This is a genomic window from Pseudoalteromonas sp. MMG005 (assembly GCF_018101015.1).
GTDB classification, from domain to species: domain Bacteria; phylum Pseudomonadota; class Gammaproteobacteria; order Enterobacterales; family Alteromonadaceae; genus Pseudoalteromonas; species Pseudoalteromonas aurantia.
Genome location: NZ_JAGJEK010000022.1, coordinates 57,672 through 115,342, shown reverse-complemented (window position 1 = coordinate 115,342; position 57,671 = coordinate 57,672). Strand labels below are relative to the sequence as shown.

The following is a 57,671-nucleotide window of genomic DNA, read 5'->3' as shown; positions in this document are numbered from 1 at the left end:
TTGCTCAATTCAATAGAAGGTTTAAAAACTTAAGTACAAAGTAACGGAGGATTTATGAAAGTACTTAGCTCGCTAAAAAGTGCAAAGAACCGCCCTGGGTGCCAAGTGGTAAAAAGACGCGGTCGTGTGTTTGTAATTTGCAAAACTAACCCTCGCTTTAAAGCAGTTCAAGGTAAAGGCGGCTCTAAGAAATAATGAGGCCATCTTAACAAAGCAAAACCTCTACCAACGCGGTAGAGGTTTTTCTAGTTATAACTGCTAACCTGCAACGGCGCATTTTTAATGGTAAGTTAGCATAGAATATTAATTCACTTCCCTTACCAATAAATCTAACACGTTAAACAACAACCAATCATTGAGGTCATGCTACCAAGTGCGCTTTTATTCTTTTATGAGTAACGCAATTTCACCAATTTGCACCAACCTTCCTTCATCCCCTCCAATCTGATCTCCTGTTCGTTCATTATAAAAATCAAATCGAACTTGTGTGTAACTGTCTGGCGTTTGTACATCAAAGGTATAGGTTGTGCTCAACTGTGGTAACTCTGAAAAATTTTGTGTGTCTATTAATGTCCATGTTAGTCCATCATGAGAGCCGTACACATCCCACCGACTCGGAAATCGAATTTCATTATCTTTCGCTGTTGCAATTGAGTACTTTTCAACTATTTTTGCTTCTGGCAAGATAAAATCGGCGTAAACGCTACTTACATCAGCGATTGGCAATAAAGACGCAGCATACTCTGCAACCCACCAAGGTGCTTCTATTAGCGCATTAAACTTATTATTAATGTTATTATCTATCAACTTATCAGGGCCCTCATCCCAAATACCAATGTGCGTAGCGTTAGTCGTTACTAAGACGCCCTCTTCAATTGATATATTTTGGTAACCCTCTACTGGCGTGGTAAATGGTGCCATGATCCCTTTCTCATCACTTAAGTACTGAATATATTCACTAAACACAGTGTCAATGCCTCGCGCTTCACCAAATATGTGTTTAAATGCCAAATCAAAACTCCACTCCTCGAGTATTTTTGCACTGGCATTAAACTGTTTGATAAAGTCAATATTGCGATGGCTTTTAACCACCCATTCTAAAAAGAATGATGTTTGATTATAGGCGTCTTCATTGTAGTCTTTTACCCATGTAATGTTGGCTCGAGCATGCTCATAAAAACCGGCTTCAATGCGAATAAAATTGGCCAAAGATTCTAAGTATGTATGGTAATCAGTACCGGTTATATACTGCCCAGTCTTCGGGCTGTTATTGTAACCATGCGTCAGCTCATGCCACAGTACCCCTAATATTTCTTCCCGCAACGCGTCATCACCTTGACTTTCTAAGTTTGCTATATGGTTCAAGTCAAACATCAGTTCCATATGCTTATCTGACCCTCCTTTTGCTGCTGGGAAGTCATATTCATCAGTAATAAAAGTAACGGATTCGAATGTATTAATTTGTGTCACATTGTCAAAAAGCCGCTTGGCAATTTTAAGAGAAATATCTTGTATTACTGACTCTAAATCCGGCATTACTCGTTCAAGGGCCACTTGACCTGAGTGTGTAGGCTGTTTTCTCTCAAACGTGACACTTGGATTTTCAAACCCTTTCCAAGGCTCATTTTCATCCCATACACGTATGTAGTCTTCCTTTATAAGTGTTGACTCTCCTTTGTCATTTGCAGCAACCAAAGTAACCGATTTTGCACCAAGCGATGAAAACTTCACCAAGGGCGATTTTTCATTACTCGTTTCGGGCGTTCCTCCTTCAAATGTCCATTTCCAACTCGTTGGGTTGACTAATGATTCATCTTTGAATACCACTAATTCATCCATAGCTGGAGTCGTGTTAGTCGCTATAAATTCAACCAATGGTACATCTGATACCACCATTAATTGTATTTCAGCTAGCTGTAATATGTTGCTGCCATAGCTATCAGTACCACCATGCATCATTTCAAATTTAAAATGCTGATATTCAGCGGCTTCTTCGATGACAAAGGAGCGAGTTAAACCACGAAATTCAAATGCCTCATTTGAGCGAGAGTCTATTTCAACCCATTCAGATTTGTCATTAGACCCAAACACCACCCAATTCATCGGGTCACGTTTAGGTTCATCATTTGCAGAAATAAAATTGTACCCTTTTAATTCAAAGGGTTTAACAGACGAAAATACAATGGTGGCTTTGCCATCAAACGCCAAATATTTGGTCGCGCTATTGCCATCAATTAAATTCGTTACTTGCTCTCCTGCTGGAGACGCGTTTACACCCTCTTGCAAGAATGCTTCAATTGTTGACCCTGCGTCTTGAGCCATATTACGCTGAGCTGCGTCAACCACTGCACTTGACAATTCAGACGTGTCATTCTTTAACGTAGGAGTAAACCCTGATCCATCGTTACACCCGGTTAATACTGTGCATATTGCAAACATAACCGCTGGATATTTAAAATTAAACATAACTTGCACCTTATTAGAATTGGTAGGTTAAACGAAGGCTGAATTCACGCCCGATGCTGTCGTAACGACCGCCATGATAAAATGGATAACTACTGAACGTTTCATCTTGTGGCGGCATTGCATTTAATAAGTTTTTAACCGTAAATATCAGTCGAGTTTCATCATTAATATGTTGACCAAGGGTTAAGTTGTGCTTTATCCAAGCGGGTAACTTTTGACGTTCTCCATATTCAGCGTTATTCCACATTTTCCCTTTGTACAGCATCAACCAACTCACAGAAGTGTCTCCTTGTTCCCACGTGGTCGCAAAAGAGCCAAGTTCTTTAAAATCACGATTATCTTGATCATTTAAAATATCAACAAGCGGGTCTTCCGCCTTTATACGCTCTTTTTTCTTTATCACTCTGTTGTAATCTGCCTTGTAGCGGAACGTTCCAAATTCAGTATCAAAAAAACCTCTAATCCCTAAATCAATTCCCGCATCTTGTCGCTCAGCGGCATTAATGTAACCCTCTTGAATCGTATGGGGCGTATATGCTAACCCAGCGATGCCATTACCTAACCTATCTACCCCTTTGCCATTTTCATCGTAGCGTTTAACTCGGTTGCGCATGTTATTACACAAACTCGAATCTGCTTTTTCACCGCCATTTTCGCACAACCACAATTTGTCTAAGATATACGTTGCATCAAGTTTTTTGATCTTATCTTCAATTTTAATCGAATAAAAATCGATGTTAAACGACAGTTCGTCTGAATATTCATACACCACACCCGCGGTAAATGAACTTCCCGTTTCCTCCTCTAAGGTTAAATCTCCTGCCGACAATGTTTCAAAATCAGCTTTTAGACGACTAATATTATTACTCGTTAAGTCTAAATCACCGCTAGCACACGTATGCGCAAGTGCTTGTGCATTATAGCCACCAGCTTGCTGTGTATTTATGAGCGTACGACAAGCATCAGCCGTGATCCGATCGTTTGATGAACCAAAATTACCGCTAAACCCTTGATACAATGACGACATATCTGGGCCTCTAAACGTTGTACCAAAGGCACTTCTAATCACAATTTGTTCTGTTGGTTTGTAGGTTAAACCTAATTGCGATGTCATTGCCCCACCAACTTGACTCGCATCATCGTAATAGTCATAACGCACCGCCGCTTCAGCACTCAGCTCTTGCGTGATAGGCACTAAAAACTCAAATGCCGCGGCATATCTGTCACGCTCTCCGTCTGTCACAACGCCAGTTAAACCAACAAATTGTTTATTCAGGATACGACTGTCGGGTGTTGCTCTAGTGCCCTCTCTCATTAACTCTATGTAAGCAGAAAACTGTAGTGGTCCCGCAGGTAACTCAAATAAATCCCCCGATAGATCCGCAGTGATGGTGTCATTAAACGAATTACCATCATATGTTGACCAATCCATTAACTCGCTAACACTGTCAGCCGTTACACCACCAAACCACAATTTATAGTTCGGACGATAAACCGCCATACCATCCACTTCACCGAGTTTAGGACCCTTGAGTCGTTTATTTCCTTCAACAGTGTGAGACAAATATCGGTCTGCAAAATCATAGTTTGCGTGGCTGTAACCAACAGAGTAATAAAACCCCGCAACTTCCCCTCTTAGACCGAAGTTAAATGACAAAGACTCGTCATTAAAAATACGTCCTAGGCCATCATCGGTGTATTCATCATCAGAGAGGACTCGCCACATGTACTTAACTGGCGCGCCATAGCCGCCATCTTTATTTTCGATGTCGGGATCCCAAAAGTTACCACCATGAATTGAATCTAAATGCCCCCATAGAAAAGGGTTTCGACGGCCCTTTTTGTCTTGTTGGATATAAAACCCATTAGCAAATAAACTCATAGACTCTGACAGAGCATATTCCGAATTCAGGTAAATACTGTAAGTTTCACTTTCATTTCTCAGTAACTTATCGCCAGTTTCATCCCAGCCACAACTTGGACCATAGCCATTACGGCTGACAAAATGTTGAATCGCTGACGGGTGCGGATTATCATCAGTATTACAAAACTGCTTCGAATATTGGTTTCTATATTGCGTGTTTTCTGCCCAGACTGTAATTGAGCGGTTCACTTCTTTATTCGCATCAGGATCGGGGTTATCCCATACACTGTCGTGAAAAGGTCGGTCTCCTGACAGCAATGCATCTTCTTTTTTGTATTCGAGTGCATAGTCAAATGTTAACTTGTCGCTTTTTGTTCCGCCGACAAACGTCAGCGATTTTTTATCCCCTTTTCCATAGGTGTCTTGACCAAATTTGGCATCAATAAAATGCCCATCTATGCCTTTTTTGGTGATAATATTTACCACACCCGCCATCGCGTCAGAGCCATAAATAGCGGATGCACCACCGGTTTGAATGTCAATCCTCTCCACCATCGCGGTCGGGATCATATCTAAATTAACAAAGTTAGTTTGACCACCAAAAGGCATGGGGTAATAGGCCAATCGCTTACCATTAACGAGTATAAGCGTATACTCTGGGCCTAAACCTCTTAGATTTAGCTCTTTCGCACCAGGCGTATAAGAACCTGTTTCAACTTCCCCTAGTACTGCCCCCCCAGCTGCAACTGAACCCATAAGTGCATCGTATACTGAGTCAAAACCGTTTCTCACCATATCAGATGAGCTAATACTATGGACATTGATTGCCCCCTCAACATCGACTCGCTTTATTCGAGACGACGTGACTTCTACTCGCTCAATTGTGTTAACACCATTGACTTCAGATGCCATACTTGAAGCAGCCATAGTCATCGCTATTGCAATTGGCGATAATCGACCTAAATTATTATTCATATTCAACCCATTGATTATTATTTTAAGTTAGAACGTTCCAATTAGATGTTAAATAAAGTAAGAATCGAATTAAATTCTCTAAATAAAGCAAAAAGGAACGTTCCAATTATTAGCACTGTTTAATTTCCTGTCAATGTATTTTATTCAATAATCGTCAATTGACTTCTGAGATGAGATTGATATTTAGCCCACAATTGTTCAATATTTTCTTGCGTTACAACATAAATTGCCTTCTCAAAACTCCACTCATTCAGTTCTATCGCCGTTTGATTAAACCGGTACGTAAAGTCTGGATATTGAGGTGCAAGCCAATGTAAAAAGAATCCTGTATTGGTATAACCCCCCAGGTAACTTTCTGATAATTTTGGTTTTCGGGTTTTGTGATAACCAGCTTGAATACGAATTAAATCAGCCATTCCCTCAATAAAAGCATGAGCTTGGGGATCATCGTAACCTATTGATTTAGGAAAATGTTGATACCCATGCGTCAATTCATGCCACAATACACCAAGTAATTCATACTTAACGACCTCATCAGATTTATTGGCTAGACGCTCAGTGATATATTTAGAGCTAAATGCAATCTCCATATTGCTATCATCTCCCGCACGATAAGCAATAGTATCCATCCATTTCAAAGTGAAAGTAACTTGCTCGAAGTTGGGTAATTCTACAAAATTCTTGTAGAGCAATGGTGCAAGCTCTCTTGTCACCCGATCAATTGTGCGCTTAATATCAGGAAATAATCGAAGTAACCGTTGCGCACCTTCTGACTCACCGTCTTCAATAACAACTTTTACTTCAGGCGTTTCGTAACCTAGCCATGGGTGTGATTTATCGAGTACCTTAATGGCATTTCGTTGAACTACCCGACTCTCACCATAAATGTTTTTACTAATCAGCGTAACCGAATAGCGACCAGGTTTGGGAAAGTACGCTTTTGCTTTATTGCCATGGGAGAATATTTTAGCACCAGGAACCAACCAATTTAGTGTTGCTGGCGTATTTTGAACCTGACCAACAATGTCGACAGGCTGATTAATTAAAGTTGTTGGTGCTTCTATTTCAAATTGTGCAACAGGTAAATTTGTTGGCGCGAACAGACTGAAGTCAGCCAACTGTAAATAGCTGTCCCCCCACGCTGTCGTGCCCTGCTGCGCCATATCTAACTTGAAAAATGTAAATTTACCGGGGTTTGTTACGACAAACCGCTTTACCTGCGTACGTTTTGCAAAATTAATATTGTCGCGAGAGTCTAACGTTTGCCAAACCTTAGCGTCATTTGACCCATACAAGGTCCATTGCTTTGGGTCCCTCTCAGGTGCATCTGCTGCTGAAGTTAAGCTATACTCCAAAACCTGTTGCTTGTTATCGAACGCCAAAGATACCCAGCTACGCGCGTGCTTTGAAATAAACTTACTACGTAGCGATACATCAAACAGTTGCTCAACCCCTTCGTTTTCTATGAATGTTTCATACTGTGTGGCGGTCGTAAACGGACTTTGCTCCGTTATGTCATATAATACTGTGTCTTTTGCAACCGTATGATTTGCTATACTCCCCGCTAACGCGGTCACTACAATAAACTTGCACTGCATTCTTTAACACCTATAAAGTAAAAACAACATTATTGGATCGTTCCTAATGCAAAGCAAGCTTTAATTAATAAGAGGCTCTAGTCAAAAAAGTGATTGAAAAATACACTCGTTCTAATTTCTTATCCAAAAGTTCTATACATAGTTCAATGTGGATAATTCACCGTTAATATATGACTGAAATTAACCAAATAACAGTTGCCAAATACTGGGAGGCTCATGCAGCTTATGATATTCTTTTCTATAGCTATCAACTCTTTCTAAGGCCTTTTTGGCACTTTTAATATCATCATTTTCAGCGTACTTTTTCGCGACGGAAATGACGCTAAGCACTTTTTCTAACCCCTCGATTGATTGCTTTTGCAGATCTGGTTTAAATTGCTCTTTTTGAATATTTGATATCAAGGTAGCCATCGCTTCCAATGACATTAATAAATCGACTTTATTCTCTGCGTGCATAACTTTTTTGTAGCTCAAGCCAATATTTTTCATATCAACTGATAGTTCACTTGATTGTTGTGCACTCACCGATAAAGAAATTACACCGATGAGTAATAGTATTTTATACATAACGCCCCCATAATAGACAGACTGTATTATACCTGCTATCACGCATTAAAAAAATGCATTTGCCGTGTAAAGGGCCTTTACGAAACAACGTCGAAAGTCTGAATATGTGTCATAATAGTAAGTAAGATTCATTATTAGAAGACACGATGAAATTGCCAATTATTAGCCTTGCATTTTTGTTTATATTTTCCTGCCACGCACTATCGAGTACAAAAGTTACTTTTATTAATCCAGGCTATGAGTTTGAAAACCCGACAGGAGACTTCTGGCTCAACGTTACCTTATTTATGCAAGCTGCGGCGGATGATTTAGATATACAGTTAACAGTACATTATGCTGAACGCAACCATATTGTTATGAAACAAATGGTTAGAAAAGCGCTACAAGATACCAGCAGCTATTTAATCTTAGTGGATGAAAAATCGGTAATTACAGACACGATCATAAACTCAACACAAACGCACCCCGCTATTGTTTTTCTATTGAACAAGCCACATGATCAACAGATGAAACGCATCAATAGTAAAGGCTTTGGTATTCTTGGCAGCATAATGCCTGATAACTTTCAAGCAGGAAAGCTTCTTGCGCAACACCTCAACACCATTGTAACACCACCCAAGTCATATACACGTAATCAGATGATTGCATTGTTGGGTGAGACCGCCACTTTAGCAGCCAGAAACAGAGAACAAGGTCTCTTAAGCTATTCTAATAGGGAACCTAGCTTACAGTTAAAACAACGAATATCTGCTAACTGGTCTCATGATGAAGCGTTTCAACTCACGTTAGGGCTCATGCAACGGCTACCAGACACCAAAATTATTTGGGCTGCAAACGATGCAATGGCAATGGGATCAGTTCAAGCACTTGAGAAGCTCGGTGTTCGTAAAAAAGTCAAAGTTGGGGGTATCAATTGGGACAAAAACCAACACCTCGCATTAGATGCTTCGGTTGGTGGACATGTCACTCTTGGGGGATTAGCCATGGTGAAAATTTATGACCATGCTCGCAATAAAAAGCCAATACAGAGTGAAGAACTGTACCCGATATTCGACGTGTTTAGTGAAAAATACATGCCATTGTATCGAGCAATACATGACAAAAATGTTACAGAAATTAACTTTACACAATTCTCTGAGACAGCGAGCTCCCCTTTGAATTATAACCTAGATGTCTTAAATAGTTTTTTTAAATAACTTAAAAATTTCCAAAACAAACAAATTAATAAATATTTAATGCAAACAACATATACATATCAAATTAAAAACCCCAAATTACCATCATTATTAAAATTTAATACCACCATTTTATTATTGGGTAAATTACACACAATTGACACTGAACTAATTACCTGTTTTATTTACAGCCGTTAACAACATGTAACTAAGGTAATAGAAAATGAAAAATATGGTTTCAACAAGCTTAAAAATGACAGCGCTATCAGCGTGTATATGTGCATCTCTAACTGCGCACGCTCAAGATACTCAACGCGTGATAGTAACTCTAAAGTCACAAGCAGTTAATGCTCACTTACCAGTTAAAATGTCTGGTCAAGAATTAACGTCTTTCAAACAGCAAACTTTGGCTGAGTTTGCTAGCTCAGTTAACTCTCCAGCACTTTCAACGCTGCCAAGTGTGAATGGCTTTGTAGCTGAAGTAACTCAAGAGCAAATGACTCAGCTGGCTGAAAGTGATGATGTTGCGTTGGTTGAAGTAGATCCAAAACGCTATTTAATGGCTGAATCAACCCCTTACGGTATTGGTATGGTCCAAGCGAACCAACTTGCAGATACGATGAGCGGTAATCGTAAAGTGTGTATCATGGATACCGGTTATACACTGAATCACCCAGATCTTCCTAGCACTGGAATCACAGGTAACGATGGCCATGGCAGCAATAATACTGGCAACTGGTATAACGATGGTAATGGTCACGGGACGCACGTGGCGGGTACAATCGCGGCAGTTGGCGGCAATGGCCAAGGCGTTGTAGGTGTGAATCCATCAGGTCAACTTGGACTCCATATCGTTAAAGTATTTAACGACCAAGGACGTTGGGCTTATGGTTCAGATTTAATTAAAGCCATTGAACAATGTGAAGCTGCTGGCGCAAATGTAACAAGTATGAGTTTAGGTGGTAGTGGTAGTTCTACAGCAGAGCGTAATGCGTTCCAAGCGAGTTACAACCGTGGTGTTTTACACATTGCAGCCGCTGGTAATGGCGGAAATAGCAGCCTAAGTTACCCAGCGTCATATGATGATGTTGTATCTGTTGCAGCCGTTGATAGTGGCGAAAACAAAGCCTCTTTCTCACAATATAATAGCCAAGTTGAAATTGCGGGGCCAGGTGTCGGCGTTAATTCTACTTGGAATAACAATGGCTATAAGAGTATCAGTGGCACATCAATGGCAACGCCACACGTTTCAGGTGTTGCCGCACTCGTATGGAGTCACTATCCTCAATGTACCAACAAGCAGATCCGTAACATCTTAAATGTTACAGCCAAAGATAAAGGTGCTGTGGGTAAAGATACCTCATACGGATATGGTATTGTGCAAGCTAAAGCAGCATATGACTATATTGCCCAAAATGGCTGTAATGGTGACCCAGTTGTTACACCAGTGGCTAACTTTTCACATAACGCATCTGGTTTAACTGTCAGCTTCAGTAATTCATCAACAAATGCACAAAGCTACAATTGGAGCTTCGGTGATGGGTCTAGCAGTTCAGCGACGTCCCCTAATCACACTTATGCGGCTGCTGGTAGCTACCAAGTAACTTTGACTGCGACAGGCGCAGACCAGAAAACCTCTTCAAAAACAGCGACAGTTACTGTAACCGACGGTTCAACGGGCGGCGGTTGTCAAGGAGTTGAAGCATGGAATAGTTCGAAGTACTACCGTGTAGGCGACAAGGTTGCATACAAGAACAATGAATATGCAGCAATTTGGTGGTCACGAGGCGCACAACCAGACGTGTTCTCTAACGTTTGGCGTCGTGGTGCTTCATGTAAATAAGCGCGTTATTTATTAATACCTTGGGCGCTGTGTTTGTCACAGCGCCATTTTTTGCCAATTACAATACCATCTGTGCCACAGCCATTTTTGACTGCATCTTCATATAGGGGTTGATCTTGGAATGATCTGGCTTCCAACCAAGCAAAAAGCGATAAAAGTCAGCCCATATAATAGGCCATGCTTCACGCCATGACTGTTCGATCTGTTGAATAACACGCGGCTCGAATCTATTGGACAAAGCAAGTTGTAATGCCTCAAAATAAAACTCGAGTAACATATCACAATGCTCAGTTAACTGTTCAGCATTGAATACACTGGTAAAAAATAACATCACATCTTGCAAACCAATACCTTTCCCTACGTACTGAAAATCATAGCCAATAACCATTTGTTGATTTAAAGCAAAGTTCGCGAGTTTCGCATCACCATGGATCAGTGTTTTAAATGGACTATTTGTTATTATTGTATCCATCTGAGCTGCATGAATTTTCTCTGGGCAATCCGCCATTTTACGATACTCGTCAGGTCTAGTTGCTAAGTGCCAATAGCCGCCCTGAGACCACAGCTTTTGTTCAATTAAGGGGCTGCTTACACCTAAGAATGTGCCATGAAATCGAGCCAGCCAAGTAATAATCTCTTTAATATCAGCTAGACTTGCAATTTCAGGGGTCACAAAATCAGAAAAAGAAAAATCTTTAAAAACCAATGTATTACTAAAATCTGATGATGCCGACCAAATTAATTCAGGTACGTCAATGTGAGCAGGTAACGCCGCAGTAATAAATTGATAAAAGTCCATTTCAACAGCATATGACTTGGCCTTCCGGTGCTTTGCTATATCGGTTTGTATGATATGCCGATGTTTCAGTGAGTCCGGAACGTATGTATGCTTAATAACAACATCTTGCCCATCAATATTGGCTTTAATAATTGAGCCACACCCACTCCACAATGCGTGTATATCATCGTAGAGTAAAACCTGATCAAACGCATTTTTTAACTGCTTTAAATGTACCGTCATATTTGTTCTAAACGTCACGCCATTTTTGCGTACCCTACCACGCACGCCATTTATTATCATCAAACGAAAATAATAAAAAACCTCGATGATACATCGAGGTTTTTGAGTAGTTAAGCGCTGATACAGCGAGCGCTTAGGCATTGTTGACTAGCTTGCTTGTTTTACCTGCTCAATAGGCTGAGCATTGTCATCTAACAAATTCATATCAAAGTCGAATTCGTCAACACGAATCGCTTTTTCACGCTTTTTATTATAATCAACTAATTGTGCATACTCTTGTGCATTAATTAAACTCGCTGCCAAGGCATTATCCAACGTTTCACCGAAACGAACTCCTGGTTTAATGTCTTTTTTACGCAGCGCTTTTTTAACTTTAGATAGCAAATCTAAACACGCTAACTTTGCTTTGTATGCTTGTTCATTTATGTCGTGTCCGTCTCCTGGGCTCGGTTTTACCAAATGCGTAAGTTGCGCTTTGAAAGCCGAGTCTTGCTGTGCTGCTTTGGCTAGTTCACGTATCATATCATCTGATATTGCAGGCATTTTATGTCTAAATTGCAAAGTAATTGTACGCATTACTTTACGTGCTGCTGAAGCTGGGAAGTTATCTAAAAACTTGTGGAGTGCATTCTCTGCGCTTTGCAATGACCAACGAGTTGCATAATGAAAATATGGTGCAGCTGATTGTCTATCGCTCACGGCAACTTTCTGTTCATAATACTTAATTGCTGCCATCGCACCATACAAATGGCTCATCACATCACCTAAACGGGCCGACAACATTTCAGCTTGCTTTAGCTTTCCACCTAATACCAGCAAAGAGAAATCCGCATAAACTGCCAGTTTCGCTGATAACTGATGCACCGCCTTTTCGTATTGCTGCACTTCAGGCAAAGTCGATGTGCTACTCGCAGTAAACGGCATCAAGCCTAAGCCGAATGCTCTCAAACCATTACCAACACTATAGCCTACCGTTTTTCTAAAAATTTTATTAAATGTTTTATCTGCTGATTTATCTTGACTATGTATAGATTCAACCATCGATTGTAAATATGGGTGACATCGCATGACACCTTGACCAAAGATCATTAAGTTTCTGGTAAGGATATTTGCTCCCTCAACGGTGATCGCTATAGGTTGTGCAACATAACCGCTTGCTAGCGTATTTTGAGGCCCATTTTGAATCGCTTTACCCGCTTGAATATCCATTGCAGAATCAAGCACATCTCGACCAATTTCGGTCATATGATATTTTGCAATTGCAGTAACAACAGATGGCTTAAGACCCATGCCTAAACCTTCGGTTGTTAATACTCGCATCGACTCTTGTAAATAGGTTTTACCAGCAATATCAGCAAGCTTCTCTTGAATACCTTCAAATTGTCCGATGGACAAACCAAATTGTTCACGCACAGCGGCATATTCTGATGCAGACTTGAAAGACACTTGACTCGTAGAAACCCCCAAGGCAGGTAAAGATATACCACGTCCTGCACCTAAACAACTGACCAGCATTTGCCAGCCTCGGCCAATATTCTCTTGGCCACCAATGATAAACTCCATCGGGATAAACACTTTATTGCCGCGTGTTGTTCCGTTGTAGAATCGTATCCCCATAGGATCATGACGATTACCTAGCTCTACTCCCGGATGAGATTTAGGAATTAACGCACACGTTATACCTAAGTGCTCTTTGCCTCCTAAAATCCCTTCAGGGTCTTCTACTTTAAATGCAAGCCCTAAAACGGTCGCGATTGGTGCGAGTGTGATATAGCGTTTATCCCATGTCACTTCCATACCAATAACTTCTTTTCCTTCATACATGCCTTTGGTAACAATCCCACAATCTGGGATCCCACCAGCATCTGAACCAGCCTCAGGACTTGTTAACGCAAAACAAGGAATTTCACGTCCATTTGCCAATCGAGGTAAATAATGGGCTTGTTGTTCTTTAGTGCCATAGTGGAGTAATAGTTCACCAGGCCCCAATGAATTTGGTACCATTACCGTCACTGCAACTGCTGAAGACTTGGTTGCAATTGTGCCTACAATGGTTGAATTTGCATAAGGGCTAAACTCTAAACCACCAAACGATTTGGGAATGATCAAAGAAAAAAATCGCTCTTTTTTCAAAAACTCTAAAATGTGATCAGGCAAGTGTTTACTGTTTTGAATAACCGAGTCGTCTACCATTGCCATAAGCTCTTTTACAGGGCCGTCTAGAAATGCTTGTTCCTCATTAGATAACTTCGCTTCAGGAACGGCACGTAATGCATCAAAGTCAGGTTTACCGCGGTAAATCGACCCTTCTAACCAAACGTCCCCTGCGTCTAATGCCTCTTGTTCAGTTACTGAAATACTCGGTAATACTTTTTTTAATTGTGTTCTTAAGCTCATAATCAACTCATCCGACCAGATAGATATAAGTACATTACTGCATAAAAATCAGTTTAGATCAAATACTCAATAATTATTTTTATACTCTCTCTCAATAACACAATTGCATTCATCAAACTAAAACATTAATAATCATAATGTTACAATTTAAAAATTAAATTTAATCAATTTTATTTAAATCTCGCATTTAGCATCAGTGAAGTAACTTTTCTGGTAAAAATACCGTTAGTCATTACGTCACTGAGTAAGAATAGAGAGTTCAGTTATTGATCCGTCAACCTTACAGGTCGCCATTTAAACAAACGAATTGCTAAATTGAACATGTCTTCGTGCATACGTGAAACCACATTGCCTAGGCAAATTAGGACAAGTCCAACACCAGCGCTAAACGTCCAAATATATCCTTCAAATATGCTCGACATCGTTAATGCAATAACTGGCGTGCAAACTAAAATATAAGCCGCATTACTGGCACCTATACGATTAACAAGCACTAGAAATGCGGTAAAGCCAAGGACCGAGGCAGGAATAGATAAGTACAGCAAACTACCGATATACAAAGTAGTAAGCTCAAAGTTGAAATTCAATTGTTTGAAGAATATGATTGAGAGCAAACATACACATCCGTAAATCATTGCGTAACTGGTTGCTGTGAATGGCCGAATGCCCTTATTTGTATTTTTAACGCTCAGCATGTTACCTATGGAAAAACACCATGTGCCAACCAATGAATAAAGTACGCCATACAACGTATTTAAAGATAGCTGCAAAGTAGACAGCTCGTTCGCAAATAAAAAACCTATACCCACTAACCCACATAACATACCTAAAACAAAATTAAAGGTAATAGGTGCACCAAAAAAGAGTCGCCCATGAATACTATTAAAAAGTGGCGCTGTTGCCATCAGTAAAGCAACTAACCCACTGGGTATATACGATGTTGCCACATAAAATGCGATAAAATTAAAACAAAATAAGCTCGCGCCTTGCAGAGCAAACCAAACGTGATCTTGACCAGATGTATGCTGCAACTTATTCATAAGCTTACCCATCACCAGCATAATGACGGCAGCAATGAAAAATCGGTAAAATATCGACACTTCTAAGGCGACATCCCCTTGCTGCCACTTAATTGCAATCCACGATAACCCCCAAACAAACACCAACAAAAAATATAAAATTAACGACATTATTTTTGTACTCCTAAGCAATAATGTCATTAAGTATGTCTCGTTGGAGCAAATGGATATGTCACGTTATTGCCGAAATTAACATGATCTTGCGGTTATTACTGATAGCTTCCAGCACAAGTAATTGCGACTAACAAACACTTAAGATAAGCTAAATTTTAAGAATAAATAGTATGTAGAGACACATGCCAAACAAAAATCCCCATGTCAGTTTTGCGCAATCGAAAAAACAGTGTGTTAGGCATACTCTGCTGCGTAATGAAGTCGAATGGTCACACTACACAAATCAGTACGAGCGGTTGTATTACCAAAACCAACAACAACATACCTTGAGTATGTACCTTAATGGCGGCTACGAAACACACCGTACCGATGTACCTTCCTCTAATGGTGCACCAGGACGATTTTGTCTTATGCCACAAAATAGTGAAAGTCGCTGGGAAATTGGTGTTCCTCAAGAGTTTGTTCATTTATATTTTAGTGATGCGCACCTCAAACATACCGCACTCAAAGTATTCGATATTGACCCACGACAAGTTTGCCTACCAGAACGAATATTTTTTGAAAACGCTAAGTTAGAAACCTTGTTCCGTCACCAAATTAACGACACTGATTGGTATGATAAGCACAACATATTGGCAATAGAACAATTCACCGATACTATCCTTGTCAGCGTATTACAAAGCTTAGAGTTAAAAAATACACGAAGAATCATCACCGGAGGGCTTTCACCGAAAAAAGCCAAGCAAGTGACCGATTTTATCCATGGTAACTTTAGTCGCCAAATATTGTTGTCTGAGCTAGCTGATTTAGCCGAACTCAGCGAATATCATTTCTGTCGTATGTTTAAGTTAAATTTTGCCCAAACTCCTCAGCAATATTTAATGTCGATAAGAATTGAGTATGCAAAAATGGCCTTAGAAACCTCAGAGCACTCACTCGCTCAGATTGCGTTACTATGTGGTTTTGCAAATCAAAGTCATTTTGGTCGAAATTTCAAGCAACACGTTGGTGTAACACCCAGCCTATATCGGCGCCAATTATAATGATTGATAGCTAAAAATGTGCAAATTCAGCACCACATACCCGTAATAAATCTGATGGAGGCACTTTTACTTCAACGCCTCTTCGCCCAGCACTGACATAAATATGGGCATGATACTCAGCGCTATAATGTAGCAATGTTTTTAGTCGCTTTTTTTGTGCTAAGGGGCTGATCCCACCGACCACATACCCAGTACTCGTTTGTGCTTGCTGTACATCGGCCAGCTCTGCTTTTTTGCCCTTGCACGCCTTTGCGTAAGCTTTCAAATCCACTCTATGCGTTGATGGTAATATCGCCACATGTAAAGCACCATCCACATTAATTAATAGGGTTTTAAATACTTCCTCAGGATTTAAACCGAGTTGTTCCACCGCTTCCTCTGCAAAGTTTACAGAAGTTTTCAGGTGCTTAAATTGCAATACCTCAAATGGTATTCGGTATTTTTCCAATAACCTTATTGCTGGTGTCATGAGATCCCCTTTGCAGCGCCTACACATCAATATGCCCTACTAGATTAATTCATACATTAGACTAAAGTCTAATAATACAGTGTGATAACAGGTTTAGGATATGCTTAATCGTAACTGGAGGGTTTTACTTTTAATGTTTGTGGCTTTCTTCGCGATCAAATTTATGATGACCGAGTATTCTTTATGGACCAGCAACTTGGCCTGTAGTACTAAATGCGAAATATTGGGGTGCAAATCTGGAAAGCTCATTTTCAGTGACCAGCGCAGAATGATTGGCTGCAAATGTGACAGTGAGCAGGACTATCTCGTATTATTAAATTAATCTAACCATACAAAAAAGCGGTGCCCTAGGCACCGCTTTAAAACGTGATTTCTACGACGAATTTACTTCGTTAAATCATCAAAAAACTTTTTTACACCATCGAAAAAGCCTTGTGCCTTCGGACGGTTTTTATTGCCATCTGAACCCATGCTGTCTTCTAACTGTTTTAAAAGGTCACGCTGGTGTTCATTTAGGTTAACCGGTGTTTCAATCACGACCTTACAGATCAAATCACCCACAGCACCACTGCGTACAGACTTGACGCCTTTCGCACGCATACGGAACATCTTACCTGTTTGACTCTCTGAAGGGATCTTCAAATTAGCACGACCATCTAGCGTTGGTACTTCAATTTCGCCACCCACTGCTGCAGTGGTAAAACTGATCGGTACTTCACAGTATAGGTTGTTACCGTCACGCACAAAGATAGGGTGCTCTCTTACCGAAACTTGCACATACAAGTCGCCTGCTGGCGCACCATGCATACCAGCTTCACCCTCGCCAGATAAACGAATACGATCACCCGTATCAACACCTGCTGGGATCTTAACTGAAAGCGTTTTGGTCTTCTCAACACGACCTTGACCATGACACTTATTACATGGGTCTGAGATTGTTTGACCTGTGCCACTACATGTTGGACAAGTTTGCTGTACAGCAAAGAAACCTTGTCGCATTTGTACTTGACCGGCACCATGACACGTAGAACATGTTTTCGGTTTAGAACCCGCTTTCGCACCACTGCCATCACATGGCTTACAACTTACCCATGTAGGTACTTTAATTTCAACTTCTTTACCACGAACCGCCTCTTCTAAAGAGAGGTCCATGTTGTAACGCAAATCGGCACCACGTTGTTGACGAGATTGACGGCGACCACCGCCCCCTCCAAAAATGTCACCAAACACATCACCGAAAATATCGCCGAAGTCACCTTGACCACCACCATGGCCTCCGGTGCCACCGTTTTGATCAAATGCGGCATGACCATATTGATCATACATCTGACGTTTTTGGCTGTCAGTCAGTACTTCGTAGGCTTCTTTAACTTCTTTGAATTTGGCCTCGAGTGCAGTATCACCTGCTGTACGGTCTGGGTGATATTTCATGGCTAAGCGCTTATACGCTTTTTTTATGTCACGATCACTGGCATCTTTGCTAACACCAAGTACTTCGTAATAATCACTTTTTGACATCGTTATCACACTACTCTAATTGGTTGGCAAATGAAGTATCTGCCATTATGGAATCCATACGTAAGCATGTATTACCCAAATTTACATACACTAAGGGCGCGACAAGCGAAATTCGCCAGCGCGCCCTTACAAGTCAACAATTACTTGTTGTCTTTAACTTCTTCAAACTCTGCATCAACAACATCGTCGTCTTGCTTAGCTGAACCAGCTCCTGGCTGTTGCTCACCAGCATCAGGGCCTGCTTGTTGTGCTTGCGCCTTAGCTTGTGCGATTTCCATTAGCTTTTGTGACTTTTCTGCAAGTACTTGTACTTTAGCATCGATGTCTTCTTTGCTATCGCCTTTAATCGCAGTTTCAAGTTCAGTTAAAGCTGCTTCAATTGCTTCTTTATCTTCACTTGGCAGTTCTTCACCCGCTTCTTCAACTTGCTTACGAGTACCGTGTAGCATTGCATCAGCTTGGTTGCGTGAAGCAACTAGCTCTTCAAACTTTTTATCTTCTTCTGCATTCGCTTCTGCATCACGTACCATTTTCTCAATTTCTTCGTCGTTTAGACCTGAAGAAGCTTGGATTGTGATTTTTTGCTCTTTACCTGTATCTTTGTCTTTTGCTGATACATGTAAGATACCATCAGCATCTACATCAAAAGTCACTTCGATTTGCGGCGCGCCACGTTGTGCAGGGCGAATACCTTCAAGGTTGAATTGGCCAAGAGATTTGTTATCACTTGAACGCTTACGCTCACCTTGCAATACATGAATCGTTACCGCAGATTGGTTATCTTCAGCTGTTGAGAATGTTTGCGATTTCTTAGTAGGAATCGTTGTGTTTTTCTCGATTAGCGCAGTCATTACTTGACCCATAGTCTCGATACCTAGAGACAATGGAGAAACGTCTAGTAATAGTACGTCTTTAACGTCACCAGCTAATACACCACCTTGAACAGCTGCACCAACGGCAACCGCTTCATCAGGGTTTACATCTTTACGAGGCTCTTTACCAAAGAACTCTGTAACCGTTGTTTGTACTAGTGGCATACGTGTTTGACCACCAACTAGAATGATGTCATTTACATCACTTACGGTTAGGTCAGCATCAGCTAGTGCGCGCTTAAGTGGCTCGATAGATTGAGTTACTAAGTCTTCAACTAAAGACTCAAGTTTTGCACGAGTAAGCTTCACATTCATGTGCTTAGGACCCGTTGCGTCTGCAGTTACATAAGGAAGGTTAACTTCTGTATGCTGTGCTGAAGATAGTTCAATCTTCGCTTTCTCTGCCGCTTCTTTAACACGTTGCATCGCTAGTGGGTCAACTTTAAGGTCAATCCCTTGATCTTTCTTAAACTCGTCTACTAAGTAGTTAATAACGCGGTTATCGAAATCTTCACCACCTAAGTGCGTGTCACCATTTGTCGCTAATACTTCGAATGTGTGCTCGCCATCTACTTCATCGATTTCAATGATTGAGATATCAAACGTACCACCACCTAAGTCGTATACAGCAATAACGTTGTCACCTTGCTTCTTGTCCATACCGTATGCAAGTGCAGCGGCTGTTGGCTCATTGATGATACGCTTAACTTCTAGACCCGCAATACGGCCTGCATCTTTCGTTGCTTGACGCTGTGAATCATTAAAGTAAGCTGGTACGGTGATTACCGCTTCAGTTACTTCTTCACCAAGAAAGTCTTCAGCAGTTTTCTTCATTTTCTTAAGAACTTCTGCTGAAATCTGTGGTGCTGCACGTTTTTCACCGCGTACTTCTACCCATGCATCGCCATTGTCTGCTTTTGCAATTTTAAACGGCATGATATCGATATCACGTTGTACTTCTTCATCTTCAAAGCGACGACCAATCAGACGCTTGATTGCAAATAATGTATTTTGTGGGTTTGTAACCGCTTGGCGCTTAGCAGGTTGACCTACAAGCGTTTCACCTTCTGCAGTAAATGCAATAATAGAAGGGGTTGTACGATCGCCCTCTGCGTTTTCGATAACGCGTGCTTTTTCACCATCAAGTACTGCTACACAAGAGTTAGTAGTACCTAAATCGATTCCAATAATTTTACCCATGAATCTTCTCCGACTTCAAAATTCGTTGTTCTGTTTAGATGACTTGTAAATAGGGGCGAGAAAATCGAATTCAACCGTAAAAACAAAAAAAAATGCACTTTTTTGAAATTTTTTTTCAATATCTGCTTTTTTAGTCAAAAAAACACCAGCATTAACGGTTTATTAAACAGGTATGACCAGATATGCTATCCATAATTATAAAAAAATGAATGATAAATAGGATGCATAATGACATTTGATGAACTATTAAGTAATCCCACCTTGCTAAAAACGCCTTGCGAATTGGTATTTCCTCAGAGTTGGTGCCAAGGGCGCACTGCTTTTGGCGGTTTATCTGCTGCGATGATGCTACAAAATATGAAGCATCAACTACCCGACAACCGCAGAGTGCTGTCTATGAGTGTTAATTTTGTTGGCCCTCTTTTTTCTGAACACCCTTTTATAATAGAAACACACATACTCCGCAGTGGTAAAAATGCGACACAAATGCTGTCTACTATCAAACAAGATGAGAAGGTATGCCTTGTTGCACAAGGGTGTTTTGCAAAAGAACGTGAATCCAAAGCGATAGTACCTATTACCCAAAACCACCAGTTATCGCCTGCCAATAGTGAACGTATTTTACCATATCAAAAAAATGTTATGCCTGAATTCTTTCAACATGTTGCTCTGAACCTTCAAGACGGTGATATGCCATTTAGTGGTTCAAACAACTCCACGTTAGGCGGTTGGATGAAATTCAAACAAGCGCCTACCGATACCTTACAAGACGTGCACCTACTCGCATTAGCTGATGCTTGGCCTCCCACATTATTACAAATGGCTGACACCCCTTCCCCTGCAAGCAGTATGTCATGGTACATAGAGTTTGTAGAAGATATAACCTTATCAAACAACGCATGGCTTGGGTTTGAAGCACATACACATCACAGCGCAAACGGGTATGGGTTAGAAGATGCAAAAATATATGCTGACGATGGCCGTTTACTGGCTTTGAGCCGTCAAACCGTTGCTATTTTTGATATGTGAATCTTATAAACGTGATAGGGATTGCACTCACTCGAACGATGTATCACACTGTGAACATGGGTAAAGTAGATTTGGTTTTCTCGTGATATTGGCGTGCAAACAATGCGATAGGTTAGTTAATGTAGCACAGTTAGGGGCGCAGCAACGTGCAAATTGCCCCAACTGCAATGCACATTTGATCACCTGTAGACAAAATTTATCACAGTGGAATATGGCGTTTGCCGTTACCTCATTACTCTTTTTATTCACCAGTTTATACCCAAGCTTTATTTCCTTTAGTCAACATGGTCTGGTTCAAGAAATCAGCCTTTGGCAAGCCTGTGTCCTATTAAGCGAAAAGTACAACGCCATACTTGCTGGTTTATTTCTATTTACTATTTTAATTATGCCGGTGTATGTATGTACATTAACTTTGATCTCGCATAGTAAGATTTGGTCAACACTTTCGTTAAGTCTTGCACGAAAGCTTACCAAAAGTTTTAGCTATATTACCCCGCTCAATTTGGCCGATATATTTCTCGTCGCCGTTCTGGTCAGTGCATTTAAACTGATGTCACTTGCAGAGTTATCACTTGGCTATGGGTTTTGGGCTTACGTTTTGTTTGTAATTTGCTTTATCGAATTATTAACATTGATTGATGAAAGTGAGCTTTGGGAGCGTCAACAGTGCCAATTTGAACCGGTCCCACATGTGTGTGGACAAACCGCAATGCTAAACAAACTTAGGCAATGCCATATATGTAACCAACTCTCGCGCAGCGAGACTTGTCCACGATGTGAAGCAAAAACCTATTTTAGAAAACCGAAATCTATCGAACGCGCGTCAGTATGGATGCTCACTGCACTCGTACTATTAATACCGGCTAATTTTCTGCCTATTATGGACACCATCAATTTAGGCCAGCATACTCCTGCAACCATATTTTCAGGTATCATTATAATGTGGGAATCTGGGTCATATCCCATTGCAACCATTATCTTTGTTGCCAGTATTTGCATTCCTATCGTAAAAGCTATTTTACTTTTTTACTTAATAGTACAAACAAACAAATGTCGTTCTCCACAACGAGCAAGCCAACTTTACCGATTGTTGGAAGTTATTGGGAAATGGTCCATGATTGACGTCTTCGTAGTAATTGTATTAGTGTCTTTAGTCCAGCTAGGAAATGTTTTAACGGTCGAACCCCAATTAGGCATCGTATTTTTTACCGCTATGGTTTTATGCCAAATGATAGCCGTACACAGTTTTGACCCTCGTATATTATGGGATAAATATCACGCTTATGAATGAACACGCACATATAGAAAGCAAACCTAAGTTTTCATTTATCTGGTTTATTCCAGTCATTGCACTATTAATTACAGGATGGATGCTCTATCAACATCAAATAAATCAGGGGTATACCATTTTTGTTAAAATGGCCAGTGCCGAGGGCATTGTCGCAGGAAAAACGCAAGTAAAAGTGCGTAATGTTAAAATTGGGACTGTTGAAACATTAAGGCTGCAATTGGAGCAAAATGCCGTTATAGCGCGCGTTCAAATAGACAGTCACTATGACCACCTCTTAACCGAAGATGCAAAACTATGGGTGGTGAAACCTAGAATTGATGAATCAGGTATATCAGGTATGAATACTTTATTATCTGGGGTTTATTTGGAGTTAGAGCCCGGTCAAAGTGAAGCACGCTCAACGCTTTTCACGTTGCAAGAAGAACCGGCATTAATAAGCCAAGATGTGTCAGGAAAACGATTTCAATTGAAAGCTAAACAAGCCGAAGTGCTCGATATTGGTTCCGGCATCTACTTTCGTAACTATAAAATAGGGCAAATTGAATCGGCTAAATTCAATGTCGATGACCTTATTATGGAATATGGGATATTTATTTTCTCTCCTTACGATAAACTGATCACGACCAACGCGATTTTCTGGGTAAGCTCAGGGATTGACGTCAACCTGTCGACAGAAGGGATCCAAGTCTCTACGGGGAGCTTATCAAAGTTGATTAAGGGAGGCATATCTGTCGATTATCCACCCAATAGCACCGCATCAGACATTGCCAGTGCACTCAGACAATATAAACTCCATGAAAATTTTGCTGCAGCTTTAGAAAAACGTTTTGATAACTTTGATTTTTTCCTAGTTGAATTTGAACAATCAATTAGAGGATTAACGGTCGGTGCACCTGTTGAGTACCGTGGCATGCGCATTGGCACAGTTGAACAAGCCCCCGCACAAATTGAAAGAGATGGTCAGCCTTTATACTTTCAACAAGACACAACATCTGTGCCTGTACTTATAAAAATTGAATATGGGAGAATTTACGAACAAAGTGACTTAGCTGAAAGTTACTGGCAAAATAATATAGAAAAATGGATTAGAAATGGACTAAGGGCATCGCTAAAAAGTGGTAATATCTTAACGGGTGCTGTATACATAGAATTAGATTTTTATAGCAAAGCACCTAAAGCTGTACTAGCAAACTCTTCGGTTTACCCGGTATTGCCCAGTGTTTCTAGTGGTTTCACTGCTATATCAGAACAAGTTACAGATTTACTTAACAAATTAAATAATCTTCCACTGTCACAAACAATGACAACATTTGACAGCACATTACAGGAATATAGGTTACTTGCAATGGAAATGAATAAACTAATTAGTGAATTTAATCAGCAAGATTTAGCTGGTGACACAAAAGGCAGTTTAGGCCAAATCAACACCACTTTGAGTCAATTAACCTCTAGCTTAAAACAGTTTGAGAAAACGTTGACGAATTATCAACAAGGCTCAGGAATGGTTGACCAACTCACTGATACTCTTGAGGAGTTAGAAAGCCTGTCCAATACTTTAAAACCTATATCAAAAGGCTTAACTGAGCAACCAAGTATGCTCATTTTCGACAAACAAAGCCCAGAAGATAAGCAACCAAGGAAGAAATAATGAAGGGTTTGTTAATAATAATATGGGTCATTTTGTTTATTAGTGGGTGCAGCGGTAATTCACAAAATGCGGTCAATTATTATCAATTTAATACGACCCCAGCTGTAACGAGTGCCGCAATACCGAGCGGCACTTTACTCCTAAAACCGGTCAAGCTTATTGGTGTATCTGATCAACAAGCAATCGTACAAGTTCACACAAATCATAGTGTTTCCATTGCAAATTTTAATTATTGGTCAGAGCACCCAAAGCACATGCTTTATAAGTCTGCTCAGCAAATGCTGTCTTCACAGTTACATGGATGGCAAATTATCAATGCCAGAGTCTCTACGACATTTTCAGACTATTTTGAGGTCGAAATACATGTTAATGATTTTGCCGGTCATGATGATCATGGCGGAATAATATCTGGAAATTGGTATATATTCTCTTCTAAAGAGGGCAAGAAAAACTTAGTAAAATCAAGTTACTTCTTCAAATCCAATGCGCTTAAAGCCGACGGCTACCAAGCACTCATCAGTGCACTTGAAGCGAATTGGGCCGCATTAAACTCAGATATTGCAACCGAACTTGAAGCGCTATACGGCGATAAATAAAATCATTATTTTTATCAGTAATCGTAACTTACATTTTGGTTTCAGCAGTCACTATTTGTTCATCATAGAGCTTAGCGCATGATAATTAAACGACATTAATGTGTTTCGATGTTCGTGATTAGACTGAAGTGTAAATTGTGTCGGCTAAAGTAAGGGTGAACACACCTGCGTTCACCCCACTGTATTGGACTATTTCATTTTTATTTGCTTATAAAGCTCCTCTAAAGAGTGCACAACCGTTTGGTTTGGCAATTGCGCAAATGGTTCATCCGCAAACTTCTTGCCTCTCATTTGAACGTTGATTCTAGGCGCTGTGTTATTCAGCATTGTTTGTTGATAATACGATTTGATGTCACTCAATGACAATTGCGCCACCGCATTAATTAACTTGTCCATTGAGTCATAGTCATAACGTTCTCTATACCAATCAGCGATTAAAGGTCGTAATTCATCCCCTAAATTCTTAGGTTCTTCTTTCAAAGACACTAACAATGCATTTTTCAGATCAGTAAACGTTGCATCATCCAAATCATTCAGCGTTTTGCTATATTGCGTTTTAAATAGGTCAAAACGTGCCTGCATTTTTTCTACATCATTCACCGGAGTTTGAATATACAACCCTATCGCGGAATAGTCATCAATGCTTTGTGCTGTTACGCCAACCGCATAGGCTAATTGCTCTTCTGTTCTTAGGGTTTCAAATGCATGCTGACTAAAATGTGATTTAAGTAATAAGCCAGCCGCTTTTTGTGTGTACCCTGGCGTTGGATGAACATACATATCGACGATAGCCACATCTGCAACATCTATATCCTGCTGCCATACTAACGTCTGCCCTACTTTTGGCACTAGGTGTTTAGATTTTGTGTATTGGGTGATCAATTTCGCTGCTGGCAGTACTTCATTTATTTTAGCTGCAATGACAGCCAATTCTGCTTGATCATAATTTCCATAACTAAACACTCGAATATTATTTTCGGTTAACGTTTGTTGCTGTAATGCATTAAACTCGGCGACAGTGATACTGTCTAGCACCTCTAATTGAGCGCCCAAGTCATAATTTCCGGACCGTATAAGCTTTGAATATTGGCCAAACGCTTGACGGAATGGGAATTGCTTTTTAGCGTTTAGTAACCCGCGGCGATATCTATCCACCGCCTGAGAAAATGTTACCTCATCTACACTTAGCTCAACACTTTTTAGTGCTTGACTTACAAGCGTTGGTTGCTTGTCAGTAAAGCCTGAAACCGATAAAATTAAACCATTGCTCGGTGCCAAATTAACCGACATACCAGCGACACTCGCTTCTGTGATCAAACGACTTTGTTGTAAGCCAAACAGATCTGCCCACAAATGCATTGCCACATCGTGTTTGATACTCGTATTAGGTGTTGCAGTATTGATAAAAATATCCATTGATCCTTTCGGTTGGTGAGAAAACCGCTCACTCGCTGAATGCCATATGGTGATCCGCTCATCATTGTATACCTCAGAAACACCTGCTTTTGCCTGTTTAGCTGTGGTTTTAATATCGAACTTCTGTGGTAGTAAGCGGTTGATAGATGGCAACTCTAAGTTAAGATCTGTCGCTTTATTCCAATTTGCAACTTCTTCATCACTGATCTTTGCGATTTGATACTTACCATCATAAAAGTGCAGTTGGCTATCCGCAGGCTCTTGTTGACTGATATACCATACTCGCAACCGCTCAGGCGTTAATTGCTCGAGCACATTATTAACCGCTTTTTTATCAAACTGTGCGTAATGATAACCTGAATTCAACACGTGATTTAGCGGATATTTTTGCATATTATCGGCTAAGTTACTGACGTAACTAAATTCATCTCCCTTTTCTAAAAACTGGAACTCATTACTAAGAGACGTGTTGATCTCATTGAAGTATTTACTATCTACACCTTGCTTTTTAATTAACGAAATATATTGCATAACAGCCGCGACAATATCTGAACGCTTTGCCATACCCGCATCCGTTAAATTGATGTCAACCGTTAACGAACCATAGTTGCCATACATGGCGGGACTTGCATAGGCTGTTAAACTAGAAATCCACCCTTTGTCTTTGAGCACTTGTGCTGGCCCACCGGTCATTTCATTACTCAATAAATACGTGACAAAATAGTTGGGTTTTACTGCGAAATCAGCGCTATTGTTCTCGATGGTAAAGTCAATTTTTAGCTGCTTTACATCTTCATTGGGTACATAGTGAATCCGTTTTTTGCCCACTGTTGAAAAGTCGATGGCTTTGACGACTTCTGGCTTCTCGATATTTTTATTTTTAATTGTGGAAAAGTATTTTTTCGCTTTTAACGCCATTTCCTGAGTCGGTAAATTGGAGATCATGGCGACTTTCATTATATTCGACGAATAATATTGATTGTAAAATGCCACCGTTTCTTGGTGCAAGTTGCTGTCTTTTTTATCACCCAATGTTTCTAAATTACCGATTAAAAATCGGTTGGCTGCATGATCACCCAGCATATTTCTAGAGAGTTTGAATTGACCAAAAAAATCCATTTCTCTGCGCATTGACCATTCTGCATTTACGGCATTTTTTTCTTTATCTGTGTATTCAGGGTAAAGCTTCGGCGCTTTAAAAAAATCAGAAAATCTATCAAGTCCTTCGTCATAGGCATCATTATTCACTTTAAACATATAATTGGTGATATCAAGCCAAGTATAAGCGTTATGAACGCCCCCATTTTGCGTCATAAAATTCGTATACCCTTTTGAATCAGGGTAACGCTCAGTCCCCAGAAAAAGCATATGCTCAAGGTAATGTGCCATACCTTGTTGACTCATAGGGTCATGAAGTAACCCGACCCCCACACTTAATGCAGCTGCCGACTTTTCTACTTTTGGATCTGAGATCAATAACACATCGATACCATTTTCAAGTGTCATTGTTTCATATTGTCGAGTATCATTTGGACTGACAATTAAAGAGTCTGAAATCAAGGGAGCTGAAACGCTATTATTGACCGTTGATGTCGTAGAGCAGCCCGTAATGACGAACAGCGACAGTGCACTTAATGCGAATAATCTTTTCATATACTTTCCATAATAAATTTACTATTTAATATAGTCATAATTTCCTTGCCAATTTGCAATCATAAACGTACTTTGTTTGTAACACTCTGTAAAAAGGCACCTTAATATGCAGCACACCCCGTTACTTTTAGTCATATTCGCTATGTTTGGCCAAACTCTACTCACACTATTGGTGATGTTTATTATGGGTAAACGCCGGTTCAAAGCGGCCAAGAATAAGTTAGTCGATAAAAATGCATTTAAAACGATGGATCTGACGACCGCGCCTGAAGATGTCATCGTTGCGGGAAGAAATTTCAGTAATCAATTTGAAATTCCTATGCTATTTTTCGTTGTATGTGTGTTGGCTATTGCCTTGAATAAAGTGTCATGGGTCTTTGCTCTGAGTACGGTGCTTTTCGTGATTTCTAGACTAGTCCATAGTTACATACACCTCAGTACCAATCATGTACTCATGCGATATCGCACATTTCTTATCGGCTGTGTCTTCCTTATTATTCAATGGGCAGCAATAATATTCACACTTTTATAACAAAAGGTTATAAAAAAGCATCACCTTGTAACGTATTGTTCTTTTCCTCTTGAAATATTTTGATAGGATAAGCCCCGAAAAATAAAAACAATCGGGGCTGTCTAGGATGAATAACGAAAAAGAAATCTGTGATTTTGGGTTGCATAGTGGTGAATCATACCGAGCTTTGCCTGTGACATTTTTAAATTGGATGGTTGAAACCGATCATTTAAAGTCTCACATTGCCAAGAATGAACTGCAACGAAGAAGCATCGCTGTACAATCTGCGAATGAGGTATCAAAAAACTCCTAATATTTGCATTTATTCTTAGAGCTTTTAGTTTAAACTAGGGCCTAACTATTTTATTCCACAAAATTATATTATGCGCATAACTTTGTTCGCGAGTTGCTTGCTTTTATCGGCATGTAATTTATTACCGACGTCTTCTGATAATACCTCGGAATCTAAAGCCAAATACTTAACTGTTTTGCATACCAATGATCATCATGGCCGCTTTTGGCATAACGAAGATGGTGAGTATGGCATGGCAGCTCGAAAAACACTCATAGATGAATTACGACTTACAGCAGCCAATAAAGGTCATCGTGTTTTACTGCTCTCTGGTGGTGATATCAATACAGGGATCCCTGAGTCTGATTTGCAAAAAGCCGAGCCTGACTTTAAAGGGATGAGCCTAATCGGTTATGATGCAATGGCGATAGGTAATCACGAATTCGATAATCCCTTATCTATTTTAGACAAGCAAATTGCTTGGTCTAACTTTCCTTTGTTATCAGCCAATATTTTGAACAAAGACGATCACTCTCACGCCTATCAACCTTATACCATTATAAATAAAGGTGGCTTAACCATAGGTATTGTCGGTCTAACAACGGTAGATACTGCAAAAATTGCTAACCCTACTTATATTGGGGAACTAGATTTTGTGGAGCCATCAGCTATTACCAAACAGGTCGTTGATCAAATTCGTGCAAAACAAAACATCGATGTCATGATTGCAGTAACTCACATGGGCCATTATCACGATGGTAAATACGGAATAAATGCGCCTGGTGACGTAACGTTAGCACGTGCACTAGCACCGGGGACATTAGACATTATTATTGGTGGCCATTCTCAAGAACCCATTTGTGTAACTGATACAGGTGCTGAAGACCCGCATTTTGCGCCTGGTAAATCATGTCAGCCAGACCAACAAAATGGCACTTGGATTATGCAGGCACACGAGTGGGGTAAGTACGTCGGCAAAGCAGAGTTTAAAATTGAAAATGGCCAGAAATCACTACTAAGCTATGAACTCATCCCGGTCAACCTTAAAAAAGCCGATGGCAATTATGTTCAATCGCATATAAAACCTGACAAAAAGCTACAAGACTTCCTACAACCTTATCAATCTATCGGTGAAAAGCAATTAGCTAAAACGGTCGGGTCAATCGACAAATACTTAGATGGAGGCCGAAATACCGTTCGGTTTAAGCAAAGTAAACTGGCTGACTTGATCATAAAGGCACAAATGGCTGCGGTGAACGCTGATTTTGGCCTTATCAGTGGTGGCGGTATACGTCATAGTATTAAAGCGGGTGATGTCAGTTATAAGGACGTACTAAAAGTACACCCATTTAAAAACAGGATCACAAAAATTACCTTTACAGGTGAGCAACTATATCAATACCTGAATGTTGTTACTCAATTTCCTGCAGATTCAGGTGCTTACTTACAGTACTATGGTATAACATTTGATATTGAATCTGGAAAATTAGTCAACTTAAAAATAAAGGGTGAGGCATTTCAAGCAGATAGCACTTATACCATGAGTATTAACAGCTATAATGCCGCAGGTGGAGATGGCTACCCACTGCTTAATAAACACTCAGGATTTGCTTCGAGTGATTTAACTGACTCTGAAGTATTGATCAATTACCTCCAAAACCACTCTCCAATTAAAGTCGACCAGCTATAAACTAGACTTTAAAAGGCATAGCGCCTACATGGGCTATGCCTTAAGTTCAATAACAGACATTTACACATGTACCAGTTAGTTGCTGCGTTTAATTGTCACGTTGTAAACTTTGTTACTTCCCGATCACTTCAATATCTGCGAGCAAAACGTCAGATAAGCCATAACTATGTAATTTAGAACGGGAGCCCTCACCATGTGCTTTTGGTGGGTAATACTTCATTTTAAGCTCGCTATGCTCAGCCATAATCTCATCTAATGCCGCTCTTATCTCACTTAATGTTTTTTCCAAACTCGAAGAAAAATTAGGGCGCTTACGAATGGTGTGTCCTAATGTAATTAACCTGTCAAAATACTTGTCAGCGATTACCATTAATTCATCGGGCACATCTTTATTCTGATTTAGTATTACGTCAGGTTGAGCTTCGCAGAATTCGACCAACGCTAAATAAAAACACAGTGGTTTATTGGCAAGCTTAACCGCATCTTCCTTCGCACAATTGAGCATAATTGTTTTAGTATATAGGTCAACAACCAATCTTTTTGGTATTCTTGACTCAACATTTGTGTTGGTAGTACGCACTTTATCTCGTACAACCCCAGTACTCACCCAGCCAAAAAAAGCTGAATTTAATAACGCGAGCACAAATGGCAAGATATAGGCTGATTTGTTGTGCTGGGTATCAACATTAAAAGACACGTATATAGTACGATGTGCAGCAGCAAGCGGTTTTACCACTGTACTATCATGCTCTGGTAATTTAGAAATACTAATTTCTTTTAGTGATACCCTCGCTGCTTGGCTCCCAAGCCTGCTGTTTATTTTCTCGATATAAGATGCGACAACGTTTGGGTTGCCAGAATAGCTAAAAAACGGATCCGCAATGGGCAATGCATTTATGTCCAACGCAACGCGAGTAATAATTTGTGATGCTTGTTGATTTATGTCTTGTTCAATTTGTATAGTTTGTGCGCGATAAAATATTCCTGTGAAAATACCTGATATAACAATGAATAAAGTAATATTTTTCCAATGCGGCATCACACTTGCTCCCCTAAAAAGTGATAAGGTGATTTCTCGCATTGCCAATACTGTTGTAATGACTTGAAATAAGAAGAACTTTGCGAACGGGCAAGCGCGCTAATCACTGATTGTAACTCGCATGCTAAGTCTATATTCTCGTCATTCATTTTTAAAAACCATCGGCTGCCGACGATTTCGCCGCCAATTGGGACTATATAATTATTAGAAAAACGCACTTGGTCGTCTTTTCTCCAATATGACGAAATAATATCAACCTCGCCTTTTGCCAGTTTATCTCGTAATGACGTATGAGTACTCGCATAAACAATATCTAACGCGTCTAAATCAATATCTAACTGCTTAAACGCCTGTTTTGGTAATATATGGCCTGAACGACTGGTTGGGTAGTCAAGTAAGCCAATTCGTTTATCTAAAAAATAGGCTTTATTTAACTTAGGTTTCTCTTTATTTGAAATAAAAAACGCAGTGTAATTTTGATAACCAATAATAGGTCGGTAGTTGTGCGTTGATTCAGCCATGAGTGCTTGCATAACATTCTCTTTGCTTAATATCACATCCGCAACACCTTTGGCTAAAAACTCTATTTGCTCAGCTAAGTTGCCCCCCCAATATATTTCAACGTGCCCATACTGCTTGGCAACAACCTTACTCTCACAAAGCCCTTCTTTTATGTCTATGGCTAATCGCTCGATAGGAACATGCACCCGTAATACTGATTTATTTGCAATAGAAGAGGTCGTGCATTGGTAAGAATGTGTCAACACATGGGCTACATCATCTATGTTTGATTTACTAAAAGCCTGACCTAAAACCCAGCAGGCCCACATAGATAGAAACAATAATGTAACAATAGAGGGTTTATTGATTAGAATGTTATGATATCTCAAGGGTAATTTATTCTTATAGTGCCGACTTAGCCATTAGACCAGTAATCCTTACTTATTACAATAAGTAATTTTACTTAAACTCTATAAACCCTTGAATCACATACTTTATTAACAAGAAATTATGAATCCCGTTAAGTCCTTTTTATTTCTTGAAAAATACGGACAATTGACCTTATCGAATAGTCGTCATTGGCGACTTTTTAACAATGAAGAAAATGCATATGTTAGTTAAAAAGCTCTCTGTAATTGCACTTGTGGGTGTGTTGTCTAGTTCATTTAATGCCGTAGCATGGGGCCAAAATGGTCACCGCATTATTGGTAAAGTTGCTGAAGATCATCTAACAGAAACAACCACGAAAGCTCTGACCCCTCTTTTAGAAGAAAGTTCACTGGCGCAAATATCAACTTGGGCAGACGAAATGCGCTCTGACAGCAGTGACTTCTGGCGTAAAAAGTCCACAAAATGGCACTACATCAACATTAAAGACGCGAGCAAAATGCATAACCATGTTGACCATACGATTTCTTCAAAAGATCAAGTAAAGCACATCCTAGATGGTATTTACTACGCAAAAAACACCCTTCAATCTAATGATAAATCAATAGATGAGAAACGCTTTGCCCTGCGTTTTTTAGTGCACCTTGTGGGTGATAGCCACCAACCATTTCATGCAGGACGTGGCGAAGACCGTGGCGGAAACCTAATCAAAGTGACATTTTTTGGTGATAAAACAAACCTACATTCAACGTGGGACACTCGCTTAATTGAAAATGAGAGTCTATCTTACAGTGAGTTTGCAGAATTCATAAAAACGTCAAATAAAACCATTATAAGTGATTACCTTGATAGTGAGCCTGCAGACTGGTTATTAGAAAGCCATTATATTTCGGATAAAGTCTATAACTTAAATGAAACTGAAATAAGTTATGGGTACATTTATAAATATATGCCGACTGTAAGAACACGCCTACAACAAGGTGGTATTCGTTTAGCTGGCTTATTGAATCAAATTTTTGACAAAAATGCAGCGCCTTTAAAAGAAGCACTCAAGACTTCAAAAGTAACCGCTGTTAAATAAACTATTCAAAACACGGGAAACGACATAATGAAAACTCTATTGCGCAAAACAGCCCTATCACTTGCTATTGCAGCAAGCATCGGTGCAAGTGGAGCTGCATTTGCTAACGACACAGCTTCTAGTATGAAAGGTCAAGTTGTTGGTCCTCAAGGGAACCCCGCTGCTGGCACGAAAGTGACGATTATCCACACTCCGTCAGGCTCAGTGAAAACCACAGTGGTAAATGAAAATGGCACGTTTTCAGCAAAAGGGCTACGCGTAGGCGGCCCTTATCAAGTTATTATCGATTCGAACAAATTTGAAGATACATTGGTTGAAGACATTTATTTGTCTTTAGGTAAAACGTATCCCGTGACTGTTCAACTAAATTCTCAGCAAAACATGGAGCAGATTGTTGTTACCGGTCGCCCTATGACCATGCAATCTGGTGGTACAGGCCCCGCAACTCATTTCTCACTCGCAGACCTGCAAGAAAAACCTGCAATAAACCGTGATATCAAAGATATTGTACGTACTGATCCACGTATTTATGTAGATGAAAGCAGCTCTGGTGCCATTCAATGTGCTGGCGGTAACCCGCGTTTTAACAGTTTAACTGTTGATGGTATGCGCATGAACGATAACTTTGGCCTCAACCGCAATGGTTACCCAACTGAGCGTATGCCTTTCTCATTCGATTCAATTGCCCAAGTTGCTGTTGAGTTAGCACCATTTGATGTGCAATATGGTGGTTTCACATCATGTAATATCAATGCAGTAACAAAATCAGGTACCAATACCCTATCTGGTGGTGTGTTCTTTGATTACACCAATGACTCACTGTCAGGTGACAAAATTGATGGCAAAGAGCAAGCCATCGGCGACTACAATGAAAAGCGTTATGGCTTTAATGTAGGCATGCCATTAGTAGAAGATACGCTGTTCTTATTCACCAGTTATGAAAAGCTAGAAGGTGCACAAGTTTTTGAATATGCTCCGCTTGCAAACGGTAAAATAAGCCAAGCGACGATTGATAACATTGCGGCAATATCACTCGACAAATATGGCTATGATGCAGGTTCGCTTGTTCCTAGCATGCCAGTTGAAGATGAAAAGCTATTGGTAAAACTTGACTGGAACATCAACGATGACCACCGTGCAAGTTTTGTATACAACTACAACGATGGCTTCACGTTATCTCAGTCTGATAGCGGTTCTGATAGAATCTCATTGTCTAACCACTTCTATGAGCGTGGTGCAGAACTTCAATCATTTGTGACCTCTCTTTATTCAGATTGGAATGACGTATTTTCAACAGAAGTACGCATCGGCTACTCTGAACTAGACAACCGCCAACTTTCATTAGACCAAACATCTGGTTTTGGTGAATTCCAAATTAGAAACAACGACGTTACTGTTTATTTGGGGCCAGATGACTCTCGTCAAGCAAATAAATTAAAATACGACAACCTATCGTTAAAGTTTGCCGGTACATACTACCTAGACGATCACGAGCTATCATTTGGTTATGAGCGTGAAGAACTCGATGTATTCAACATGTTCGTACAGCACAATGAAGGTGAGCACCGTTTTGGTAGTATCGAAGACTTTGAAAACGGGGTTGCCCGTGTTTACTACGGTAATGCGTCATCGCATAACCCAGTCGATGCTGCGGGGGAATTTAAGTACGCATTAAATACCCTTTACGCGCAAGATAAATTCGACCTAATTGATTACGACATTACCCTAACAGCCGGTTTACGCTACGACTGGTATACCAGTGACGATGTACCTGCACATAACCCGAACTTCCAAGAACGTTTTGGTTTTTCTAATCAGCAAAACCTAGATGGCGTTGACCTCATTCAACCACGTTTTGGCTTTAACTGGATTTACGACGACCAACTAGAAATTCGGGGTGGCTTTGGCTTATATTCTGGTGGTAACCCGAATGTTTGGATCTCAAATAGCTACTCGAACGATGGCGTACGTAATATTCAAGAAAATGAACGTGGTGTTCAACTACTAGGCCCAGATGCGGTTGCCTTTGTTGATGGCGGAAAAGCAGGATTTGCAATCCCACAAGAATTATACAATGCGGTAGGCTCAGGCAGCGCAGATGACAGCACTAACGTCACTGACCCTAACTTTGAACTCCCATCAGAGTGGAAATATTCACTCGGTGCCACCTACGTCACTGAGTCTGACTATGTCTTTACGGTTGATTACTTATATACCGACAAACAAGACTCTGCGATTGTACGCAACTTAACCCTTGCGAGTACCGAAACTGCTCCAGATGGTCGTCCTATTTATAACGACGACCTTCATTCTCGTAAGTCAGACCTGCTATTAACCAATGTCACGGGTGATGATGGATATACCCATGTTTTATCATTTGGCATGAATAAGTCATTTGATAACGGCATCGATGTGGCGCTGTCTTATGCGTATACCATGTCGAACGATGTTCACCCAATGACAAGTTCTGTGGCGTTTTCAAACTTCCATGGTATTGCCGCTCATGACCCGCAAAACCCTGGCGTGTCAACGTCAAACTATGAAATTCCGCACCGCGCCACCATGTCTTTATCGTACAAGCATGAGTTCATTGATGGGCTAGCAACTAAGTTCAGCGTATTTGGTCAAGCAAGTATGACTAACCCATACTCTTATACTTTCGATGATACCCATATGTTTGGCTTTGCCGACAGTAAGCGAGACTTGTTATATGTACCACGTGTTGATGATGGTCACGTAGTTTATGGTGCAAATGACAAAGGTGAAGCATTTGACAAAGCCGCATTTGATAAGTGGGTTGAGCGTGAAGGTTTAACACGTGGTGAAATTCAAGGCCGTAACTCGCAAGATGGCGATTGGTGGGTCACATTTGATTTGAAAATTGAGCAAGAATTTGCCGGTTTCTCTGATAACCACAAAGGCTCGGCGTTCTTCGTAATCAAAAACGTAGGCAACTTACTCAATGACAATTGGGGCACCCTCAACACCGGTAGCTTTATGCAAAATGCCGTGACTGCATCAATAAATGACAATGGCCAATATGTTTTTGAAGAATTTAACAACCCATCAGGTACTGACTTTGAAATTAAACCTTCATTATACGAAATTCGCCTAGGGGTAAAATACGACTTTTAAGTTTTAACGGGTTCAAGGAGTTAACCCACCTGTAAAATATAATATTTATAAGCGGCTAAGGTGCTTAAATTGCAAATTAGCCGTTATTTATCAAATACGAAGTAACCAATAAATAAGCTTAAATATTGTACTTTACAAATTAAACCGTTGCAGATTAAAACAACTGCTTTACTGCAACATACTATAAAAATACTGGTAATACTGAAAAGTTACAGCTTTTTGGCTATTCGCACAGTAGTAGTAATTTAAATAACCTTACACGGGAAACAACACAATGAAAAACGTTCGCTTGACTCAAGTAGCCGGCGCGTTAGCGCTCGCTTTGGGCGTATCTGTAAGTGCATTTGCATCTGATACGTCATCAGCCATGCGCGGTAAAATCACCACACCTGCTGGTGACGCTGCTGCCAACGTTAAAGTTACAGTTATTCACGAGCCAACAGGCACAACGAGCACATTCACAACCAACGATTCTGGTGCATTTATTGCCAAAGGTTTACGCGTTGGTGGTCCTTACCGCGTGGTGCTTGATTCTGATATTTACTCAGACACTGAATTAGATAGCATCTTTCTTGAGCTAGGTGACACGCATCGTCTTGTATCTCAACTTCAGCCTCTACAAAAAGTAGAGAAAATTGAAGTAACGGGTTACCGTATCGTACAACAAGCAGGCGGTTCAAACAGTGTGTTCGGCGCCGATACCATTGAAAATGCACCGAGTTTTAACAACGATATTAAAGATATCGCACGTTTAAACCCACTGGCCAGCATCAACGGTTCAGGTGAGTTAACGATTGCAGGTAATAACCCACGCAGTAACAGCTTAACCATTGACGGCATCGGCCAAAATGATGACTTTGGTCTAGCTAAAAATGGTTACCCTACTGCACAGCCACCGGTTGCGCTTGACGCCATTGAGCAAATTTCGGTTGACGCTTCACCATTTTCTGCAAAAAAAGGTAACTTTGGTGGTGGTACCATCAATGCGGTCACTAAGTCTGGCTCAAACGAATACACGTTTACGGGTTTTTATGAGCAAAGCTCGCCTAGCCTTGCGGGTAAAGTAGACAACGTCGAACAAGTATTCGATGGCCGTGACCCTGTATTAGATGCTGATGGTCATAGAACTTATTCATCAAACCGCGCCGACACAACCATTACAGAAAGCCGTATGGGCTTCAGTACTGGTGGTGCTATTATTGAAGATGAGCTTTTCTACTTCGTAAACTACAACGGTTGGAAGCAAGAAAAAGACTTAGACTATGGTTTTGCAGGCTCTGGTGCAGGCAGTGAATTTGTTGTTAGTGAAACAGATTACAACCAATTCTTATCAACATTAAACAGTGTATATGGTGTTGAAGATAGCTTAGGTGGCAATCCAGAAGATAACAGCGACAGTGTACTTGTAAAGCTTAGCTGGAACATCAGTGATGCGCACCGTGCCGACTTCACATACCAATGGCAAAATGAAGAACAAGCGAAAGACTACCCTGAAGGTGGCAGCACAGTTCAATTAAACTCTAGCCGCTATGCACTCACCACTAAGTTTAATAACTTCGCAACGAAAATTTACTCTGATTGGTCAGATGATTTCTCAACCGAATTTGGTATCGCATACAAAGACGTAAGCAACAGCAGTATCGTTAATTCTCCGCTAGGTGCAGTGAAAGTATACCTTGAAAATGGTCGAGGCCCAGGCTTTGAGTTTGGTGCAACTGAGTTCCGCCACAACAATGTATCTGAAACTGAAACTTTAGAGATGACATTCGACGCAACTTACCTATTGGGTGACCATGAAATTGGGTTTGGTGCACAGTATAAAAACTTGCGTCTTTACAACTTATTCGCTGAAAACTCTCGAGGCTCTTGGACCTTTGGCAGCTTAGAAGACTTTGCCAATAAAAAATTGCACATTAGCCGTGATAACTACCAGTTCACTTACGGTAATGCCTACACCAATGACGCAAACGATATGGCATACGACGCAACCCGTAGCCAGTTAGCGTTATATGTTGAAGATAAGTTTTACCCTACTGATGACTTAGAAGTCACAGCCGGTTTACGTTACGAGCGTTTGTCAACCAGTGATAAACCGACGTTAAACCAAAACTTCTTAAATACTTATGGCTATACTAACCAAGAGAATTTAGACGGTGTTGATATTATCTTACCTCGTGTAGGATTCAAATATTACGCGACTGAATCTCTGACAATTAACGGCGGTATTGGCCGTTTCCAAGGCGGTATACCAAACGTTTGGTATAACGCACCATTCCAAAACGATGGCTTAACTTACGTATCTGCACCAGCAAACGCTATCAACGATTACTTTGCAACGGTAGATCAAGTTGACATTACCCGTGTACCAGATGCAGTTAAAAATTCGCTTCAAAAAGGTGCCGGTAGCACAAACTACACGGACCCTAACTTTGAGCTGCCTTCAAGCATTCGTGCACAAGTTGGCTTTGAATATGACTTTGATTCAGAACTCTTAGGTGATGGCTTCAAATGGACAGCGGAACTTGCCTATCATAAAAAAGAAAACGAAGCAGTTTGGCGCAATACTGCTCTGAAAGCGGTGGGTACATCAGCCACTGGCCGTACCATTTATGACAGCATTTACGAAGGTGACTTAAAAGACAACTTCGATATTATGATGACCAACGCGGAAGAAAATGGCCGTTCAATCATTTTCAGTACAGCCCTTGCAAAACAGTGGGATAACGGCCTGTACGTTTCAGCCAGCTACGCACACCAAGATATTGAAGATGTAAACCCTGGTAGTTCGTCGCGTGCACAAAGTAACTACCAATACGCAACTGTACACAGTCGCAATGTAGATTTAGTGGGCCGTGGTCACTACGAAGTGGAACATAGCTTCAAGGTTAGCCTAGCGTATAGCACTGAGTTCTTCGACGGCTATGCTTCTAAGTTTAACGTGTTCTTTGAACGCCGTTCTGGTCGCCCACACGGTTATACGATGGGTTCGTATAACGACGGTGACTTAGGAGATCGTCCAGGGTTCGACCGGACATCAGCCTACCTTGCGTATATTCCAACTGGACCTGATGATGCAAACGTAAACTGGGTAAAATCAGCGGAAGATGGTAAGTACCACGATCCAATGACATGGGCTCAGCTTGAGCAACTATTAAATAGAGCGGGTATTTCTGAACGTGGTCAACTTTTAGACCGTAACACTGCGACACAGCCTTGGGTAACAACCATGGATGTGAGCTTCAAGCAAGAAATCCCGGGGTTCTACCCTGAACACAAAGGTCAGATTTATTTCATGATCGAGAACTTCGCGAACTTGTTAAACAGCGATTGGGGCATTGAGAAAAAACTGCGCTTCTCAGATCAGAAAATTTATGACTTCGGTGGTTTAGATGACTCAAATCGCTTGATCATTCACGCGGCTCACAACGGCGCTGATGTACGTAACTACACAGAGGTTGATGAATCTTCAGCGTGGCGCGCTAAAATTGGTATTCGTTACACATTCTAATATGAATTGGTGCACTTAAATACACTATTTAAGTGCACTTTTGTAACAATACACTGTATAGAGTATCTAACACGCAAATTAGATAAACTCTAAAGGCCAGTGAACACTGGCCTTTTTTATGTGTACTTTATTTAATCTCGATATTTCATCCATCTTCAAAACTATATGATTCACATTTAAAATTGGAAAACCTAACGATAAAAAACTGTAAGCTTGCATTTCAAAGGATTTTGAAACATGAACATTGAAAAAAAGTATCAAAACGCAACAACGTTGACACTTGTGAGTACCCTACCCATTAGCGCACCCGTATTTTTCATTTTGAGCTCCTTAATTCGGGGAACAAGCGAGTTTTATTTTAGCACTCTACTGTTTCCGTTATTCATAGACTTGTATATTAAAGCAATTCCGGCTGCCATCATTTATCTAGTCATTAAATATACAAGAAGTCAGGCCGGCTACCTGTTTTTAACTGTTTTTGTATCGGTTACTACCCTAATTATTGCATTTTCATACTATGTGCTTATTTTTGGCAGCACGCTATTTCCCACATCCGCACTGAGTGGAGTAATACTTTTTACACCGTATGTTATGTTGGCATCAGTACCTGGCTTGGTAACTGGTACCATAATTTTATTTTTATCTAAAATTCAAAATAAACAAAAATCTCTATAATAAATTTTAATAGCCAGTATCATCATATCTGAGAGCCCACACGTACCAAACTTATAATTAGTTACAACACGACATTAGGAAAATAAAGTATCTCAGAGCATCAGAACCAGAAACTGTGGCGCTCTACGATTTATAATTAGTGTTACTTAAATTAATATCGATAATTCAATTCATATGAGTACTGTAGAAATTGCTCATTTTAGTAAAGGACAACTATGAAGTATTTATTATTAACCTTGTTATTAGTTCCTCTATTAGCTATTTCATCTAATAAATGTGATGACGTTTTGTATATTGGCTATGGATTTAACAGCCCCTTAAATAAAAACAATCCTGTTTATCCGATTTCTCTTAAAGATTTGGCGAACCCTGTCATTATAGATAACGCCGATTCAGATAAGACTGCTTTAAACGTACTAAAAGAACAAGGCATAGAAGAGTATGTTCGTCAGTCCTTAACGGGCACTATTTCTAATAATATGGACTATTTTGGTCAACCCGTAAGCCTACTTGATATTGCACTGGCGAATAGTGCAAAGTGGGAAACCATCAAGAAAATTATAAAACATGGCATTGAGCCGACCGGTTTAGGCTGGAAAATGGCGGCTATGGGATTAACTGATAAACAACTCATTGAACTCACATCTTTATTCCCAAACCAAACTTCCGAGCTAAATACCAACGAAGAGCAAGGTTATACATTTAACAACTTACTAATTAAAGAAGGTCGTTTTGATGTGTTAACAGAACTACAAAAATTGGGACTAATTAATGACTCTAACTTTTATTATGGAAAAATGGTGGATATCTCACATTATAGTCTCATGGAGCGTAGTCTATTTTCAAAATTTTTAGACATTAATAAGTATCAAAAAAGCTTCGACAAAAAAATATCGCTAGAGACTGTCAAGCAGGAAAATAAAGACAAGTTCTTATCTAAACTACAGCCCTTTGAACTAGTTTCGCTATGTAAAACCAACACTAATGACAGTATTAACCTTGATTCTGTATTTATACTCACACCGGAACAGTTCCAGAATAAACTAGACAGTCTAGACATAAATATAACTACAAAGACAGGCATGGATGCATTCTCTGAAATTATTGACGAACCATTGTATCAAGATTACTTTTCCCACTTAAAATCTAATAACACTATTAAAAATTACACGATGAAGTACATTAACGCTCCTTTTGACGTGAATGAATTAGCTACTCTATATAAAAACATTGATAAGAACGAAATACTTGTTGATCTCTATGGGTTAACCCACCAAGAATACGCCTATTTTCATGGGTTAGAATGGGCAGATGTAAATTCTGATAAATTTAGACTCGATGTATTCACAAAAAACTTCATGAAGTTTTATTCTGTTGGATTAAAATCTCGGTTAGAGAAAGACAGTGCTTTGAAGAAATTAAGATTTCATGGAAAGAACTTATCTTATTATGCAACAATTAATATTGAGGATAAAAATGTATTGAAATGGATATTAGCTGAATTTGGCCAGCCATCTTCTTTATATGGTTTTAATATAGAGGAGCAACTAGCCAATATTGCATGTTACTCTCAGATAAAGAAACACGACATAAAATTAATAAACTCACTACTTGATATCGGAGTAAAACTTGATTTAAAAAAAATCCGCCCAAGTGTACGCACTGAAGTAAATAAGTGTTACCACTTTAAAAACCCTGTGAATATAATAAGGAAAAGTGATGACATACTACTTAAATAAAACTATATGCTGGTCTTTACTATTTTCTTTAACTTTCATCATTTTTTTAGACTTTGTTTTAACACCTTTGTTTGGGATAGGTATCAATTATCACCGCTACTCTGAACTATTCACGATAAGTACTCCTTTTATATTTAATTGCTTAGGCGCATCAGCTCTCGCGATGTTTTTAGCCGGTAGGTTAAAAACACTAAATAAAGCATACCAGCAATATATAAACATTTGTGCTTATATCATATTCATATATGCGTCAGCCCTATCGTTTTTTATATTATTGGGAGTACGTAAAATAGTCTTTGAATTTACCATTGATGAGTTTTTTCATACATACACGCCGATGAACTCTTTGTATATTAACTTCTTGATATTCTCTTTGTTGTACCTTTTCTTCAGAGTAAAGAAAAGCCAAGTTCAATAAAATACTCAGTAGTTTAATTTAGCGAGTGGTGCACTTCGGACTTAAATCCACGCGTCCTATAATAAAATGAGTTACTAAATCGACCAGTTTACAACTGTGATAAAGCAACTCTTTTTCTAAACTAGAAAATATTACACTACTGATATTCACTACCCTTTATCAACTCGTTGCTCTACCTTACTTATCACGCTGAGTAAGGTATCTCTTTCACTGTGCGATAAACTGGCCAATACATCACTTTCCCACTGCTGAGCTTTTTCAGATAACTGGTTGAATAACGCTTTTCCCTCACTCGTTAAACTCAGCAGTTTTGCTCTTTTATCATTCGCATCTGTACACAACTCAATGATGCCTTTATCAGTGAGCTGTTTGACTGCACGAGACATGGTGGACTTATCTATTTCGGTTAAATCACATAACGTTTTAGCAGAACATGTTTCTCGTTGTGCCAAATGTGCAACTGCGCGCCATTGCGGCATGCTTAACCCAGCCTCTTCAAAATAAACTTCAGAGAATGCATGGCTTACCTTGTTCGCTAATTTTACCAATCTATAGGGTAAAAACTCTTCTATTTTTAATGACATCTAACTCAACTTTGAATACAGCAATTTACGTAAACAATTATATACAAAAAGAATTGCTATAGACACTTGATATTACTCTCACGTGAGAGTATCTTACATGAAAACCTACTGGAGTCGAACGAATGAATCACGAGTATCAATACTTAACCGGTTTTGGCAATCAATTTGAGTCTGAAGCTTTACCGGGTGCTTTACCAATTGGTCAGTTTTCGCCACAAAAAATAAAATACGATCTATACGCTGAGCAATATAACACCACCGCTTTTACCGCCCCTCGTGCCGACAACCGTAGAAATTGGTTCTACCGTATTCGCCCTTCTGTTGTACAAGGTGATTACCAGCCGCTCGATAACGGATTATTGCGCACAGCACCGATCACAGAAATCCCGACGCCGCCAACTATGTTACGGTGGAACCCAGTCGATATTCCAAAAGAACAAACAGACTTTGTTGATGGCTTAGTCACTATGGCCGCCAATGGCAGTGCGAACGGCCAAACCGGCATTGGCATTCACGTATACGTGATTAACAAATCGATGACAGACCGGTATTTTTATAATGCAGACGGCGAAATGCTTTTTGTACCGCAGCAAGGCGAGTTACTGCTTCACACTGAGTGCGGCAAGTTAACCATTAAGCCTGGTGAAATTGCGGTTATTCCACGCGGCATTAAATTTAACGTTGAGTTATTAAACGATGAAGCACGTGGTTTCATCTGCGAAAATTACGGTCATCCAATGGTGTTGCCTGAACGTGGTCCTGTTGGCGCTAATGGCTATACCAACGAGCGAGATTTTCAGTATCCCGTTGCTGCCTTTGAAGATAAGGAAGGCGACTTTGAATTAGTCGCTAAATTTAACGGTAACCTGTTCCGTTGTGATATTGGCCATTCGCCATTTGATGTGGTTGCTTGGACCGGTAACAGTGCCCCATACAAATATGACTTATCGCGCTTTAATGTGATGAATACAGTTAGCTTTGATCACCCTGATCCGTCAATATTCACCGTACTTACCTCGCCATCAGGCACTGAAGGTGTTGCCAACGTCGACTTTGTTATTTTTCCACCTCGTTGGATGGTGGCAGAAAATACGTTCCGTCCACCGTATTATCACCGCAATATTATGAGTGAATTCATGGGCCTCATTGAGGGGGTTTATGACGCGAAAGAACACGGTTTTGTACCAGGCGGTATGAGTTTGCATAACTGTATGTCTCCACATGGGCCTGAAGCTGAGGTATTTGAGAAAGCCTCAAATGCTGATCTTAAGCCACAGCGTTATGACAATACCTTGGCATTTATGTTTGAATCTCGATATATCATATCGCCAACAAAATATGCACTGGAAGGAAAAGAGCGCCAGCCTAATTATGCAGAATGTTGGAAAAACATCAAAAAATACTACAAAGGCGAATAACCAGCCGATACACTAATACTTAACAAGGCACTGATATAGTGCCTTTGTCGTGATTAAGGAACAACTATGAAACTCTATACTTACTTCCGCTCGTCAGCGGCATATCGAGTGCGTATTGCACTGAATTTAAAAAATATTTCACATGAATTGGTTGGTGTTAATTTATTAAAGTCAGAGCAACAAGCTGCGCCATATACCGAGAAAAACCCCCAAGGATTGCTGCCAGCTCTGGAAACTGAACACGGTGTATTAGCACAATCTTTGGCAATTTTAGAATGGCTAGAAGAAACACACCCTGATACCCCGCTATTACCAGCTGATAGCTGGGAAAAAGCCCAAGTACGTAGTTTTTGTTATGCCATCGCAAGCGATATACACCCAATCGATAACTTAAGGGTATTGAAATATTTAAGTGGTGAACTAAATGTGAATGATGAGCAAAAAAACACCTGGTATCGTCATTGGGTAATCGAAGGGTTTAACCGTCTGGAATCGCTATTGGGTGATCACGATTATTGTTTTGGATCTGAGCCATCACTGGCAGACATCTGCCTAGTGCCACAAGTGTTCAATGCATTGCGTTTTAAAGTAGATATGTCGCAATACCCAAAAATCTCAGCGATTTATGCGCGTTGCAACACATTACCTGCCTTTATCGATGCAGCGCCAGAGAATCAACCTGACGCGCAATAATGAATGGTACTAATGCTTAAGTTTACTCCTAAGTAATGACTTATTGTAGTGCACAGTGCACCTGATCAAGGTGCACTACTAAGTCTAATCCCAAATCTGTCAAATACCCGCCATCAGGGCTATCAATCACCCCTTTATTAAATAGTCGTTCTGCCGCATCTTTAAGACTGGGCTCGGCCGACTTATGGAGCTTAATACCTTGATGCATACTGTTTCTCGGAAATTTAGCTAATAAGGTCAGCTCTGCCATCATATTTTGATCAAAAGCCATTGTGATTCCCTCTTATTTTGTTTTTAATCTTATCTGAAAGGTGATTAATCGTTGTAATATTACTCACACAATTAAGATCTTATCTACAATCATAGTAAGATTAGACAAATCTGGGAGTTATGCCATGAGAATTTTAACTTTAACCACCAACTTATGCTTCATACTAACCACAACCCACAGTATGGCATTTGATAAAAATCATAAAAATACCGTTTTTATAGATGAACCCTTAAATGTGTGTTGGTATCAAGGCCAAAAATACAGTGAAGGGGCGCTTATCAAACAGTTTGATATGCTATTTGCCTGCAGCAATAAACATCCAAAGCAAACCAATAGTCGAGTCGTATGGGTAAAAGCCGATGCATCGGGTGTACCAATAAAGCTAGACCCTGAACGTACTATTCGCGTAAAATAACTGATTTGAAAATTAGGGTAATCATGAGCCAAGAGCAGCCAAAAAATCCACTTCATGGCATTAAACTAGAAGATATATTAATCAAACTCGAAGATCAGTTGGGTTGGCGCGCTATGGGTGAAGCGGTTGACATTCGATGCTTCACACATGATCCAAGTATTAAATCGAGCCTTAAGTTTTTAAGAAAAACACCGTGGGCCAGAGACAAAGTTGAGCAACTATACTTAGATACGTTTCACAGCTTCACATGGCCATCAATTAAAAAGTGATGAATCGTGAAGCAATGCTTCATAAGCACTACTCATTTTATTGATAAGTGGCTTGGGCACCTGTTTATTACATGCAAAATATAACTGTGCCCCACTATTTTCTAGTGTATACACCTTTTCAAGCTGCACCGTAAATGGGTCGGTTAATGCGCGGTAGTCAAATTGTGCGTCATTTAAGATAACCAAGTCAAGGAGCCCTCGCCGCGCTTCAAGCAGTTCAAACACCCGGTCAAAACTTGATAACATCATAAGCTGCTGATCTTCTTTAAAGCCTCTCATTTTAAGGTATTGGTGACTATAATTATTGCGGATCACACCTGTTTTATACTGCTTTGCATCACCCAGTGTCTGAATTTTAATATTCTCTGACTTCAGCCCATAAAATGACGTAGTAAATTTCGAAATAGGAAACACCCAGGTAAACAGTTTTTCACGAGTATGTGACCGACCCATTGAAAATATACAGGTATTCGCATCGCGCAGCGCAGCGGTGTATGACACTGACCATCGATTCACATGGATTGTATAATCCACTTCGGCTTGTCTAAGCACGGCTTGAACTTTATCAACGGCTTCCCCAACTAGCTGGCCATTTTTATAATACTGAAATAGAGGAAAATCTTCCGTTACAATACTCAATTTTTGTGCAAAAGCGCTCCCTGTAAACACGCTCAGTAGCAGTACAAATCCTATATACATGTATTGTGCTTCTTTGTTAACTTACAGAAAAATATAGCGTATAAGCTAAAAATGATAAAGCCTGTTACAATTGTTATGCACATTGTTTGAAATAAAAGCACAGATAAATCGGCAAGAAAACAGCGTCGTACAGAGGCAAGAATTTCAGAATGTCGTTATTTTATATACATTATTTTGACGCAATTAATTCCGCTATTTAACGCGTTAGAATGGTCAATGTTTTACTTAACATTGCTATTTAAATACAATTAGGTAGGAGTAGTGCATGAAAAGACGGAGCAGGCACTCCGTCTGATTATAATTTTAGCTATTATTCATTGCATCAATTAAAAATGCTGAAATCTTCGCACCTTCTCGTAACGTGGTTTCTGAACTTGTTTGGCCAACCAACGAACTGTCGGTAAATGGCGCGATTTCCATCATATCGGCACCTGTTATTGGAAACTCAGCGCGTAACGCAGCTAAAATTTCAAGTGCTTCATCTGGGGTCATCCCATTCCCTTCAGGAGTACCAGTCGCTGATGCAAACTCTTCATCTAATGCGTCAATATCAAAACTAACATATAGCTCATCGACATTATCTGCTTTTAGCTGTGCAATAACTTGTGCAACTATCGCGGCAGGACCTTGTTCACGAATTTCATGTGCCCAATGTTGTTTAACACCAAATGTATTTTCCCAATGAGATTTATCTTTACCACTGGAGCGAATACCGAATTGGATTAAATGGTGTGGTGCAGGTAAATACTCAAGTACATGTGTGCACCACGAGCCAAAGCACAAATCAATACCTAAACGCTCCACTAGCAAGTCTGTATGGGCATCAAAATGGATGATCGCCGTACGCTTTCCTGCATCACGCTTAGCTTTTAAGTACGACTTAGTTAATGGGTAACTGATTGAGTGGTCGCCGCCAATACCAAATATCCCTTTATCTGGATGCTGCTGATAAAAACCATCGCACACATCTTCTGTAATTGACAAAGGTGACACGTAATAGTCACTGTTTGGGTTTTGATAAAGCGCTTTCTGGCAGTTGCTGATAGTCGCTTCATTTAAATACTTATCGTGTAATAAGTGCGGGATCACCCGTACGTCACCTAGATCGAACGCGCTAATATGGGGGTGCTGCTCAATTAAGGTTGAACGTAAAAATAAAGGCCCCCAATTTGCACCGCGCAGTATGCCGCCGCCACAATCTGATGCAATACCTAAAATTGCCGCTTTGTGCACAGAAGAATCAATGGTCTTTAATGATTGTTTCCAAATTTCATCTACACCGTCAGTTTGCCCATATAACTTAGTTCGTAGCGCGTCTTTGCGTTCCTTAGCTGTATTAACGGTAAATACTCCGTCTCCTGGTGGGCACAAACAATGCTCTAGTTTTTCTTGAAGTTGTTGTTTTGGGTTAGTCATATTGTCCTCCGGGTAGCTTATTTTTGCATATTCATGCGAATAGCCATATATTTCACTATTTACGCATGTGCATATTGTTACGGCTGTATGAGTCGATCACACCCAAATTACTTTCTAGTAATATCAATTTAAATCAAAGGATTACTTAAATTAAGTGATCGCTAATTGGTGCCACAATCTTGCTATTTATGCTTTAGTCGAGAGATATAACATGCCAATAAGGAAAGTCAACCATAGCGCAACTCGCTTCTGTACGCGCTATGGTTTTATATGCATTGAGGGTGCATAGTTACGTGTTATTCGTACCCTCGCGCTTTTTTGGTTTTAATAATGGCGATATAGCCATGCCAGCTTGCATAACTCAATAGTGGCATAATCACAATAAACCCAGCAGTACCGGTTGCAAAGCCAAGCAATACTAAGGTGACTATCAACGCGCCCCAAACAAACATTGCGGGCGCATTCATTTTTACCGCGTGAATCGAGGAGATCACCGCTGTCATGATATCAACTCGGCGCTCCATCATTATTTGGGGGGTAAATGCGGAGATTGCAAAAACCGCCGCCATTAACAAACCACCCACAATACTTCCCAGAGTAAGAAATGCCGACAATTGCTCAAAGGTCGGATTAGGTACGTTGGGATACAACGCATGTATTAACGCGGCCAAACGCATCCAAACAATCATTATCACCATTAGAAGAACCGCAAACCCCCATTCTCCTGCTGGGTTTCTAAACATAGAATGTAAACTATGTCCTAATGTTGGTTTGTGCCCTTTCTCAAGCTCCCATGCCACGTCGTATAAACCCGAAGCAAACGCTGGGCCAATAAGTGCAAACGCAACCGCTGCTGGAAGTATGACTAAATGTGTACCAGCTTCATACACTAGGTACATGATACTTGCTGGGATAATTGTGAAGACCAGTCCATAAATGAGACTTAAAATGGGTGCCCGAGAAATATCTTTAAACGCCAAAGCCAGCCAATGAAAAGGCGCTAATGCAGCGATTTTATTGCTTTCAAGACAACGAGCAAATTCGGTGTTTTTATCTAGTGACGGTGATGCAGGCATAACTCTTCCTCATAGTTGCATTACTTAAGGTTTAGAAGAACAACTTTAAAGTTGCAAGCCAATACCCTATTCTGAATAAAACATTCGGACATCTGTCCTGTACTTTTAACTCATAACTATTAAGTATTACGCTTTACACAAAAATAAGGTTTACTATGGACAAGGTATTTCATTTAGGACTAGACAAAGCCGCTTTAGAAGGTGCTACGTTAGCAATAGTCCCGGGCGATCCAGAACGCGCTAAGCGCATCGCAGAAAAAATGGAGTCTCCAAAATGTCTAGCGCAGACTCGCGAGTTTCATGTCTATTCAGCAAAACTAAAAGATAAAACCGTCATTGTTTGTTCAACTGGTATTGGCGGCCCTTCAACGTCAATTGCTGTTGAGGAACTTGCTCAGCTAGGCATCACTACTTTCTTACGCATCGGGACAACTGGCGCAATTCAGCCGCATATCAATGAAGGTGATTTACTGGTCAGTACCGCATCTGTGCGTTTAGATGGTGCAAGCCAGCATTTTGCACCACTTAGCTATCCTGCTGTGTCTGATTTTCATTGTACACAAGCAATGGTTAAAGCCTGTGAGTCTTTAGGCGTAATGCACCATGTTGGTATCACCGCTTCTAGTGATACGTTTTACCCAGGACAAGAGCGATATGATACTTACTCAGGTTATGTTGCCAAAGACTTCCAAGGCACTTTTGAGCAATGGCAAAAGCTCAACGTCATGAACTATGAAATGGAGTCAGCCACATTATTCACTATGTGTGCTGCGCTTGGACTCAAGGCTGCCTGTGTTGCTGGTGTACTTGTGAATCGTACACGTCAAGAGATCCCTAACGTTGATCATGGGGAAATTGAAAAAAATGCCGTTGCAGTGGTCATTTCAGCAGCTGCAAGTTTATTGTAATTAGTACAGTCATTCATAGATTCAGGGGCAATATTGCCCCTTTTTTGTTGTTTAATATGACGCGGTTTTCTACCTCAGCCCTAAACTAAAACATGCTGAAGTGTTATGTCTGCCACATAACTATCAAGTACTGCTTGTGCCACTGCCTTTTGATTAAAGCCATTTTTTGACTCTACTAACGTCACAGACTCCAATTCAACATCATCAATAGTTAAACCGGCTAATGCAAGTTGGCTTAACGCACTTTGCATTGGCGATAAACTTGGATTATAGGCCGCATTCTCTGCGTATCTGCCATAAAAAGTGCCATGTGCAACTGTGACTACTTCGACCGCGGCGGCATTTTTTGAATAAGGTGCGTATGCCAACGAAAGTTGCTCTCTCAGCATTAAACTCAGCGCCTCTGACGTTGAAGTAGCATTTCCGGTATTGCTATCCAGCAAGCGACAACTATTACCCAAATCTAAGGGGCCAAAAGAGCTTGGTAACAGTGCTTTTAAATCAGTCTCTTGTGTTGGTAACAGAACCCTAAGAGACTCGGCACCCGCTATTTCATTCATGAATTGGCGACAATGACCACACGGTGCATCGGTAATCGCAATCAAGGAGACTGAACGAGCCCCATTTAACCATGCATTATTAATGGCTGCCTGTTCTGCATGAACAGCTTGATTTAACGCCTGATGAGTAAATTCTAGGTTAGCGCCTAAATACGCGCTCCCGGTTTTCTCATCATACGCTATCGCTCCCACGTTAAACTGAGATATGGGTGCTTGAGAAAAAGATGCGGCAACAGGTAATAGTGTTTTCAATAACGTTTCAATATCGCAATGAAATGTCGTGAGCAGGTCAGAGATAATTAAATGTGATAAGTGACCGCGCGATTGTTTCGCTTGTTCTTGTAAGTTTTCTATTTGATGCGGAGTTAATACTGCCATTATGTATTCATCGTAAACCAATGGCAGCATAGTTTAAGCACTAATTAAGTATTACACAACCACTGCTTTGCAGATTTAAAACATTCGAAATTTTCTGCACGTACATTAAAGCGCTTTGCTTTAAGTAAAAACAAATCATGCATATACCCTTCGAACCCGACCACTCGCGCAATATGTAAATCGGTAAGATAGTGTGCTATTTTTGGCATGATATTAACAATATCAATCGCGGCAAAACGATGTTCTAGCTCACTGACATCAACCAAGATTTTTGAACTGTTATGCGTTTTGGCGTATCCATTCGCTATTTGATAAACATCAACCACATCCTGTGCACTTGCTATACCTCTGAGTGTCATCATTACCAAAGATGTCGTTTCATCATAAGTAATGCTTGTGGAAAGTGTAGACATTGGACCTCAATATACAAAAGTTCATATAAACACCACCATTGGTTTTATACAAAAAATAGACAACTGGTTTAACCAGAAAGGAATTCTTATGAAAATGAGAAGTAATGTCAATAAATTTAGTATAAATAAACTAAATAAAAAACAAAAACCAACCCTTTCGGGTTGGTTTTTAGTCAAAGTAGGAACAATTTGTTAAAATATACTTAGCTGCTTTTTATCTCAGATCTAACCTGTATTTCGCATGCCGGCTGCTATCCCTGTCATGGTGATCATCAGCGCATTATCAATATCTTCACTTTGATTTGAGCGCGCCCTATTAAGCAACTCTACCTGCAACACATTCAATGGATCCGTATAAGGGTTACGCAATGCGATTGACTCTTTGATCCAAGGCTGTGCAGACAGCAGCGTCGACTTAGGGGCAAGACGTTCGACCAAAGACTTAACCTGCATTAGCTCCGTTCTTAATTGTTTGCCAAGGTCATGATACTCAGGCGATACTAAACCTTGTTCGTAATGCTCACTTAACCAGCTATCTGCTTTACAAAAAACCATTTCCAGCATTTCTAATCGAGTTCTAAAAAATGGCCATTGTTCACTCATAGTATGAAGTTCACTTTCACCAAACTGGTCAAGTGCCGCACCCAACCCCTGCAGTGCACCAAGCCATGCTGGCAACATCAGACGATTTTGACTCCACGCGAAAATCCATGGGATCGCACGTAAACTCTCGACTCCGCCTTGCGGATTGCGTTTTGCAGGTCTAGAACCAAGCGGTAATTTGGCGAGTTCTACCTCCGGTGTGGCCATTCTAAAATACGGTACAAATTGCGGATTTTCTCTCACTATCGCCCGATAATGCTGACACGAATTAACGGAAATAGTCTCCATAACTTCTCGCCAATGCGCCTGTGGTGCAGGAGGTGGTAATAAATTACTCTCAATAATTGCTGAGCTGTATAGCGCGAAACTTTGCAATGCAACCTTAGGTAAACCAAATTTAAAGCGGATCATTTCACCTTGTTCTGTCACCCGTAAACCATTCTTAAGTGAACCTGGGGGTTGAGATCGAAGTGCTTGAGCCGCAGGTGCGCCGCCTCGGCCAATCGTGCCTCCGCGACCATGGAACAAGATTAACTCAATATCTTGATCTGCACATAAAGAAACCAATTGCTCCATGGCGCTATACTGAGCCCAGCCCGCGGCCATCATTCCTGCATCTTTCGCAGAATCAGAATAGCCAATCATTACGTGTTGTGACCGGTCAATATGTTGTCGATACCAAGAGTGACTAAATAACTCTGACATCACCTGAGCACCATTATTAAGGTCATTTAAAGTCTCAAATAAAGGCGCAACAGGAAGCTTAAAGCGGCAACCCGCTTCTTGTAAAAGTAGCTCTACAGCTAACACATCTGATGCAGCGCGCGCCATAGAAATAATATAAATACCTAATGATTGCAGGTCTTGCTTAGCTATCACGTCGAAAGTATCCAAGACTTCTTGCACATTTGAGCTAGGCTGCCAATGTTTGGGGATCAAAGGCCGCCGCGAATGTAGCTCCGCTAACAAAAATGCTTGCTTATCTTGCTCACTCCAATCACCGTATTGACCTAGGCCTAAATACCCCGTTAACTCACTCAAAACCTCAGTGTGACGCGCTGAGTCTTGTCTGATATCGAGCTTACATAAATTAATACCAAAACACTCTAGGCGCCTTAATACATCAAGCAATAGTCCATCCGCTATTACTGTCATATCGCATGCAACCAGCGACCGGTATATCAACTCCAATGGGGTTTTTAATTGAGACAAGTCAACCACTATATCTTGGCACTTGCTGGGTTGCTGTTTTATTCGGCTCTCTAACGCATTAATGGTTTCAGCAATGTCTGCCTTTAATCCTTTGAGTAAATAGCGGTAGGGTTCTGGCTCATTTCCTACAATATTTAAAAGCGCATCACTGGCCTGGTACATTGACAGCTCAGCACTGAGTTTATCAAGGTCACGACGGTACAAATCTAATGCCATCCATCGGCCATGATCCAAAACGGTTGCTGTCACTTGCGCCGTGACAAATGGGTTTCCATCTCTATCTCCGCCCATCCATGATGTAAAGTTAATTGGCGCAAACGAATTTGGTAACTCTAAAGCAAGCAGCGACTTAGTTTGTGCATGAAACTCCCTAATAAAATCTGGTACAGCTTGCCATAAACTGTTTTCAATTACTGCAAACCCCCACTTAGCCTCATCTAATGGGGTTGGTCTTTTTTGGCGAATATCATTTGTGTGCCAAGCTTGGCAAATCAATTGTTCAATCCGGTTACCTAAATAGCTTTGTTCATCGGGTGCCAAACAATGTAAATCCATAGCTGCAAGACAATCGCTGAGCTCAACATGTTTATTAATGATTGTTCGTCGAGTTACTTCGGTTGGGTGCGCAGTTAATACCAAATCCATTTTTAAATTTGCGATGGTATCTGCGACCGTGTTTAAATTTAACGTCCCTGCTTTTATATCGTCGGCAAGTGTAGCCAAGGTTTTTTTGAGCGGCTGAAGCACCCCTTCTGGCGCGCCGCTTTTTGAGGTTGTGTGGTATTGATCGGCAACATTCGCCAAATTAAGAAAATGATTAAACGCACGTGCAACAGGCAGGAGTTCATCGTCTTTTAAAGAGTGGAGTGTGTCGATTAACTTTGCTCTATCTTGCTCATTACCACCTCGTGATGATTTAGATAGCTGCCTAATTTGTTCAACCTTATCCAGCATTGCAGGACCTTGGGCCTGCTTTATTGTTTGCCCTAGTAGCTCACCCAACATACTTACGTTAGCGCGAAGTGTTTGATATTGCTCAGTCATCATACATCCTTTGTCTACATTTCATACTTTTCACTATACAGAGATTTAAGATAAATACGATCGATCGATTATGTCCTTCACTGCGTATTACCTCATGTAAAAATGACAAAAGGTCGATTATGATAATATTCTACGATGGACAATGCGCATTGTGCTCACGGGAAATGAACAGCCTTAAAAAGCACGATACGAACAATAGAATCACACTTGTTGACGTTCACAGCGATTTTTTTGAACGACACTATGGCCACTTAAATAAACAAAGCACGTTAGATATACTGCATGGTATCGACAACGACGGTACACTCTTGCTGGGGCTTGATGTAACTTGTCGCGTTTGGCATCTAGTCGGTAAATTCAAATGGCTACAATATCTACGCAAGCCGCCCATAAAATGGGTTGCAGACAAAGCTTATCTGCTGTTCGCCAAGCATAGAGTCCGTCTTTCCACATGGTTATTCCCAAACCAATGTGATCACCCTGGGTGTAAGGGGCAATGATGCAAGATACCCACATAGTTATTGGCGCTTCTGCCGCCATTGCACAGGCTTTTATAAAACTCCAACGGCACAGAGACCCTAATTCATCGCTTTATTCGTTAAGTCAAAAAAGCCTAGTGAAACAGGATGAAAATCACCACCACATCACGTGCGACTACAATGAACAGAGTATTGAGGCTACAGTGCAGCAACTCTCAGAGATATTAAAGTCTGTGAAAAGCATCACTATCTTTACTGGGCAGCTCCACAACAGCGAGTTTTCTCCGGAAAAAAAACTTGAAGACTTCTCACTGGCCTATTTCGATTGGCTGTTCAGAGCAAATGCCGCAACACCATTGTTATGGCTCAAATATCTCGCCCCCCATTTAAGCAAAATTAACCACCCATGCATTGTTACTTGCTTAAGTGCACGCGTTGCCAGTATCACCGAAAATGAACTTGGTGGATGGTATAGCTATCGCGCATCAAAGGCCGCTCTCAATATGATGGTTAAAACAGCCGCTATTGAACTCAAACGTAGAGCAAAAACAACCAAGTTAGTGTTATTTCACCCAGGTACTACTGATACTCCCCTATCAGCACCATTTCAAAAAAATGTACCAAAAGGAAAGTTATTTACACCCATGTTTGTGGCACAGCAATTATCTCACGTTATCGATACTCGTGTTATAGATGGCGATGTTGATTATATAGATTGGCAAGGGCATACAATTAGCTGGTAGCTATACCCATTAAACCTTAAAAGAGCACATACTATGTATTTTTCCCAACATGATATCCAACAATTCGATGATCGTTATCGAGCGCTAATGATCAATTCACTGTCAGGTTTCAAAAGTGCCAACCTCATTGGCACCGCTGACGAAGACGGGAATGAGAACCTCGCAATTGTCAGCTCAGTATTTCATTTGGGTGCAAACCCACCTTTAATGGGTATGATAATACGGCCCAATTCAGTACCTCGCCACACACTTGAGAATATCCTACAAACCCAATTTTACACAATCAATCATGTCAATACTGATATTGTTGTTTCAGCACACCAGACATCTGCTCGCTACGATAAAACCCAATCTGAATTCGACGCAGTTAAGCTTACCTCACAATATTTAAACGACTTTTCCGCCCCATATGTACAACAAAGCCGTGTAAAAATTGGGCTGGCATTACGCTGTGTGCAAACACTGGAGATAAACAAAACAGAGCTTGTGGTCGGTGAAATCATAGACGTACATATTGAATGTGATTCAATCTGTGCCGATGGGTTTGTCGACCTGGAGAAGATGGGCACCGTCGCGGTTTCTGGGCTCGACAGCTATCACTCAACAAAACCCTTAGGCCGCCTTAAATATGCAAAGCCTTTCGAGCCACCACAGTTTATTGACTTGGAAAATCAACAACCCTCTGATTAACTTAATTTAAAGTGGAGCATGTCTCATCACACACGGCTCCTTGATGGGCCTTCTATTTAGCGTGACGCACAGTCGATTTGTATTACTTGTAGGTAATGATTGTATTTCTTAATCAGTGATTTAAACTGTACAAAATGGTTATTAAGGAACAACGTTATGTGGCACGCTAAAATCAAGTCTGTAATGTTCGTCGCACTATTTAGTTGGACTCACACTTCAATCGCAGGATTAGAAGAAGGTATTGAAGCTGCTAATTCAGGGCAGTTTGACATCGCACTTAAAGAATTTCGTTACCTCACAGATATGAACTACGCGCCTGGTATCTACGAGTTAGCTAAAATGTATCAAGGTGGGTTTGGCGTAAACAAAGACCTACGTAAAGCTGCTTCACTCTTTAATGATGCAATTGAACTTGGCAGTGCCGATGCCATGTTTGCACTGGCTGTGATGTACGATGATGGAAAAGGAGTTAAACAAGACAAGCACAAAGCCATTACGCTATTTACACAAGCTGCAAATAAAAACCTATCAGCTGCACAGTTTAACCTAGGTGTAATGTATGCCAATGGAGATGGTGTTGTACAAAGCTATTATACAGCGATGGACTGGTATGAAAGAGCGGCCTCTAACAACTATACCTTAGCACAATTCAATCTTGCGTTACTCTATTATCAAGGCCTTGGTACTGATAAAAATATTGAAAGATCATATATCTGGAATTTAATAGCCGAATATAACGGCAGTAGAGACGCGAGTAAAAGCCGAGATTTAGATGAGCAACAGATGTCTCCATCACAAATTGAAAAGGCCACTGAAATAGCAGACGATATATACCAAAGAATACAACAGGGTACTTACGCACCCGAGATAAGACCAAAGCAAAAATCTTATACATTCTAAACGCGTTATGACAATGTTGAATATTCACTGGCTGGTTCACACTGTTTAGTGAATATTCAATAGATCATAGACGCAATACTTATTTCAGGA

General features: G+C 40.4%; 47 protein-coding genes (2 of these 47 cut by a window edge). 25 read left to right on the top strand and 22 right to left on the bottom strand.

Annotated features, from left to right (window positions below; translation table 11 throughout):
* Positions 1-44, top strand: partial view of a type B 50S ribosomal protein L31 gene (locus J8M01_RS17535; RefSeq protein ID WP_010361845.1) — the 3' portion only. The gene continues 208 nt to the left of window position 1, outside the view; only the last 44 of its 252 coding nucleotides appear in the window; the start codon falls outside the window, past its left edge; its stop codon occupies positions 42-44.
* 10 nt (positions 45-54) lie between these two features.
* Positions 55-195: a type B 50S ribosomal protein L36 gene (gene ykgO, locus J8M01_RS17530; protein WP_010361844.1), complete on the top strand. Its 141-nt coding sequence runs from the start codon at positions 55-57 to the stop codon at positions 193-195.
* Between the two features lie 186 nt (positions 196-381).
* On the opposite strand, the gene J8M01_RS17525 is transcribed toward ykgO, so the two are convergent.
* The 4 genes from J8M01_RS17525 to J8M01_RS17510 form a co-directional block, all read right to left on the bottom strand.
* Complete coding sequence (locus J8M01_RS17525) at positions 382-2,466, bottom strand: basic secretory protein-like protein (protein ID WP_211058814.1); 2,085 nt, start codon at positions 2,464-2,466, stop codon at positions 382-384.
* 13 nt (positions 2,467-2,479) lie between these two features.
* A complete protein-coding gene (locus J8M01_RS17520; RefSeq protein WP_211058813.1) occupies positions 2,480-5,305 on the bottom strand; it encodes a TonB-dependent receptor in 2,826 nt (941 codons plus the stop codon).
* 140 nt (positions 5,306-5,445) lie between these two features.
* Positions 5,446-6,903, bottom strand: a complete 1,458-nt coding sequence (locus J8M01_RS17515) for a basic secretory family protein (protein ID WP_211058812.1) — start codon at positions 6,901-6,903, stop codon at positions 5,446-5,448.
* A gap of 180 nt (positions 6,904-7,083) precedes the next feature.
* Positions 7,084-7,470 carry a cytochrome b562 gene (locus tag J8M01_RS17510; protein ID WP_211048221.1) on the bottom strand — a complete coding sequence of 129 codons (387 nt, stop codon included), beginning with the start codon at positions 7,468-7,470 and terminating at the stop codon, positions 7,084-7,086.
* 146 nt (positions 7,471-7,616) lie between these two features.
* Between J8M01_RS17510 and J8M01_RS17505 the strand changes: the two genes are divergently transcribed.
* Both J8M01_RS17505 and J8M01_RS17500 read left to right on the top strand, forming a co-directional pair.
* Positions 7,617-8,666 carry an ABC transporter substrate-binding protein gene (locus J8M01_RS17505; RefSeq protein WP_211058811.1) on the top strand — a complete coding sequence of 350 codons (1,050 nt, stop codon included), beginning with the start codon at positions 7,617-7,619 and terminating at the stop codon, positions 8,664-8,666.
* 202 nt (positions 8,667-8,868) lie between these two features.
* Positions 8,869-10,488, top strand: a complete 1,620-nt coding sequence (locus J8M01_RS17500; RefSeq protein WP_211058810.1) for a S8 family serine peptidase — start codon at positions 8,869-8,871, stop codon at positions 10,486-10,488.
* Between the two features lie 58 nt (positions 10,489-10,546).
* Here the strand turns inward: J8M01_RS17500 and J8M01_RS17495 are convergent, their stop codons facing one another.
* The 3 genes from J8M01_RS17495 to J8M01_RS17485 all read right to left on the bottom strand — a co-directional run bounded on the left by J8M01_RS17495 (position 10,547) and on the right by J8M01_RS17485 (position 15,096).
* Positions 10,547-11,509, bottom strand: a complete 963-nt coding sequence (locus J8M01_RS17495) for a phosphotransferase (RefSeq protein WP_211058809.1) — start codon at positions 11,507-11,509, stop codon at positions 10,547-10,549.
* 147 nt (positions 11,510-11,656) lie between these two features.
* A complete protein-coding gene (locus J8M01_RS17490) occupies positions 11,657-13,906 on the bottom strand; it encodes an acyl-CoA dehydrogenase (RefSeq protein ID WP_211058808.1) in 2,250 nt (749 codons plus the stop codon).
* A 263-nt stretch (positions 13,907-14,169) separates the two neighbouring features.
* Entirely contained in the window at positions 14,170-15,096 is a 927-nt protein-coding gene (locus J8M01_RS17485; RefSeq protein WP_211048215.1) for a DMT family transporter, read from the bottom strand.
* A gap of 185 nt (positions 15,097-15,281) precedes the next feature.
* Here J8M01_RS17485 and J8M01_RS17480 point away from each other — a divergent pair, with 185 nt between their 5' ends.
* Positions 15,282-16,142 carry an AraC family transcriptional regulator gene (locus J8M01_RS17480; protein WP_211058807.1) on the top strand — a complete coding sequence of 287 codons (861 nt, stop codon included), beginning with the start codon at positions 15,282-15,284 and terminating at the stop codon, positions 16,140-16,142.
* Between the two features lie 10 nt (positions 16,143-16,152).
* Here the strand turns inward: J8M01_RS17480 and ybaK are convergent, their stop codons facing one another.
* The 3 genes from ybaK to dnaK form a co-directional block, all read right to left on the bottom strand.
* A complete protein-coding gene (ybaK, locus tag J8M01_RS17475; protein WP_211058806.1) occupies positions 16,153-16,611 on the bottom strand; it encodes a Cys-tRNA(Pro) deacylase in 459 nt (152 codons plus the stop codon).
* A gap of 384 nt (positions 16,612-16,995) precedes the next feature.
* Positions 16,996-18,129, bottom strand: a complete 1,134-nt coding sequence (gene dnaJ, locus J8M01_RS17470) for a molecular chaperone DnaJ (protein ID WP_210994824.1) — start codon at positions 18,127-18,129, stop codon at positions 16,996-16,998.
* A 140-nt stretch (positions 18,130-18,269) separates the two neighbouring features.
* The gene (dnaK, locus tag J8M01_RS17465) at positions 18,270-20,201 is read right to left on the bottom strand and encodes a molecular chaperone DnaK (RefSeq protein ID WP_211048212.1); all 1,932 of its coding nucleotides are present in this window, start codon (positions 20,199-20,201) and stop codon (positions 18,270-18,272) included.
* 228 nt (positions 20,202-20,429) lie between these two features.
* On the opposite strand from dnaK, the gene J8M01_RS17460 reads away from it, so the two are divergent.
* The 4 genes from J8M01_RS17460 to J8M01_RS17445 all read left to right on the top strand — a co-directional run bounded on the left by J8M01_RS17460 (position 20,430) and on the right by J8M01_RS17445 (position 24,765).
* Positions 20,430-21,230: a thioesterase family protein gene (locus tag J8M01_RS17460; RefSeq protein WP_192510088.1), complete on the top strand. Its 801-nt coding sequence runs from the start codon at positions 20,430-20,432 to the stop codon at positions 21,228-21,230.
* A gap of 82 nt (positions 21,231-21,312) precedes the next feature.
* Positions 21,313-22,521: a paraquat-inducible protein A gene (locus tag J8M01_RS17455; protein WP_211058805.1), complete on the top strand. Its 1,209-nt coding sequence runs from the start codon at positions 21,313-21,315 to the stop codon at positions 22,519-22,521.
* Positions 22,514-24,169, top strand: coding sequence for an intermembrane transport protein PqiB (pqiB, locus tag J8M01_RS17450; protein ID WP_211058804.1), 1,656 nt, complete (start codon positions 22,514-22,516; stop codon positions 24,167-24,169). The genes J8M01_RS17455 and pqiB overlap by 8 nt, the downstream gene beginning before the upstream one ends.
* Complete coding sequence (locus tag J8M01_RS17445) at positions 24,169-24,765, top strand: ABC-type transport auxiliary lipoprotein family protein (protein ID WP_211058803.1); 597 nt, start codon at positions 24,169-24,171, stop codon at positions 24,763-24,765. Before pqiB ends, J8M01_RS17445 begins: the two co-directional genes overlap by 1 nt.
* 189 nt (positions 24,766-24,954) lie before the next feature.
* Here J8M01_RS17445 and J8M01_RS17440 read toward each other — a convergent pair whose 3' ends face one another.
* A complete protein-coding gene (locus J8M01_RS17440; RefSeq protein WP_211058802.1) occupies positions 24,955-27,834 on the bottom strand; it encodes an insulinase family protein in 2,880 nt (959 codons plus the stop codon).
* 106 nt (positions 27,835-27,940) lie between these two features.
* Here J8M01_RS17440 and J8M01_RS17435 point away from each other — a divergent pair, with 106 nt between their 5' ends.
* The 3 genes from J8M01_RS17435 to ushA all read left to right on the top strand — a co-directional run bounded on the left by J8M01_RS17435 (position 27,941) and on the right by ushA (position 30,327).
* Positions 27,941-28,366, top strand: a complete 426-nt coding sequence (locus J8M01_RS17435) for an MAPEG family protein (RefSeq protein WP_211058801.1) — start codon at positions 27,941-27,943, stop codon at positions 28,364-28,366.
* Positions 28,367-28,472: 106 nt separating this feature from the next.
* Entirely contained in the window at positions 28,473-28,658 is a 186-nt protein-coding gene (locus J8M01_RS17430) for a hypothetical protein (protein ID WP_211058800.1), read from the top strand.
* 70 nt (positions 28,659-28,728) lie between these two features.
* Positions 28,729-30,327 carry a bifunctional UDP-sugar hydrolase/5'-nucleotidase UshA gene (gene ushA, locus J8M01_RS17425; RefSeq protein ID WP_211058799.1) on the top strand — a complete coding sequence of 533 codons (1,599 nt, stop codon included), beginning with the start codon at positions 28,729-28,731 and terminating at the stop codon, positions 30,325-30,327.
* Positions 30,328-30,439: 112 nt separating this feature from the next.
* On the opposite strand, the gene J8M01_RS17420 is transcribed toward ushA, so the two are convergent.
* Positions 30,440-31,366 carry a hypothetical protein gene (locus tag J8M01_RS17420; RefSeq protein ID WP_211058798.1) on the bottom strand — a complete coding sequence of 309 codons (927 nt, stop codon included), beginning with the start codon at positions 31,364-31,366 and terminating at the stop codon, positions 30,440-30,442.
* Complete coding sequence (locus tag J8M01_RS17415) at positions 31,366-32,196, bottom strand: phosphate/phosphite/phosphonate ABC transporter substrate-binding protein (RefSeq protein WP_247671181.1); 831 nt, start codon at positions 32,194-32,196, stop codon at positions 31,366-31,368. Before J8M01_RS17415 ends, J8M01_RS17420 begins: the two co-directional genes overlap by 1 nt.
* A gap of 281 nt (positions 32,197-32,477) precedes the next feature.
* Between J8M01_RS17415 and J8M01_RS17410 the strand changes: the two genes are divergently transcribed.
* The 4 genes from J8M01_RS17410 to J8M01_RS17395 all read left to right on the top strand — a co-directional run bounded on the left by J8M01_RS17410 (position 32,478) and on the right by J8M01_RS17395 (position 42,392).
* The gene (locus tag J8M01_RS17410; protein ID WP_192510078.1) at positions 32,478-33,335 is read left to right on the top strand and encodes a S1/P1 nuclease; all 858 of its coding nucleotides are present in this window, start codon (positions 32,478-32,480) and stop codon (positions 33,333-33,335) included.
* 27 nt (positions 33,336-33,362) lie between these two features.
* A complete protein-coding gene (locus J8M01_RS17405; protein ID WP_211058797.1) occupies positions 33,363-36,470 on the top strand; it encodes a TonB-dependent receptor in 3,108 nt (1,035 codons plus the stop codon).
* A gap of 274 nt (positions 36,471-36,744) precedes the next feature.
* Positions 36,745-39,978, top strand: a complete 3,234-nt coding sequence (locus J8M01_RS17400; RefSeq protein ID WP_211058796.1) for a TonB-dependent receptor — start codon at positions 36,745-36,747, stop codon at positions 39,976-39,978.
* 890 nt (positions 39,979-40,868) lie between these two features.
* Positions 40,869-42,392, top strand: coding sequence for a hypothetical protein (locus J8M01_RS17395; protein ID WP_211058795.1), 1,524 nt, complete (start codon positions 40,869-40,871; stop codon positions 42,390-42,392).
* A gap of 567 nt (positions 42,393-42,959) precedes the next feature.
* On the opposite strand, the gene J8M01_RS17390 is transcribed toward J8M01_RS17395, so the two are convergent.
* Positions 42,960-43,394 carry a MarR family transcriptional regulator gene (locus J8M01_RS17390; protein WP_211058794.1) on the bottom strand — a complete coding sequence of 145 codons (435 nt, stop codon included), beginning with the start codon at positions 43,392-43,394 and terminating at the stop codon, positions 42,960-42,962.
* A gap of 122 nt (positions 43,395-43,516) precedes the next feature.
* Between J8M01_RS17390 and hmgA the strand changes: the two genes are divergently transcribed.
* Together hmgA and maiA are read left to right on the top strand one after the other, a co-directional pair.
* Complete coding sequence (gene hmgA, locus J8M01_RS17385) at positions 43,517-44,812, top strand: homogentisate 1,2-dioxygenase (RefSeq protein WP_211058793.1); 1,296 nt, start codon at positions 43,517-43,519, stop codon at positions 44,810-44,812.
* A gap of 66 nt (positions 44,813-44,878) precedes the next feature.
* Complete coding sequence (gene maiA / locus J8M01_RS17380; protein ID WP_211058792.1) at positions 44,879-45,505, top strand: maleylacetoacetate isomerase; 627 nt, start codon at positions 44,879-44,881, stop codon at positions 45,503-45,505.
* 40 nt (positions 45,506-45,545) lie between these two features.
* Here maiA and J8M01_RS17375 read toward each other — a convergent pair whose 3' ends face one another.
* Complete coding sequence (locus J8M01_RS17375) at positions 45,546-45,776, bottom strand: TIGR02647 family protein (RefSeq protein ID WP_192510071.1); 231 nt, start codon at positions 45,774-45,776, stop codon at positions 45,546-45,548.
* Positions 45,777-45,900: 124 nt separating this feature from the next.
* On the opposite strand from J8M01_RS17375, the gene J8M01_RS17370 reads away from it, so the two are divergent.
* A complete protein-coding gene (locus J8M01_RS17370) occupies positions 45,901-46,191 on the top strand; it encodes a DUF1496 domain-containing protein (protein WP_192510070.1) in 291 nt (96 codons plus the stop codon).
* A gap of 23 nt (positions 46,192-46,214) precedes the next feature.
* Entirely contained in the window at positions 46,215-46,460 is a 246-nt protein-coding gene (locus J8M01_RS17365) for a VF530 family protein (protein ID WP_211050123.1), read from the top strand.
* Here J8M01_RS17365 and J8M01_RS17360 read toward each other — a convergent pair.
* From J8M01_RS17360 to J8M01_RS17350, 3 genes are all read right to left on the bottom strand, one after another.
* A complete protein-coding gene (locus tag J8M01_RS17360) occupies positions 46,446-47,159 on the bottom strand; it encodes a transporter substrate-binding domain-containing protein (protein ID WP_211058791.1) in 714 nt (237 codons plus the stop codon). The genes J8M01_RS17365 and J8M01_RS17360 overlap by 15 nt on opposite strands.
* Positions 47,160-47,462: 303 nt before the next feature.
* Positions 47,463-48,575, bottom strand: a complete 1,113-nt coding sequence (locus tag J8M01_RS17355) for an arginase family protein (RefSeq protein WP_192510067.1) — start codon at positions 48,573-48,575, stop codon at positions 47,463-47,465.
* A 296-nt stretch (positions 48,576-48,871) separates the two neighbouring features.
* On the bottom strand, positions 48,872-49,651 hold the full coding sequence (locus J8M01_RS17350; RefSeq protein WP_211058790.1) for a DUF2189 domain-containing protein: 780 nt from the start codon (positions 49,649-49,651) through the stop codon (positions 48,872-48,874).
* A 155-nt stretch (positions 49,652-49,806) separates the two neighbouring features.
* Here J8M01_RS17350 and udp point away from each other — a divergent pair, with 155 nt between their 5' ends.
* Positions 49,807-50,559: a uridine phosphorylase gene (gene udp / locus J8M01_RS17345; protein WP_211058789.1), complete on the top strand. Its 753-nt coding sequence runs from the start codon at positions 49,807-49,809 to the stop codon at positions 50,557-50,559.
* Positions 50,560-50,639: 80 nt separating this feature from the next.
* Here udp and cdd read toward each other — a convergent pair whose 3' ends face one another.
* The 3 genes from cdd to ppc form a co-directional block, all read right to left on the bottom strand.
* Positions 50,640-51,497 carry a cytidine deaminase gene (cdd, locus tag J8M01_RS17340; RefSeq protein WP_211058788.1) on the bottom strand — a complete coding sequence of 286 codons (858 nt, stop codon included), beginning with the start codon at positions 51,495-51,497 and terminating at the stop codon, positions 50,640-50,642.
* A 44-nt stretch (positions 51,498-51,541) separates the two neighbouring features.
* Positions 51,542-51,910, bottom strand: coding sequence for a hypothetical protein (locus J8M01_RS17335; RefSeq protein ID WP_192510063.1), 369 nt, complete (start codon positions 51,908-51,910; stop codon positions 51,542-51,544).
* A 225-nt stretch (positions 51,911-52,135) separates the two neighbouring features.
* Positions 52,136-54,769 (bottom strand): phosphoenolpyruvate carboxylase, encoded by a 2,634-nt coding sequence (ppc, locus tag J8M01_RS17330; RefSeq protein ID WP_211058787.1) that lies wholly within the window; start codon positions 54,767-54,769, stop codon positions 52,136-52,138.
* Between the two features lie 119 nt (positions 54,770-54,888).
* Between ppc and J8M01_RS17325 the strand changes: the two genes are divergently transcribed.
* From J8M01_RS17325 to J8M01_RS17310, 4 genes are all read left to right on the top strand, one after another.
* On the top strand, positions 54,889-55,269 hold the full coding sequence (locus tag J8M01_RS17325) for a DUF393 domain-containing protein (protein WP_211058786.1): 381 nt from the start codon (positions 54,889-54,891) through the stop codon (positions 55,267-55,269).
* The gene (locus J8M01_RS17320; protein ID WP_211058785.1) at positions 55,266-55,991 is read left to right on the top strand and encodes an SDR family NAD(P)-dependent oxidoreductase; all 726 of its coding nucleotides are present in this window, start codon (positions 55,266-55,268) and stop codon (positions 55,989-55,991) included. Before J8M01_RS17325 ends, J8M01_RS17320 begins: the two co-directional genes overlap by 4 nt.
* A 33-nt stretch (positions 55,992-56,024) precedes the next feature.
* On the top strand, positions 56,025-56,681 hold the full coding sequence (locus J8M01_RS17315) for a flavin reductase (protein WP_211058784.1): 657 nt from the start codon (positions 56,025-56,027) through the stop codon (positions 56,679-56,681).
* A gap of 156 nt (positions 56,682-56,837) precedes the next feature.
* Positions 56,838-57,581, top strand: coding sequence for a tetratricopeptide repeat protein (locus J8M01_RS17310; RefSeq protein ID WP_192510059.1), 744 nt, complete (start codon positions 56,838-56,840; stop codon positions 57,579-57,581).
* A 79-nt stretch (positions 57,582-57,660) separates the two neighbouring features.
* Here the strand turns inward: J8M01_RS17310 and J8M01_RS17305 are convergent, their stop codons facing one another.
* Positions 57,661-57,671 carry the 3' end of an aldehyde dehydrogenase family protein gene (locus J8M01_RS17305; RefSeq protein WP_211058783.1) on the bottom strand. 1,357 nt of this gene lie beyond the right edge of the window, so the window shows 11 of its 1,368 coding nt (coding positions 1,358-1,368); the start codon falls outside the window, past its right edge; the stop codon is at positions 57,661-57,663.

Coding starts and splice junctions, on each gene's coding strand:
- ykgO (WP_010361844.1), top strand. CDS start 55: ATGAAAGTACTTAGCTCGCTAAAAAGTGCAAAGAACCGCCCTGGGTGC.
- J8M01_RS17525 (WP_211058814.1), bottom strand. CDS start 2,466: ATGTTTAATTTTAAATATCCAGCGGTTATGTTTGCAATATGCACAGTA.
- J8M01_RS17520 (WP_211058813.1), bottom strand. CDS start 5,305: ATGAATAATAATTTAGGTCGATTATCGCCAATTGCAATAGCGATGACT.
- J8M01_RS17515 (WP_211058812.1), bottom strand. CDS start 6,903: ATGCAGTGCAAGTTTATTGTAGTGACCGCGTTAGCGGGGAGTATAGCA.
- J8M01_RS17510 (WP_211048221.1), bottom strand. CDS start 7,470: ATGTATAAAATACTATTACTCATCGGTGTAATTTCTTTATCGGTGAGT.
- J8M01_RS17505 (WP_211058811.1), top strand. CDS start 7,617: ATGAAATTGCCAATTATTAGCCTTGCATTTTTGTTTATATTTTCCTGC.
- J8M01_RS17500 (WP_211058810.1), top strand. CDS start 8,869: ATGAAAAATATGGTTTCAACAAGCTTAAAAATGACAGCGCTATCAGCG.
- J8M01_RS17495 (WP_211058809.1), bottom strand. CDS start 11,509: ATGACGGTACATTTAAAGCAGTTAAAAAATGCGTTTGATCAGGTTTTA.
- J8M01_RS17490 (WP_211058808.1), bottom strand. CDS start 13,906: ATGAGCTTAAGAACACAATTAAAAAAAGTATTACCGAGTATTTCAGTA.
- J8M01_RS17485 (WP_211048215.1), bottom strand. CDS start 15,096: ATGTCGTTAATTTTATATTTTTTGTTGGTGTTTGTTTGGGGGTTATCG.
- J8M01_RS17480 (WP_211058807.1), top strand. CDS start 15,282: ATGCCAAACAAAAATCCCCATGTCAGTTTTGCGCAATCGAAAAAACAG.
- ybaK (WP_211058806.1), bottom strand. CDS start 16,611: ATGACACCAGCAATAAGGTTATTGGAAAAATACCGAATACCATTTGAG.
- dnaJ (WP_210994824.1), bottom strand. CDS start 18,129: ATGTCAAAAAGTGATTATTACGAAGTACTTGGTGTTAGCAAAGATGCC.
- dnaK (WP_211048212.1), bottom strand. CDS start 20,201: ATGGGTAAAATTATTGGAATCGATTTAGGTACTACTAACTCTTGTGTA.
- J8M01_RS17460 (WP_192510088.1), top strand. CDS start 20,430: ATGACATTTGATGAACTATTAAGTAATCCCACCTTGCTAAAAACGCCT.
- pqiB (WP_211058804.1), top strand. CDS start 22,514: ATGAATGAACACGCACATATAGAAAGCAAACCTAAGTTTTCATTTATC.
- J8M01_RS17445 (WP_211058803.1), top strand. CDS start 24,169: ATGAAGGGTTTGTTAATAATAATATGGGTCATTTTGTTTATTAGTGGG.
- J8M01_RS17440 (WP_211058802.1), bottom strand. CDS start 27,834: ATGAAAAGATTATTCGCATTAAGTGCACTGTCGCTGTTCGTCATTACG.
- J8M01_RS17435 (WP_211058801.1), top strand. CDS start 27,941: ATGCAGCACACCCCGTTACTTTTAGTCATATTCGCTATGTTTGGCCAA.
- J8M01_RS17430 (WP_211058800.1), top strand. CDS start 28,473: ATGAATAACGAAAAAGAAATCTGTGATTTTGGGTTGCATAGTGGTGAA.
- ushA (WP_211058799.1), top strand. CDS start 28,729: ATGCGCATAACTTTGTTCGCGAGTTGCTTGCTTTTATCGGCATGTAAT.
- J8M01_RS17420 (WP_211058798.1), bottom strand. CDS start 31,366: ATGCCGCATTGGAAAAATATTACTTTATTCATTGTTATATCAGGTATT.
- J8M01_RS17415 (WP_247671181.1), bottom strand. CDS start 32,196: ATGTGGGCCTGCTGGGTTTTAGGTCAGGCTTTTAGTAAATCAAACATA.
- J8M01_RS17410 (WP_192510078.1), top strand. CDS start 32,478: ATGTTAGTTAAAAAGCTCTCTGTAATTGCACTTGTGGGTGTGTTGTCT.
- J8M01_RS17405 (WP_211058797.1), top strand. CDS start 33,363: ATGAAAACTCTATTGCGCAAAACAGCCCTATCACTTGCTATTGCAGCA.
- J8M01_RS17400 (WP_211058796.1), top strand. CDS start 36,745: ATGAAAAACGTTCGCTTGACTCAAGTAGCCGGCGCGTTAGCGCTCGCT.
- J8M01_RS17395 (WP_211058795.1), top strand. CDS start 40,869: ATGAAGTATTTATTATTAACCTTGTTATTAGTTCCTCTATTAGCTATT.
- J8M01_RS17390 (WP_211058794.1), bottom strand. CDS start 43,394: ATGTCATTAAAAATAGAAGAGTTTTTACCCTATAGATTGGTAAAATTA.
- hmgA (WP_211058793.1), top strand. CDS start 43,517: ATGAATCACGAGTATCAATACTTAACCGGTTTTGGCAATCAATTTGAG.
- maiA (WP_211058792.1), top strand. CDS start 44,879: ATGAAACTCTATACTTACTTCCGCTCGTCAGCGGCATATCGAGTGCGT.
- J8M01_RS17375 (WP_192510071.1), bottom strand. CDS start 45,776: ATGGCTTTTGATCAAAATATGATGGCAGAGCTGACCTTATTAGCTAAA.
- J8M01_RS17370 (WP_192510070.1), top strand. CDS start 45,901: ATGAGAATTTTAACTTTAACCACCAACTTATGCTTCATACTAACCACA.
- J8M01_RS17365 (WP_211050123.1), top strand. CDS start 46,215: ATGAGCCAAGAGCAGCCAAAAAATCCACTTCATGGCATTAAACTAGAA.
- J8M01_RS17360 (WP_211058791.1), bottom strand. CDS start 47,159: ATGTATATAGGATTTGTACTGCTACTGAGCGTGTTTACAGGGAGCGCT.
- J8M01_RS17355 (WP_192510067.1), bottom strand. CDS start 48,575: ATGACTAACCCAAAACAACAACTTCAAGAAAAACTAGAGCATTGTTTG.
- J8M01_RS17350 (WP_211058790.1), bottom strand. CDS start 49,651: ATGCCTGCATCACCGTCACTAGATAAAAACACCGAATTTGCTCGTTGT.
- udp (WP_211058789.1), top strand. CDS start 49,807: ATGGACAAGGTATTTCATTTAGGACTAGACAAAGCCGCTTTAGAAGGT.
- cdd (WP_211058788.1), bottom strand. CDS start 51,497: ATGGCAGTATTAACTCCGCATCAAATAGAAAACTTACAAGAACAAGCG.
- J8M01_RS17335 (WP_192510063.1), bottom strand. CDS start 51,910: ATGTCTACACTTTCCACAAGCATTACTTATGATGAAACGACATCTTTG.
- ppc (WP_211058787.1), bottom strand. CDS start 54,769: ATGACTGAGCAATATCAAACACTTCGCGCTAACGTAAGTATGTTGGGT.
- J8M01_RS17325 (WP_211058786.1), top strand. CDS start 54,889: ATGATAATATTCTACGATGGACAATGCGCATTGTGCTCACGGGAAATG.
- J8M01_RS17320 (WP_211058785.1), top strand. CDS start 55,266: ATGATGCAAGATACCCACATAGTTATTGGCGCTTCTGCCGCCATTGCA.
- J8M01_RS17315 (WP_211058784.1), top strand. CDS start 56,025: ATGTATTTTTCCCAACATGATATCCAACAATTCGATGATCGTTATCGA.
- J8M01_RS17310 (WP_192510059.1), top strand. CDS start 56,838: ATGTGGCACGCTAAAATCAAGTCTGTAATGTTCGTCGCACTATTTAGT.